This is a genomic window from Proteiniphilum sp., assembly GCF_040307845.1.
Lineage (GTDB): Bacteria > Bacteroidota > Bacteroidia > Bacteroidales > Dysgonomonadaceae > Proteiniphilum.
In genome coordinates this window covers 1-41679 of sequence record NZ_JAWRIS010000042.1, presented here as the reverse complement: position 1 = coordinate 41679, position 41679 = coordinate 1, and the positions used below count along the sequence as shown (strand labels likewise).

Sequence of the window (41679 nt, the reverse complement as noted above, 5' to 3'; positions counted from 1 at the left end):
GGCACGGATACCGCAACGGGCTATGGCGCAGCAGGAAAACTTCGCTTTTATAGCGGCAAATCCTCCGGTGGAAGGTGCGGTGCCGGTGCGCTTTATCTTCCATGATGTTCCCGACACGTTGTACGTCTCTTCATCGGGAGGCTGGTACGAAGTGGAGGTCCATCCCTTGGATAATGATGCCCGGACCATTAAAATACCGGCGCCCTTTACTTTTCCCGCGAAAATAGAACTGAAATATACCACCTTCCTGCAATGGATTGCGGGGCAAGTGGAATGAACCTATTGAAGCTTTAGGGTTATTTATCGAAAACAACAATCCCTGTTTTTTTTATTTCGTCAATCAAGGGGTCTCCTTGCTCAAAATATCTTGTAGGATAAGTTTTTGATTCTATCCGGATATATGGTTTCTTTATACCTATATAGGGAAATAAATCACAATCGTCGGGCAAACCGGTAAATTCATCGGCAACCAAAGCCACATCAATGTCCGACCATTCGTGCTGAGTACCTTTGGCAAAAGAATCGAAGAGAATTGCTTTATGCAAATTCACACCTTTTTCTTCTATTTCCCGGGCATAGTTCCTGACGGTGCTGATGGCAGCATTTCGAGCTTGTCACAGATCTTGCCATTATTTCACAGATTTCTTGTAATCTTCATAAAATGCCTGCGCCATCCAGTTGGCCAATGCCTGGCGGTTGTTACTTGAAAGGATACGGCGGCGGTCAAATTCGTTTTGGATATTTCCTGTTTCTACCAGGATGGAAGGCGGTTTCAGGTGGCGGAGCACATAGAGGTTGCGTTGCTCCACAAATCCACCGAAGCCCCGGCCGGGTTGATGTGTGTCATATTTTACCTGGAACAGGTCCCGCATGGTAGTCGCCAGCAATTTGGAATGCTTGTCACCGGAATGATAGAAAAACACATCGATGCGTTTTCCCTGGTTGCGGCTGTCCACATGGATATCGATGGCGCGGATATATTTGAATTTCTCTTTGTCACGCCGGTATAGTTCGTTTACCTTGTCCACACGCTGTTTTAGGCGGTCGAGTTGATTCCTGGGAATGGGCTCACCCATGCATGTCTCGTTTGAGCTGTTGTTCAGGTACATATCATCCCGGATGCCGTCGTTCGGATCCTGGATAATCACATATACCGTGGCGCCGTCCATCATCAGGTTGCGTGCCAGCCGCAAAGCCATGTCGTATGCATATTCGTCTTCGTGCAGTTGCCGGTTACCCACCCGGGCAACTGCTCCCGGGTCAGGCCCCCCGTGCCCGCTGATGATATAAAAACAGGCATCTTTCAGTCGGTCTGATTGGGGGGTGATCACACTTAGGCTTTTCCCGAAAATAGAGGGATCGGTTCCGCCGCTTGCCATCTCTTCGGAAGGCGGATACACATCGCCCGGATGTAATGGCGGTATCAGGTAAACCGTACCCAATTCCAGTCCGCCTTGGGCATTAAGCCGCTCGGCATTCAATTCCATAAATTCCTGTACATACGAATCGCCGATCCTGTTCCATCGGCGCAGAAAAGAGAACACGCCGTCACCCTCTATGGGATAGGCCATATCCTGGGCTGTTAACGGCAGAACTCCTGAAAGCAGTACCCATATAAAAACAGTGCGGAAAAAATGGATCTTCATACACAAAAATATTGTTTTATCCCACAATGCAAAAAAAGAATGGGAAGTGTAGTAACTTGTCCGGATCATTGCCAAAAATAGCAATTTTATTTGTGTTTCCCTTCCTGTAGAAAGAACCGATAATACATTTTAACCTTTATTCGGAACTTCCTGCCTGTTTTATTACTACCTTTGCAAACGATAAGATTGAGTGTGGACAGATTTGAACTGCTTGCAACCACAGAAAAAAATGCTAAAACGCTTTACCGCATTTTCCTTTCTCTTCATTGCTTCGGTTCTTCTAATTTTTATCAGATTAAGAATGAATTATTTTTTTACCTCCGAGTCGGTGTCGGAAGGACACCCCGATAAAGTGGCCGATCAGATATCGGATGCTTTGCTTGATGAATTTTTAGCATACGACCGTGATTCCAAAGTAGCGTGTGAAACCCTGGTAACAACCGGACAGGTTGTGCTGGCAGGCGAAGTCAAGTCGAATACCTATGTCGATGTGGCCGAAGTAGCACGTGGAGTTATTGCGGATATTGGTTATATCAAAAGTGAATATCGTTTTGAAGCGCTCTCATGCGGCGTTTTTTCCAGTATACATGAACAGTCGGATGACATCAACCGTGGTGTGGATCAAAAAGCCGATCCTATGGATCAGGGGGCGGGTGACCAGGGGATGATGTTCGGTTATGCTACCGATGAAACCGAAAACTATATGCCCCTGCCGATCGATTTGAGCCATGCGTTGTTACAGGAACTGGCTAATATCCGGAAGAATGAACCGGAACTGATGCCTTATCTTCGCCCCGACGCCAAGTCGCAGGTGACTATCGAATACAATGAAGAAGGAGTGCCCCAGCGCATCGATACCATTGTGATCTCGACACAGCATGATGAATTTGAAAAGCCGAAAGACAACACGAAAGAAGCGGTGCTCGAAGCCGATAGAAGAATGCAATCGCGTATCCGGTCGGATGTGAAAACCATCCTTATTCCACGCGTACAGGCGCAGTATAGAGGAAGAAAAGATGTGCATAAATTATTTGATGGTGACATCACTTATCATGTAAACCCGACAGGGAAGTTTGTGATTGGTGGCCCCCATGGCGATACCGGATTGACCGGCCGGAAAATTATTGTGGATACATACGGAGGAAAAGCCCCGCATGGGGGAGGCGCTTTCTCCGGAAAAGATCCTTCGAAAGTGGACCGTTCGGCAGCCTATGCAGTACGGCATATCGCCAAGAATATGGTGGCCGCAGGTGTTGCCCGGGAGATGCTGATCCAGGTGTCTTACGCAATTGGTGTGGCTGAACCGATGAATATTTATGTGAATACCTTTGGAAAGAGTAATGTAAATCTTTCTGATGCGGAGATCGCAAAAAAGATCGGGATATTGTTTGATTTACGCCCGAAAGCGATCGAACAACGGTTGAAACTGCGTAATCCCATTTACAGGGAAACTGCTTCTTATGGGCACATGGGACGTGAACCGAAAGTCGTGAAGAAAGTGTTCAATTCACGTTATATGCCGGAGCCGGTACGGGTTGAAGTGGAACTGTTTACCTGGGAAAAACTGGATTATGTGGATAGAATTAAAAGAGAGTTTGGACTGTAGGGCAAGTGCCTAAGTGGTTAAGTGCCTAAGTGGTTAGGTTCATTATCCATTTTCCTTTGTCAATTAATAAAGTCTTGATTCTTTATTCTTGATTCTAAAAGTCTTTATTCTTTACTCTTTATTCTTTATTCTAAAAGAAGATGGAAAACGGAAACAGGGAAGTAGTGGTATATTGTGCATCCAGTGCGAAGATCGACCAGCTCTATTTTGATGCAGCATCGGAGTTGGGAAAGTTACTCGCGGAGAACGGGTATACTTGTATCAACGGTGCCGGAAAAGATGGGTTGATGGGGGCACTGAATGACGCGGTACTGCAACATGGAGGCAGGGTGAAAGGAATCATCCCCCAATTCATGGTCGATGCAGGCTGGGGGCATTCGCTCCTTACTGAGACCATCATTACCGAGACTATCCATGAGCGGAAAGCCGCCATGGTGAAATCAGCCGATGCCGTAATAGCACTCCCCGGAGGAGTGGGCACGTTGGAAGAGTTAGCGGAGATTATTACCTGGAGGCAGTTGGGCTTATATTATAAACCGGTGATTATTTTAAATATAAACAATTACTACCAGCCGTTGCTCTCCTTTTTTGAAAAGATGATTAGTGAAAACTTTATGAAAGAGGCTTACCGTCAGTTATGGCAGGTTGCAGCCACCCCTGAAGAGGCGGTCGGTTTTATCTGCACTATTCCTGACTGGAATTCCGATTATACCAAATACGACTAATGGTTATGTACTGAAAAAGATGATACTGGTTTCAGATACTATTGGCAACACTCTCCCTTACTATTTAAAGGCTGAGGTGGAGCGGACCGTTCCGGAGTCATGTCAGATGAGTTTCGGGCAGTATGACCTTTTTCCCACTGACAGCACCCGGCTTTTCTTTCATTTTGATGAGGCGACAGCTTTATCCATGCAATTATTACCGGATGGAACCATTGGCGCCCCATTCCCTTTTTCTCCCTGGGTAAACTCTGTTTTCTTTCTTCTCTTCCTTTTTAGTTTTATGTTGTTTGCCTTTATCTTTCGATGGGAAGGAACAGCCCTGAAGGGTAATTTTAAGACTGTTTTTTCTTTCGGGAAACCGGTTACATCCATACATAAGAGCCAGGTGACCAAAACAGAGGCATGGGGAGAGTTTTATCTGTTGCTCCAGGCTGTGCTGATTTTCTCCATCCTGATTTTTTCGTTATTATGGGGCCAGGAATTTTCCTTGTTCTCCATGAGAATGCAGGTAGTTGGTTTTGTGGGGATTTTTGTAGGACTTGGACTGTTGGTCTACCTGAAAATTGCAGGCTACAAGTTGATCGGCACTTTCTTTTTACAGAATGAGATGAAAGGCTGGCCCACTTACTATTCCCGGATGATGGAAATTCTTGGAGTTATATCTTTCCTTCCTGTTGTTTTTTATGTTTATTTACATGAAGTTAGGATTATTATGCTCATTCTCCTTGCTATACTCTTTTTTATCAGTCGGATGGTCATTTACATTGAGTTATTAAATATTTTTGTTAAAAATAAGATACATCCTTTCTACTTTTTTGTCTATCTTTGCGGGACTGAAATTGCACCCTATTTACTACTGTATAAAGGGGCACTTTTTGCTATAACTATTGCAGGAGACAACATTATATGAATACGCGGAAAGTAAAGAAAATTCTCATATCACAACCTAAACCGAGTAGCGAAAAATCGCCCTACTACGAGATAGCGGAAAGGTTTCATCTCGACTTGCATTTCTATCCTCTGATCAAAGTAGAAAGGGTCCCCCTGAAAGAATTCCGTCAGCAACGTATTAATATACTTGATTTTACGGCGGTTATTTTCACGGCGAGGACTGCGGTTGATAAGTTTTTCTCGATCTGTGAAGAGTTGAAGATCACCATTCCCGAAACGATGAAATATTTTTGTGTTTCGGAGGCTGTGGCCCTCTATCTGCAGAAGTATATTGTCTATAGGAAGCGGAAAATATTTTTCAGCCAGACCGGTAAGATAGATGGACTGAATAATGCCTTTACCAAGCACGGGAAAGAAAAATTTCTTTTCCCCGTTCCGGAAGAACATAATGATGAAGTAACCAATTTCCTTGACCAGAAGAAGATAAACTATACCAAAAGTGTGATGTACAGGACAGTAAGTAACGACTTTGATAAAGATGAGAAGTTCGATTACGATATGATTATTTTCTTTAGTCCATTAGGAATACAATCGTTATTGAAGAATTTCCCCGATTTCAAACAAGGAGACACGGCGATTGGATGTTTCGGTAATGCAACGGCAAAGGCGGTGGTGGACGCGGGTCTGAGACTCGACTGCGAGGCCCCTCAACCCGATTACCCCTCCATGACTGCCGCATTGGAAGCTTTCCTGAAAGAAAACCACAAACATTGGGCTTGATTTTTTTTAAAATCTGCAGCGATTGATTCCAAAAACAATTATCTTTGCCAATGTAATTGCTTTCGGAGGATTGCATATATATGGAACAACGTTTCAGATTTATACGGAAAGAGCGGGTAACAGGCGAAAAAAGAATTGAGACCCTCTTTGCACAGGGGCGATCTTTTATGTCGTATCCCTTTCGGGTAGTATATCTGGAAACGACGCAAGATGGAACGGTTCCGATGTCGATACTTGTTTCCGTTCCTAAAAAGAGGATGAAATCGGCAGTCGACCGTAACCGGATGAAGCGGCTTGCGAGAGAAGCTTACCGATTGAATAAACACCAGTTTATTTTCTGGAAGTCGGGAGAAGAAAGGCATCTGGACGTGGCATTTATCAGTGTGGTGGATGAACCTTGTGATTATGCCACCGCGGAAAAGGGAATGCAGAAAGCTATAAGGGAATTGAATCACCGTGTTGAAGAGAAAAAAGAGTGCTGAAAATAATCAAAAACGTACTGGTGTGGATCCTGCTTCTACCGGTTTATTTCTATCGGGCTGTTATTTCTCCGCTTACCCCGCCCAGTTGTCGTTATACGCCTACCTGTTCCCAGTATACGATAGAAGCGCTTAAAAAACATGGACCTTTCAAAGGCTTGTATTTATCCGTCAAACGTATCATCAGTTGTAATCCCTGGGGAGGTTCGGGATATGATCCCGTACCTGATCCTAAGCCTAAAAAGCGAAGTCCGAAAGCAGAGGTCAATTAAAATATGGAATTTTACGACGTACACACCCATCAGATTTTTACTGAAGATAGCGATGATCCTTATCATTCGTGTATCTTTGACGTTTATCCCCTTGAGTTTGAAGTAGCCAAAGAATCTTATTCGCGCCATGCTTTTTCGTGTGGAATCCATCCATGGTATACAGAAGAGAGTGACAACCAGATGGACTATCTGTTCGAAATCGCATCTAATCCCCGCATTATCGCCATAGGCGAGACAGGCCTCGATAGATTAAAAGGACCTTCATTCGACCTACAGATCCCCGTTTTCAAGAAGCATATCCAACTCTCCGAAAAATTGTCAAAGCCCGTAATCATCCATTGCGTAAAAGCGTGGGAGGAGTTGATACAGGTTCGAAGAGAGGTGAAGCCTTCCCAACCCTGGGTCATTCATGGTTACCGGAGTAAACCGGAACTTACGGCACGACTGGTCAAAGAGGGTTTTCTCTTCTCTATTGGGGACAATATCAATGTGGACTCCATGCAACTGATACCCCTCGACTCCTTATTCTGTGAAACCGATGAAGGAGAAATGCCTATCCGTCAGGTCTATCTGCAAACTTCGCAGGCATTGAATATGGATGTAGAGGATTTTGCCGACAGGGTTGCCGCGAATGTACGCCGGATATTCCCCACAATTCAACCTCCCAAGCCTTATTATCCCGACGAGGAAGAGGAGGAGGATTAATTTCTTTTGTTTTGTTTCTAAAATGCATTATATTCGCAGCGTAATAGAAATAAAATATGGAAATTCTGATTGACTCCTACCCATGGAGGAGATACATAATACATGGATGTGACACCCGAAAAGATAGCACATAATTTTATAAAGTTTAGAGAGGGAGATGAAGCGGCATTCTCTTTCTTCTACAAATATTTTATCAATGACCTGTATGCTTATGGCAGAAGCTTGGGTGCGGAGGAGAAATATGTGATGGATGCCGTGCAAGATGTTTTCCTGAAGGTCTTTTTTGATAAACCACATCTTACCTCCGTAGAACATTTTAAATATTTTCTGTTTAAATCATTGAAAAACCGGTTGTATGATCTTTTTAAATCGAAATCATTTGCGAAGGTCGGTGATATTGATGGCGAAGTATTGAATTTTTCGATCAAAACTACCGTGTTGGATGAAATTATCGAAGAAGAAGACCGCATGATCATACAGCAAAAGATAGAAAAATTATTATCCGTACTCTCATCATCACAAAAAGAGGCCCTTTATCTACGTTATATACAAGAGCTTGCATATAGCGAAATTTCAGAAATGATGGATAAATCAGAAATGGCTATCCGTAAGTTGGTTTCACAAGCCATCCATACCATCAGGAAAGAAAATAAAATATTGCCCATGCTTGTCTTTATCGGGCTTTTATACGGTAAATTTTAATCCATAACTTTTATTAACTAAATTGATCCGATAAAACACTCACAAAAAAGCAACTTATTCGTATCTATCAAAACAATCGACAGCATACATCATAGATGGAGATAAGTAAATATCAGGGATACAAGGCTATTGACTTTCTCAAGGAGGATGATTTTTTGAGATGGAATCTTTTTCAATTAGAAGAAGACAATGCATACTGGACAAAAGTTATGGCAGAATGTCCCGAATTAAAACCTTTGATAGAGGATGCTGTAGAGTTGTATAAGACCCAGGTCCGATTAAATGATTATCCCCTTACATCAGCACAAGTAGAAGTATATCATGATACTTTTCAGCACCGTGTAACGCAACGCAGAAAACGGAGAACCCTAACTTACTGGCTTTCCGGTGCAGCCTCTGTTTTGCTTTTATTGGGTATCCATCAGATTTATAAACCTAATGCTAATCAGGAGCCGGGGTTGTTGGATTTTGTACATGCCAATTCGTTATCCATAGATTCTGATTCTAAAGATATTCAATTGTATGTCGCATCCGATCAACTGATCACTATTGAAGAGAAAGAGGCGGACATCGCCTATAATACCGATAGTATCCAGGTGACAGGAAAATCGCTGGCTGAAGTGAATACCACAGAATACAGTCAACTTGTCGTCCCGAAAGGAAAAAGGTCAAGGCTTACTTTATCCGACGGCACAACTTTGCATGTAAATTCCGGTACCAAGGTGGTTTATCCCAACCGTTTCACGGGCGATACACGGGAAATTTATGTGAATGGTGAAGTGTTTTTGGATGTTACTCATAATGAAAAACAACCTTTCATCGTCAGGACAAGTGAAATCGCGGTGCGTGTGTTGGGCACAAAATTCAATGTGCAGGCCTATGAAGAAGATGCCGGCACACAAGTTGTGCTCGCTTCGGGGGCGGTACAAATAACCTCCAATGAAAATGCTAAGAAAATCGATTTGACACCCTCACAAATATACGATTACAAAGCGGGACAGGTATCCGTAACGCGAGTGGATGTGGAGAGATATATTTCGTGGGTACAAGGTATTCTGTATGCAGAAGATGAACGGCTGGATGTCTTGATGACCAAACTTTCGCGCTATTATGGCGAAGAAATCCTGTTCGATGAAGGACTTGTAAACCAGAAATGTACAGGAAAAGTTGACTTGAAAAACGACCTTGGAGAAGTCCTTAACGGGCTTACTTTTTCCTTTCCCATTAGTGTAAAGCAGGAAAACGGAGGGTATAGAGTGAGTACAAAGTAAAAATATTGACAGGGTTAATATGAATAAGTAACTATTGTATTTATAAACATGAAAAAATAAAAAAGTATGGAAGATACAGGATAAAACGAAACTAAAAAAGATCGGACAACGTCGCCAAACACCATCCGATCCCGTGATTAAAAAGCAAACTATAGTGTATCACCTTTAAATCAAGACAAATATATGACAAAAAAAATTAGCATTCTCCTAAAAATCGCTAATACTCAAAAAACTTTTAGAATCATGAAGCTCGTCGCACTGTTCCTTACCATAGGAATAAGCATCAGTTATGCCGGCAACAGTTATTCTCAAGCAACTACTTTAAACCTAAATTTGAAGAATAAAACTGTGCGTGAAGTTTTTAAAGAGATAGAAAAAAACAGCGAGTATATTTTCCTTTACAATCGTGAAACCTTAGATCCCGAGCGGGTAGTGTCGATTCATGTAGAAGAGGAAAGAATAAATGATGTGTTGGATAAACTGTTCGCAGGGACTGATAATACCTATAAAGTGTCAGACCGGCAGGTGTATATCTCGAAAGAGGAAAGGCAAAAACAGGCAGTTGCTACTCAAATTGAACAACAACAAAAGAGAGCCGTTCACGGTACTATTATTGATCAAGACGGAGAGCCGATAATCGGTGCAAATGTGATTGAGAAAGGAACAACGAATGGTACGGTTACGGATATAGACGGTAATTTTTCACTGCAGGTTGAAGAAAATGCAGTGCTTCAGATTTCGTATATCGGCTATTTGACAATTGAAGAAACTATTGGATACCGCCAAGAAATCAATATCCAGATGAACGAAGATGTGCATGTGATGGATGAAGTGGTAGTGACCGGTTTTGGTTTATCTCAGAAAAAAGCAACTCTCACCGGTGCGATTTCATCTATAGCTTCTGAGGATATTGAACGATCTAATGCTTCTACAACTTCCGGCGCTTTAATTGGTAAAATACCGGGTTTAAATACCCGTCAATATAATGGAGAACCCGGACAAAGTGTGGCAATGAATATCCGTAATATGGGAACGCCTTTGTTTGTCATTGATGGGATGCAATCCGACGAGGGACAATTTAATAATATAGACTTTAACGATATTGAGTCCATTGCGGTATTAAAAGATGCTTCTGCTGCCATTTATGGAATGCGTGCGGCTAATGGTGTTATTGTGGTGACAACCAAACGTGGCAAAAAGGGGGACAAAAACACCGTTACTCTTAACAGTTACTATGGCTGGCAGTCGCTGTCTCGATTTGCCGAACCTGCTAATGCTAAGACGTATATTCATAATTATGTTCAGTCTGAGACAATAAGTGGAGCAACTCGTACAATTAGTACTGAAGATTATGCCAAATGGCAGGCCGGTACAGAAAAAGGATACCGGGGATTTGACTGGGCCGATTTTATTTGGCGTACCGCACCGCAATATTATCTCAATTTAAATGTTTCGGGAGGAACGGAGAAATCCAACTATTATGTTTCTATCGGCCGTCTGGATCAAGATGCCATAATAAGGAATTTCGATGGTTTCAACAGGACAAATATTCAAATGAATATAGATACACGGATAAGTGATCGCCTAAAAATAGGTGTTTCGATGAATGGTCGTTTGGAACAACGTAAAAATCCGGCATCTCCAGAAAGTAATATCTATTGGATACCCCGATGGTCTATGTATAGAAATTTGCCAACCAAAGGACCGTATGCGAATGATAACCCATTATATCCTCAATTCGTTTCTTCATACGGTATGACTAATTTTGCTATTTATAATTATGACCAGTTAGGGTATAGTGATGACACTTGGCGTGTACTTCAACTGAATGGTGATATTGAATACGGCATAATGGATGGGCTTAAGTTAAAAGGTTTATTCGGTTATTATTTTACTTATAACCGGAATGATAAACATGAATATTCTTATAGCCTATATTCGTATGATGAGAACTCTGACGTTTATGATGAAATTAAAGTAAGACCGGAAGGAAGCCACTTCAGAGGTACTTCACATGGTGAAACCCTCACTTCTAATATTCAATTGGCTTACAATAAGGAATTGGGTATTCATAAATTAGATGCAATTGTTGGATTTGAGGCTATAAAAGTGAAAAACCCCGGATTCAATCTAAATTCCATTCCCATTTCAAACGTTATTGACTTGATTGATTTTAAATCGATTAATAGCTTTAGTGATTGGAACAAAAATAATGCCTCTGCAAGATTGGGTTGGTTATTCCGGGCTAATTATGATTATGCCAATAAATACTTATTGGATTTTTCAGCGCGTTATGACGGGTCTTGGAAATTTCCTCCTAACCATCGCTGGGGATTCTTCCCATCGGCTTCAGTCGGATGGAGAATTTCCGAAGAAAATATCTGGAGAAATAGCAGATTATCAAAGACTTTTGACGATTTCAAAATCCGGGGTTCTTATGGAGTTGTGGGCGACGACAATGTCTGGAATTATGGTAATTTTGATTACCTCTCCGGATATGTTTATGGAGGGACAAGTGGTGTAATTAATGGACAGTACGTTGTTGGTTCTCAGTCGAAAGGATTGCCTGTTACGACCCTTTCCTGGATGAAAGCTAAAATTTTGGATGTGGGTTTTGATGCTGTTTTTTTGCAGCAACGATTGATAACGCAATTTGATTATTTTAGACGTATGCGTACTGGTTTGCCGGCAAGCAGGTATGATGTTTCCCTGCCAGTTGAAGTCGGTTTTTCTTTGCCGCAAGAAAATTTGAATTCCGATATGCTCAAAGGTTTTGATATGTCGGTGAAATGGAGTGACAAAGTCGGTGATTTTAGTTATGCGGTAGGAGGAAATTTCACCTATTCTCGTTTTTATGACTGGGAACAATATAAGCCCCGTTTTGGTAATTCTTGGGAATACTATCGGAATTCAAAGCATCATCGCATCGGTAATATCAATTGGGGATATGAAGCTATTGGGCAGTTCCGAAATTGGGAAGACATTACAGTCTATCCCGTTGATTTGGACGGACAGGGCAACAAGACGATACGTCCCGGAGATATTATTTACAAAGATGTGAATAAAGATGGTATAATCAATTGGATGGACGAGCGCCCTATAGGGTATGCGGAAGGAGGATTGCCTATTTTAAATTGGGGACTTAATTTTTCTTTCGGATGGAAAGGTTTTGATTTGGCTTTCGACTTGACGGGCGGAGCGTTGAGTTCCTGGAGCCGGAATTGGGAAGGCATGCGTCCATTTCACGATGGGGGAAACAATCCACAATATTATATGAAAGATACTTGGCATTTGGCAGATATATGGGATGCCAATAGCGAATACTTGCCGGGAAAATACCCGGTATTAATAGCAGGAAACAACAACCATTCAAACTATTCAAGACATAGTACATTCTGGACGGTTAATACCAATTATATGAAATTGAGGAATCTAGAATTTGGATATACTTTTCCTAAATCTTGGTTGGCTAAAATTCAACTGTCAGATCTTCGGATGTATGTGTCTGGAACCAATTTGTTTACATGGACAAATACGTTCTATACGGATCCTGAAACCTCGAATGATGCCGGATTAGATTATCCTGCTCCTAAGATAGTGAATGTTGGATTGAATATTAAATTTTAATATGTTATGAGTATGAAAAAATATATGTGGATAGGATTCATAGCACTAATGCTATCTATAATCTCGTGTAATGATTTTTTGGATATAGAACCGGATAGGGTTCTTACCAATGAACAGATATTTAAAGATGAGAAAATGATTCAATCTGTACTCTCCAATTTATATGGACGAGTCAGATGGTGGGGACAGCACTTGGATGACCCTTGGGCTTACAGTCAACTAGATGAAGCTTTGATTTCTGATAGCGGGCCAAGTTATGAATCTACTTTCCATGAAAGTTATTGGCGGGTTTATAACTATGGATATATTCGTGACGTTAATCAGTTTTTGCAGGGAGTACGTGAAACTGAGAATTTGTCGCAAGAAGAGAAAAATAGGCTGGAAGGTGAGGTGCGCTTTCTGCGCGCGTGGTATTATTTCGTCAGTTGTAGAGGTCTTGGAGGGGTGCCTATTGTGGGAGATGATGTGTTTACTTATGAAGCAGGAATGGATGTCAACGAATTGCTAATGGCACGTTCTACAGAATTAGATACATACGATTATATCATCAATGAATGTAAGGCGATTGCCGAAATTCTTCCGGCCGAGAAGCAAACAAATGGTGCACGGGCGAATAAATGGGTCGCTAAACTATTGGAAGCACGTACAGCTCTCACGGTAGCCTCAATTGCTAAATATAACAATCGAATGACAGTACCTATCCGGACTGAAAACGGAGAGGTAGGAATTCCGTCGGAAAAAGCAGAGAGTTATTACAAAATTGCACAGGCAGCGGCAGAAGAGGTGATCCAAAGCAACGTTTACGAATTGCAGGATAAATATCCGGATGATAAAGGACGCAATTTTTATGAGGCGGTATGTGTAAAAGACGGGAATACGGAAATTATATGGGCAATTGATGCATATTATCCGGGATTGACTGTTTCCTTTTCTACTGCAAATATGCCGATGACGCATTTCGAAGGTGGAGGAGCATCATCTTACCTTACTCCTGTTTTGAATTTAGTGGAGGATTATGAACCCATCCAAACAACAACTCCAGGTCAACGGCACAAAATTGCAACCACGGAGAATGGGACATATAAATTTTATGATTCTGCAGATGGCCCATTCAAAGACCGGGATCCTCGTCTCTGGGGAACCGTTATCTATCCGAGTGCACAGTTTCGGGGTATGGAAGTTCCTTTGCAATCAGGTCAGTTGATTAAGAGAGATGGAAATTGGGAAATACGTACCGGTGAGTTGGGCTCTACTGATACAGACGGACGGACTATTACATCTAAAAACGGACCATTGGAGGTTCCCAGTCAGAATGTGAATAAAACAGGTTTCTATTGTCGTAAATTTTTGGATGAAACGCCGATGGCATCACAGGTTGGCTCAGACATGTGGAATCCCCGTTTTCGCATATCGGAGGCTTATATGATTGCATGTGAAGCTGCTTTTGAATTAGGAAATATTCCTGTAGCTTTGGAAAATATCAATGCAGTCCGTCATAGGGCAGGAGTGCAACCTTTACTCACTTTGAATTTTGATCAGATTGTGCATGAGCGTCGTGTGGAATTTGCCTTTGAAGATCATCGATATTGGGATTTGATACGTTGGCGTTTGGCGGATAAGATTTGGAATGGAGACAATAATGATGAATTAGCACGTCACCGCCAATTGTTCCCCTATTTGGTGGTCGCTCCCGGTGACCCGAATGACGGTAAATGGGTATTCATAGAGAAATTTGCTTACAAGTCGGTAAATGCACGTTATTTCCGCGCTCGAAACTATTATTATCCCTTTGATAATGATTGGTTAGGAAAAAATCCTCTATTAGTAAAAAATCCATATCAATAATGTTTTAAATCAGTTACATAATGAAAAATATAGAAAAATTGCTTATTTTGCTGTGTCTTGGCTGCATTATAGCAAGCTGTGCGAAAGATAATTATGACGCACCCAACTCTTTTCTATCGGGAAAGATTGTTTTTGAAGGAACGCCTTTGAATTTACGTGGAACAGGTGGAGCTGTTGGTTTGCAGTTGTATCAACATGGATATGATTACTTTAATCCGATCAATGTTTTTGTTGGGCAGGATGGTTCTTTCTCTGCCACCTTGTTTGATGGAGATTATCTCTTGGTAAAAAGAGATGGCAACGGTCCATGGGTCAATAGCCGTGATTCTTTGAAAATATCCGTTAAAGGGAATACAGCTGTTGATTTGGATGTGACTCCCTTCTTCATGATTTCTGATGATAACATATCCATGAATGGTTCTAAAATAAATGCTTCATTTACAATTAATCAAATTGTTAATACTGCAAAAATATCGAATGTTTTATTACTGTTGAACAATACTCAATTCGTTGATGATATCAACAATATATTCCGTAAGGAGTATAGTGACTTAAGTGTAGGTCCTGTGGATATTGAAGCTGATATTTCGAACAATACAGGTGTCACAAACGCAAAAGCGCTCTTTGGACGTGTGTGCGTGTGGACCGAAGGTGCGGATCAGGGAATATACTCGGAAATTGTACATTTAAAATAGGAGATTTTATGAAAAGGATAATCATACCGGTATTGATTTGCCTACTAATTACTCCTGTTTATGTATTTGCTCAAAAAGGCAGAGCGCAATGGACGGAAAAGGAGGCATGGGCATGGCATAAAAAAGTGGGGATAATCAAGGGCTTTAATGAGCCTGTAGGTGCGTATCCTGGCATGTCGCGTAAGCAAGTTCTGGAAAAGGCGGTAGAACAGGGTTTTAATAGTGTCCGTTTTTGGATTCAGACTTATCCGGATAACATTGCTCTTGAGAATCCGGGAAGAGATGTGAAACAACATATAGCGCTAATTGAAGAACTAGCAACAGAAGCTGATGCTCTAGGGCTTACTATTTCACCGGTTTTGCCTATCTCTTATATGTATTTCGAACAACCGGATAAAGAAAAAGCAATGGGAGAAGCAAAAGCATTCACCCAAGAGCTTATTGCTGCCTTTGCAAATGACGAACGCATAATTCTTTGGGATATTTGGAACGAACCTAGAATGGATGATGTTCCGGAAATGTACGAGCAGATGGATTGGATAGAAGCAATGGTAGGATGGTGCCGAGAAAAGAACCCTGTCCAGCCGATTACCGCCTCTATTTTCTATGATTCAGGAGTAAGACCTGACTCCGTTAGCCGGGCAATCTCCCGACGTAGTGAAGTGGAAGCCATCATGGACGTACATAATTTTCATCACTATGAATCTGGCAGCGACCACATGGAGCGGATAGAATGGATGGTGGAACGGTTACAGAAAATAAGCAATAGACCACTTATTTGTACTGAAGCAATTGCCAGGACAACAGGGTCTACTTTCCCCCGTACATTCATACCCTTTGCGAAACATCAAATCCATTTCTATACCTGGGGATTGTATATGTGCGATATGAACTGGACTGTTACTTGGGGAAGGAATACATACGAACCATTTGATCCTGTATTTCATGAACTGCTTCACCCCGATGGAGAGCCTATTGACCGAAGAGAGTTGGATTGGTTGCGTAATTTCCGCTTTACAGAAAGCAATGAAAATACAGATCCGGGTGCGGAATGGACGGAACGGTGGACGAAAGACCGCGCATGGAAATGGATGGTTGCCGGTCCGATTAAAGGTGTGGCTTACAAAGAGGGTGAATCTTCTTACGCCACTGAATACAATAGTGAAAGGGTAAAGTGTAGTTATCAGGAATGGAAGAAGGATGAAAATTTATTTTATCAAAATATGGATAAATTGCTTGATCGCGCGGAAGGAGCCGGAAGAAGGATCCTGCCCGCCTTGTTGTCCGATAAAGATGTGAATGAGAAAGATTCCGTACTAGCTACTTATGTGGCTAAGGTTGTCAGACGATATGCTACCGATCCACGTATTCAGGCATGGGAAATTTATACGTATCCCGGAGCAATGGAAATAAATACGGCTAAACTGACTGATTTGTTACAATTACTTTTTCGTTTCGCACGATTTGAATATCCGAATCAACCGCTGCTGGCTACACCGCATATTCGTGTGAAAGACTTCCCTTCCGATTTCCGGTATAAGGAAGCACTTATTCATGGTAGATTAAAAGGTTGGGATATGTTGATATCCGAAGGTGGCAGTACGCCTGAACTCTGTAATTTGATATGGTCGTTGTCAGACGTCATCGCCTTCTCTTCCAATCAAAAAGCATCTGAAACAGGGTGGTTAACAAGTATCGCATACAGGTACGGAAGACCTTTGGTTTGTACGGAATGGACACCCCCGTCAGAATCCGAAGCCGAGAAAACACTTGATGTTTTTTCCAAAAGCCATGTTTTCTGGTATAATACCGGTGATTGGTATGATAAAGAGATGATTGATTCATTCGGGTTCAAGCCGATAACTACTCCTATTCTGTAAAAGATATATGCTATTTATAAATCAATTTTATTTTTTGAATAATGAAACTCAGAACTATTATACTATTTTTATTTTTTTACGGATGGCTTTGTGGATGTAGTGCTGATGATGTTTCTAATAATGGAAATGAACCGATCAATGAGGATATTGTATCTGTCATACGTCATGGGATAAAAAATGATGGGACTAGTATCGGGCCTGAATTAAATGATTTGGTGCGTAGTTCGTACAAAAAAACACTTTATTTTCCTGCGGGAGTATATAACTTGACAGAACCTATTGTTTTGCCGTTGGATTATAGCAAAAATGTCAATATAGTCTTCGATAAAAATGCATTGATAAAATGCGACAGCCACCTAGAGGCATTATTGAAAATCGGATATTCAGAAAAATATATTGTAGACCCTTCATTGAGACAATTTTCTTATATCGAAGGTGGTATTTTTGATTGTTACAATGCTGACAATGGAATTATGGTGAATGGTTTGAAGCAATTGGTACAATTGCGTTCAATATCCCTGATCAAGGGTCGGAAAACACATATCAGAATTAGTGTGACTGATGACTTTTATGGTACTGGTAGCTCGGATACCAAAATTGATAATGTCACCATCCATGGAATGTCTTCCAATGATGATGTAATTGGTATTTATATAGACCATTCGTGCCATGATGAAAAAATTTCCGATACTTTTATTTACGGAACAAAACAGGCGATTGTAACAAAATCAGCGGGGCATATTTTAAATAATGTACATATATTGTCCTACGGAATAACTGGAGGCTCTGATTTGGGTGCAGCAGATAATTATCGGAATACTGAAGGCATCCGGATTGAATGTGGAGGTTTTTTTGTATTTAACCAGATTTATTATGACACCGTCGATAAAGGTATTGTCATTACCGAAAACAATGCACCAACTCTGATGCTTGACCAGAACATATCATTTTCGTATTTGGATAATTTTGGAACATCTTTTATATATAGGGATAAAAAAATAACCTCAACATATCCCAGGGTAAAGCTTTCAAACTCTATATTTACGCTCCGAAATAAAAACTATACAATTTTTGATTTCAATGTCCCAATAATTGGTTGGGACGTGGATGAAAAATACACATTTGTCAATTGTGAAATAGAGAATCCTCATCTCTTGAATCCCTATGATCCGTCGTTATTGCAGAGAGTGAGAAAGACAACTTCAGATGCAATTATATATACGGATCTGTCCGGCTTTGATTCAGAATGGCATGTTTTAGGAGCAATCATAACATCTCCTTATCGTTCGTTGTTAAAAATAGATTTAAGAGATGACTTTACTGTTGATCTTGATCTGAGATTTTCTGGTGATCATTTAAAAATGAATGATCATACAATAGTCAATCCTCAAAATGAGGAATTTGAAATCGGATATGTTGTAATGGATGATTATTGTGTATTGCTTTTCAAGCCAAAAAATGAACTTGACCTTTATCCGATTATTAGTGATAAGTTAGGGAGCGGATCCTATATGCCGACTCCTTCCAAAGGTCAACATTACCGACTAAAAGATTATAATATATCCGAGGAACCTATTGTTGTCATCAAAGTAGATTAAAAAATAGAAAAAGAGTCCACTCCGAAAACCCTATTTTGCCAATTTTACCCACCTTACAGGGTATTGTGGAGGGATTGTTTTTAAAGAAAACGACTTATCGGAGTGGACTCAAAAATAAATAAGAACTGTAGCTGGAGTGAATCTACAACGAGAGATTACTTTTGCTACAGTTTTTACAACTACAATTAACGCATGAAACCAATCAAATCACTTCTCTACACCCTGCTATTACTTAGCTATAGCACCTTATCAGCCCAAGACATAATCCCTTTACCGGAACATCCGCGTCCCGATTTTGAACGGGCGGAATGGATCAACTTGAACGGATCGTGGAAATTCACTTTCAGTCAGGAGCTGGCAAACAGTGCTATCGAAAATAACGAGGTAGCTCCGTTAGACATGGATATCCAAGTGCCTTTCGGATGGGGTTCCAAACTTTCAGGAGTTCCCGATGGTGGCGATATCGGCTGGTACGGGCGGGAAGTGCAAATCCCCGAAGAATGGAAGGGCAAGCGTATCTATCTGGTTGTCGGTGCCAGCGAGTGGGACACCCAAGTCTGGTTTGACGGACAGGAGCTGGGCTCACACCAGGGCGGTTATACGCCTTTCGAGTTTGAACTGACCGACCGGGTACAATCCGGCAAAAAGCAAAACCTGATTGTCCGCGCAGATGATACGGCAAGCGACCAGCGTCTGGACGGCAAGCAGGGATACGGGAACGTGCGGGGCATCTGGCAAACAGTCTACCTCGAAGCCCGGGGAAACAATTTTGTGGAGTACATCCATTATTCGCCCGACATCGACCGTTCCACCGTAAAAGTATCGGTCAGGTTGAAAGAAGCGCCGGCGAAAGAGACGCGCATACGCCTGCATTTCAAAAACGGGGAACAGGCCGATTATATCCATACCCCCAAGGGGAAGACAAAAAACGACTTGGTACAGGAGTTTGAGGTCAAGCTCGAAAACCAAAGGCTATGGGATTTGGACAATCCCTATCTCTACGAGATGGAAGCCGCCCTGGTCGAAAACAACCAGGCGGTCGACGTGGTACACACCTATTTCGGACAACGGAAAATAGGAGTGGAGAAAATGCCCGGCACCGATTATCCATACGTGGCCTTGAACAACAAGCCGGTTTACCTGCAGATTGCCCTGGACCAAAGTTATCACCCCGAGGGGTTTTACACTTTCCCCTCCGATACATTCATGCGCGACGAAATTCTTCTTTCCAAAAGTCTGGGGTTGAACGGCAACCGGATCCATATCAAGGTGGAAGTGCCCCGCAAACTCTATTGGGCCGATAAGCTCGGACTGCTTATCATGGCCGATGTGCCCAACTGGTGGGGTGAGCCTACCGATATGAGCAAGGTGGACTGGGAGCATTGCATGCGCAACCAGATCAGACGAGATTATAACCACCCCTCCATCTTTTCGTGGGTGAATTTCAACGAGACGTGGGGACTTGCCTCCACCCAGAACGGCGAACATGCCTACCACACCGACACACAGGAATGGGTGCGTGAAATGTACCACCTCTCCAAAAAACTCGACCCCACCCGGTTGGTGGAAGACCACTCCCCTGATAAATACGATCATGTAGAGAGCGACCTGAACACTTGGCACCGCTACCTTCCGGGGTATCGCTGGAAAGCGTATCTCGACGATGTCGTCAAAAACACCTACCCGGGATCAACGTATAATTATATCAACGGCAATAAACAAGGCGACAACGTGCCGATGTTCAACAGCGAGTGCGGTAACGTGTGGGGATATGATGGCAGCGCGGGCGACTCGGATTATACCTGGGATTACCACATCATGATCAACGAGTTCCGATCTCATCCGAAAGTGGCCGGATGGCTCTATACAGAACATCATGACGTGATCAACGAATGGAACGGGTATGTGCGTTACGACCGTTCACCCAAATACGACGGCCTCTCGGCATTTGTTCCCGGAATGAGCATTGCCGATTTTCATACCCTCTATTATATAGCGCCACAGGGCGAACTCTTCCGCGAGGTGAAAGCGGGCGAAAAGGTGGAAACGCCGCTCTTCGTCTCCTTCATGACGGACAAGAATCCGGGCAGGCTTACCCTCGAAACCAACCTGATTGGGTGGGACGCATTAGGACATGAAATCCCCCGCAAGACGATTGGGCGATATCCGGTCGAGTTCAAGGCTTTCCGTAACGAGTTGATTGCACCGGCAACAGTAACGATGCCGCAAGAAACGGGAGTATACGCCCTGCAGATGGAACTCAAAAACGAGACAGGCAAAGTGATGGGACGCAATTTCGTGCTGTTGCGGGTGAAAGAGGGCAAACTCCCTCAAGCCCACAATGAACTGATCGTTTCTTCCACCCCTGCCGACGCGTTCACCCGTGCCTCCTGGTCGTTGAAACAATGGAATGTGCTGGATGGCAGGAAAGTAAACGGTGCCGGATACGGTTATTTCGAATATGAGATACCGTGGCCTTCCGGGCTCAGTTTGGACGACATCGAAATCGCCTCTTTCAATATTGAGATCTCGGCGAAAGAGTTGTTCGGCAAAGATATGGAAGATTCAAATCTGACGAATATAGACCTCGACTACATGCGTGGGGCGCTTGTCGATATGCGTAAAAGCAAGAACGCCTATGCGATGTCCGATCAGGAGATGTTTCCCTCGTTTGTAAGCATCAGCGTGAACGGGACAACCTGCGATGAAGCGTATCTTCCAGACGATCCGGCCGACCACCGGGGCGTGCTTTCCTGGGCGGCACAACCGCGAGACAACACGATGCATGAAGCCGGCTCATACGGATACCTGATTGAAACGGTTATTCCCCGTGAACAGTTGGTCGAAGGGCAACCCCTCAAGATTCGTCTTGAAGTTTTGGAAGGAATGAACGGTGGTATTGCCGTGTATGGCAAAGACTTCGGGCGTTTCCCGTTAGACCCGACGGTGGTGTTTGTGAAAGCTCAAGAATAACAGGATATGATATTACAAAATGGATTATGCATGAAAAGAATTGCATTATTGGTTGTTTTATTTTGGAGTAGCTTATTGGACAAGAAACGGGAAAACTGCGCAGGACATTTGAACAGTTACAATTGCCGGGAGCAACAATAACCGGGCTGGAAATTATTTCCAATGGCACATTCGTACCACCCGGTTGGGATACCGGTTATTCGGGTCTCCCGTCGTTTGTACGGGTAGCCGTTACAGCCCGGCCATCCGACGATTCGAATATCCGGATGGAAGTGTGGTTGCCTGTGGACAATTGGAACGGCCGCTTTCTGGGAACAGGAAGCGGAGGTGGTGCCGGGGCAATTAATTATTGGTCGCTACTTACGGGACTTCAACGGGGCTTTGCCGTAGCGCATACCGATATGGGCACTTCTGCGGGAGTGGATGCCCTCGTTGATCATCCGGAGAGGTGGGACGATTTTGGATACCGGGCCACCCACGAAATGACTGTGATCGGCAAGGCTTTGACCGAAGCATATTACAAACAAGCTCCCCGGTATTCTTATTTTATGGGATGCTCCACCGGCGGAGAACAGGGATTGATGGAAGCACAACGTTTTCCTGAAGATTATGACGGGATTATTGCGGGCGCTCCGGCAAACAACCGGACACACCTCCATGCGGGTTTTCTTTGGGTGTACAAGGTAACGAACGAAGAACCCGGTTGCACGTTCTCCGACGAGGAATTGCGCACGATAACGAACGCCATTCTGGAAAAAAATACGGGTAAGGATGGGGGATCTCCGCAAGATAATTTTTTGACAGACCCACGGATGGCCTCCTTCGACTTCGATCGTTTGGCAGGAACATTGACAAGCAAACAGATTGAGGTCTTGAAAAAAATTTATACCGGCCCGATCAATCCGGTTACGGGAGAAAGGATATATACTCCGTACCCTTTGGGCAGCGAGATAGGGGGAGGGGGCATCGATTACCAGCAAACAGGAAACGGCGCACATGATTTGTTTTATCAATTCCATTGGATATGGGGAAATAATTTCGATTTCCGGCAATTTGATTTTGATAAAGATATGGACAAGATGGACAGGATACTGGCGCCTCGCCTGAATGCCAACGATCCGGACTTGACACCTTTTCAAAGAAGGGGCGGAAAATTATTGATGTACACCGGAACAAACGATGCGCTTGTTCCTTATCAAGATGCCTTACACTATTATGAAAGGGTAACGGAGAAAACAGGAGGACTGGAAACAACACAAGGTTTTTTCCGCTACTTCATTATCCCCGGGATGGCGCATTGTGGCGGAGGTCCCGGGCTGAATGAATGTGGGCAAACAGGGGGAATGGACACTTTGCAGGATGATGAACACGATATGTTGACCGCTTTGATTTCCTGGGTAGAGAAAGACAAGGCGCCCGAAAAGTTTATCTTTACCAGCTTTCACGAAGGGAATCCGGAAAAAGGTATCCGCATGCAACGTCCCGTATTCCCCTATCCTGCCTTTCCTAAATACAAGGGCGGCGACCCGAATCTTTCATTTAGTTATGAAAGGGATATTCATGAAAGGGGAAATGTCTTGTTTCCTGCTGAAAGGTATTTGACAAAATAAACCTATTCAATCTCTTTTAAATAATTATGCGCATGCGAAAAATTGTTGCTGCTTTATTGTTTTTAGAAGCGTCTTTATTCGCTTTAGCCCAAGAATTTCATTTGCCGGATACGGAACCGGCTTATGTCGATTCCGTATGGTACGGCAGCGCCGATCCGTCCATGCTTTGGAATCCTGTAAAAAAAGAGTTTTATATGTATTACACGCAGCGGAGAGCCGAATTAGAAAGTGAAGGGGTGATCTGGGCGGAAGGAACCAAAATTGGCATTGCCGCTTCGAAAGATGGTCGTCAATGGCGTTATGTCGGAACCTGCAAAGGTGAGCGTTTAGAGAATCCTGTCGAAGATGATTATTCGCTTTGGGCACCATCGGTTATCTATCACAAGAAAAAATTCCACATGTATGTGAGTTATGTGCCGAGTATCACTGGACACTATGGCAAGGGTATACGCTACATCAAACATTATACAAGTAAGGATTGAGAGAATTGGATTTTCGAATCGTTTATTCCCTTGTCGTCTGATACCGGTATGGATCCGTGTGTGTATAAGGTGGGTGGTAAGTGGCAGATGGCTTACAAGGACGAATACCACGGTGGCCATACATGGGTGGCCGAAAGCGACGACTTGTACAAATGGACAGTGCGAGGTCCTATTATCGAAGATGTGGAACATGAAGCTCCTTTCTATTGGATGCAAGAGGGAAGGCATTTTATGATTGTGGATGATTATTCGGAAGCAAGAGTGTACGAATCACCCGATGGATTAGATAACTGGAAATTCCTAACCCGTTTTAACGCGGGGCATCCATGTATTTATCAAAACAACAATAAAACATTTTTGATTCATCATACGCACGATCAAATTCATCCCAGACGTAGTGCCATATTTGTGAGGGAATTGATTATCGATGAGGAGGGAAAGCCTACGCCTGTATATGAGTGACAATTAAATATTGGGAGAAATAAGATGGATGATATACATTATAATAAAATCAGAACCTTTATGAGGAGATATAACCTCAAGGTGAAAAAAGATGTTATTTATTTGTTTGCGACAGTTTGTCTGTTGTTGTGTGATACCATGCTATATGGACAATTGGCAGAGCGCTTCTTCAAATCGGAAGATATCATGCTTTTCGGGACATACTATTATCCCGAGCAATGGCCTCGGGAACAATGGGAGCGTGATATAGAAAAGATGGCGGAGATGGGATTCGATTTTACCCATTATGGCGAGTTCGCATGGGGAGCCATGGAACCTCAGGAGGGACAATATGACTTCTCTTGGTTGGACACGGCGGTGGGGCTTGCCGAAAAGCATGGCTTGAAGGTCGTGATGTGCACGCCAACCCCCACACCCCCCGTATGGCTTACTGAAAAACATCCCGACGTGCTGACTAAAAACGAAATGGGAATCGTCATACAGCATGGCAGGCGCCAGCATGCTTCGTGGTCGAGCGACACCTACAGGGAGTATGTGGAAAAAATTGTGACCGAACTGGCCAAACGCTATGGGAACAGTGACGTGATTGTGGGGTGGCAGATAGACAACGAACCGTCGCATTACGGCGTGGTGGACTACAGCGACAATGCCCAACGTAAATTCAAGGTATGGCTGGAAAACAAATATGAGACAATCGATCATTTGAATGCTACGTGGGGCAATGCTTTTTGGAGCCAGACTTACGAGAACTTCGAACAGGTGCGCATCCCTAACGCCAGAGAATTGCCGGAAAAAGCCAACCCACATGCCATGCTCGATTTCCAGCGTTTCTGTTCCGATGAAGTAGCCTCCTTTGTAAACGACCAGGCCGATGTGCTGCGCCAATACATATCGCCCGACCAGTGGATTACCACCAACACCATGCCCAACCATCATCCTGTGGATCCCAACAGGATGGACAGGTTGGATTTCCATACTTATACGCGCTACCTGGTGAATGGTGGCGATAACGGGCATGGCGATCAGGGTTTTAGAATGGGCTCGAGCAACGCTCTGGCATTCCATAACGACACTTATCGCAACTATCCGGGCAAGGTGTATGGCGTGATGGAATTACAACCCGGGCAGGTCAACTGGGGTGGCTATAACCCGCAGCCGTACCCGGGGGCGATCCGTTTGTGGCTGTACCACGTGATGGCCGGAGGCGGCAAGTTCGTATGCAACTACCGTTTTCGCCAGCCGCTGAAAGGTAGCGAGCAATACCATTACGGGATGATCCTGACTGACGGCGTCACACCTTCTCCCGGTGGGGAGGAGTATATGCAGACCATCAAGGAGATGGCGGCGTTGAAAGAAAATTTCGACCGCAACGCCCGGATGCCGGAAGATGTGGCGCGACGGAAAACCGCTATCCTGTACGACATCGACAGTGAATGGGAAATGAACTTCCAGCCGCAGACATGGCAGTGGAGCTCGAGAGGGCACCTCATGAAGTATTACAACACGTTCAAATCGTTTGGGGCATCGGTGGATATCATCTCTGACAATGATGATTTTGAAGCCTATCCCGTACTTGTCGTTCCGGCTTATGAGTTGTTGGACAATGATCTGGTTGACCGGTGGAGGCAATATGCCGAAAACGGCGGGCAGCTGGTGATTACTTGCCGGACAGGACAGAAGAACCGAGAAGCCCAATTATGGGAAATGAAATTGAGCGAGCCGATTTATGAATTGATCGGTGCAGAAAATCTTTTTTACGACCATCTCCCGCCGGACAAATGGTCGGTCGTCAAAATGGACGGGAACGATTACGCGTGGAACAACTGGGGCGATGTGGTTACACCCAAATCCGGCACTGACGTGTGGGGCGCATATGATGACCAGTTCTACGAAGGCAAGGCCGCCGTCACCCACCGGAAAGTAGGCAAGGGAAGTGTCACCTTTATCGGTGCGGACACCGATGACGGCAAACTGGAAAAAGAGGTATTGAAAAAACTGTATGCCGGTGCCAATATAAAAACGTTGGATTTGCCGGAAGGTGTTATAGTGGAGTGGCGCGATGGTTTTTATATCGCGTTGAATTACTCTTCGGAAAAACAAACGATACATATTCCCGATAAGGCAACGATTCTCATCGGAAGCAAAGAACTGGAGCCCGCAGGAGTTACCGTATGGAAAGAATGAATTTGCGACGTACTTTTCGCGTCCGGTACAGTCCACTTTTCGCGTCCGGTACACAGGTCAAAAAGGGGAGGATGTTTTCTTTTAAAAAAGTAACTTTTAGCCAAGGGGAATGGCAGGTGGCTTCGGAAATTATTTCCTCCCGAAATCGGCAGGGTTCTCACCCCAGAGTTTTGTTTCCCATTTGAGGATCGGATTGGAATAGCTGTTGGACTGGAGCCAGTTCTCCGCACGTTCAATTAATTCGAAGATCGGTTTGTTACCGGGCGTCTGCGCCAGTTTGGTTTTACATTTCTTGTTGACTACCCATTTCATGGCGTTCACGCTGTCGGAATAGATGGGGATGGTGCTGTTTCTCTTTTTGAGCAGCGCCAGCGCATGCACAATGGCGAGGAACTCGCCAATATTGTTTGTCCCTTCTTCCATGGGGCCTATATGGAAAATCTCTTTGCCGTCCGCCACCAACACGCCCCGGTATTCCATCAAACCGGGATTCCCGGCACAGGCGGCATCTACCGCAATACTGTCGGGTAGGATTTTTGCCGAGGGTTTAGCGGTTGCTGTAGGTTTGGTTGATGATGCGAATTTGGTGGATGCTGCGGATTTTCCTTTTTTTCCTTGCTGGCTGTTCAGCGATTTCCACGGATTTTCTGAGAATGCCTTTTCAGCTTCTTCCTGGGTAGGAAACGATTTGTAGAGAGCATCCTCAAAACCGTAAACCTGCGCCTTGCAATCATCCCAGGAACTATAAATCCCCGGCTTTACTCCTTTCCAAACAACATAAAACTTCTTTTTTGCCATTCATCCTCCCTTACATCGATTCCAGGATATAGGGAGTCAACTCCTCTTCCAGATCCCTATTTGGCTTCTCCTCTATCATGATGATGCTGTCCACGATAAATTTGGTATATCCGCGCCAAGGCAGTTTGCCGAAATATTCCTTGTAATGTAACTGCACATTCTTGCCGCTGGATATCATCAGTTGCTCTGCAATTTCCTTGTCTACTACTGAAAATTCAAACTGATTCGACTGTAGTCCTCCGGGCCTGTCGGCACGGAAACCCGATTGGATCAGTTTACCCTCGTAGGTCTTGAAAACAACGCCTTTATAGACCAGATAATTTAACTCTCCGGCTTTTACGCCGGTACCGAATACATAATAAAAACGAACATACATAAAAATCCCGAGGGCAAGTATCACTATTCCGAGGAACCACAGTAGTCCCTTGCGCATTCTTTTCTTTGTGGGTCTTACATCATCCATATAAAACGAATTTAAAGATTTCGTCTGCAAAAGTACATGATTTTCTCGAGTTCTATACGATTGAAAATAATTTATTTGAGATAGTGGAAATTCTCCTTTTCGAATATTTTATGGAAAATCGTCACCTAAAATCGCCGGTAATTCCCCAAATTATGGTATATTTGTAGAATATAGGATGCGGTTCAGCAATCTTTGTGTGCAAGCACCCACGATTGCATTCACCTTTCGCTATATTTGTACTCATGCTTTGCGTTATTCAATAGTTATTGGGCTTCGCCAATTCAATAGTAATTCGGCTTCGCCGATTCAATAGTAATTCGGCTTCGCCGTTATTCGCACTTCGTGCGTTATTCACTTCGTGTTATTCGCGCTTCGCACGTAAATGCAACCGAATAACAATTGAACAACAATTGAATAACAATTGAATAACAATTGAATAACAACCGAATAACAACTGAATAACAATTGAATAACAACTGAACAAACAACTATTATGATGAACAGATTGATTGCGGTCTTTATTTTCTTTCTGGCCGCAGTAGCCGTTTCGGCACAGGGAGCGTATAACTTCTCGGTAATAAAGCAAAATCCCATTACCCCGGTAAAGAACCAGGCCAGTTCGGGAACCTGCTGGAGTTTTTCGGGGGTCGGAATGTTGGAGTCAGAACTGATCCGTATGGGAAAAGGGGAGTTTGATCTCTCTGAAATGTATATCGTACGTAGAAATTATGAAGATAAGGCGCAGAAATATGCCCGTTTGCATGGGAACCTGAATTTCTCGGCGGGAGGCTCTTTTGCCGATGTGGTGGAGACTATCAATGAATATGGAATAATGCCTGAGGATGCTTACCGGGGACTCAACTACGGTTCCGAAACGCATAATCACGGCGAACTGGATAAAGTCCTGAAAGGATATATGGACGGAATTATCGGTGCACGGAACCTTTCTCCCGTGTGGTCCGATGCATTCTCGTCTATACTGGATACTTATCTCGGCCCTTTACCGCAAACGTTTACCTACCAAGGCAAACAGTATAGTCCACATACCTTCAAGGAGTTTCTTGGTCTCAAACAGGAAGATTATATTTCGCTGACTTCCTTTACGCACCACCCTTTCTACCAGTCTTTTGCAATTGAAGTACCCGATAACTGGCGCTGGGCTAATTCTTATAACCTGCCTGTTGACGAACTGATGGAGGTAATGGAGAGCGCTATCATGAACGGATATACCATTGCCTGGGCTTCCGATGTAAGCGAGGCCGGTTTCTCCCGTGAGGGGATTGCCATCATTCCCGACGAGAATGCCGCTGAGAATGCGGGTTCCGATCAAGCCAAATGGCTTGGGCTTTCTACCCGGGAGCGGGATGCTGACCTGAAGACACGCGTAGGAACGCAAGTGCTTGCGGAAAAAATGATCACACAGGAAATGAGGCAAGAATCATTCAATAATTATCAGACTACGGACGATCATGGTATGCAAATCTACGGCATTGCTACGGATAAAGATGGAAATAAGTTTTACATGGTGAAGAATTCGTGGGGTGAAACCGGTCCTTACAAAGGTTTGTGGTATGCTTCTGACCCTTTCGTACGTTATAAAACTCTGAGTATTGTCTTACATCGGGATGCTATTCCCGCACAGATTGCAGCGAAATTGGGTTTGTAATCATTTAGCTTAAGCTATATGGAAACCGTGGAACTATATAATCTTTTCCTTCAATATCCTTCCGTCACCACCGATTCACGGATGTGTTCCAAAGACTCCATCTTCTTTGCCCTGAAAGGAGAGAGATTTAATGGCAATCTGTATGCGGAAAAAGCGATCGAAGCAGGATGCGCCTATGCGGTGGTGGACGAAGAGCCGGAGAGGGAGAACGACAGGATCATTCTGGTGAAAGATGTGCTGGAGGCTCTTCAGAAATTAGCCAATTGGCACCGGAAGAAATTGAAAATACCTATTGTCGGCATCACAGGAACAAATGGAAAAACTACAACAAAGGAGTTGATCGCCGTAGCTTTGTCGAAAGAATTTAAGGTTGCCTATACCCAGGGGAATTTTAACAATCATATTGGAGTCCCGCTTACCTTGTTGTCGATGAATAGATCCCATGAAATAGGTGTGGTGGAAATGGGAGCCAGTCGCCCGGGAGATATCAGGGAACTGTGTGAGATAGCAGAACCCAATTACGGCATTATTACCAATGTGGGTAAGGCGCACATGGAAGGGTTCGGCAGTTTCGAGAACTTGGTTGACACCAAATGCGAATTATATGATTTTATCCGTGAGCGCAGCGGAAAAGTGTTTGTAAACAAAGATAACCAGATCCTTTATGACCGGTCGGAGGGGATGGACCGGATCCTTTATGGCAAGAATGACCCGTCGCTTTTTGCTTCGGGTACGATTGCCCATGCGAATCCTTTTCTTGAATTCGACTGGAGTTTCTTCGATAGTTCCTATCGTGTTAAAACGCGGCTGGTGGGTGAATTCAATTTTGATAATGCGATTGCTGCAGTGGCGGTCTCAAAATTTTTCGGGATTAATGCTGAACGGATCAGTGCGGCGTTGGAAGAGTATGAACCTACAAACCATCGGTCCCAGTTTAAACGCACCGAAAGAAATGACCTGATCATCGATGCCTACAATGCAAATCCTACCAGCATGAAAGCTGCCTTGGAGTTCTTTTCTTCCATACCTTCATCGTTACCCAAAACAGTGATTCTGGGAGAGATGAAAGAATTGGGGGAAAGCAGTGAGGATGAGCATGAGAAGATGGTGGAGTTTTTGAAGAAGCAACCTTACGATAAGATCTATCTGGTAGGTCCTTTCTTCAGCAAGTGGATCGTGGAAAATGATACTTTCCGGTTGTTTGATAATGTGGAGGTGTTAATAGAGACGCTGAAAAAGGAGCCTGTCTCCAATCGATATATCCTGTTGAAAGGCTCCCATTCGGTCCATCTGGAAAAGGTAGTCGATAGCCTGTAGGTTATTCGTTGAATCTTACAGTCAGCATCACCATTTCCGAGACTGTACCGATGCGGTATTGCGGTCCGACAAGTCCAATGCCGGAGGTTACATAGATATGCGTGTTTCCTTTTTTCTTATATCCATGGGCAACCTCAAACGTCAACTCAGTAGCGATGTTTCCGGGAAAGGCTTGTCCATGGTGCGTATGGCCGTAAAGGGCGATATCCGCTCCGGCATCTGCCTCTTCTGCCAGATTGTCGGGTGTGTGATTCAATACGATCACCGGTCTTGACATCTCAACCGACTGATCGGAAAGTATTTTTCGTAGCGGTTTTCGGGTAGGCACAACCTTGTCCTCACGCCCCACAACATAGAAACTACTGTCAATCAATACTGCAGAGTCACGTAATATCGTGATTCCTGAGTTGTTCAATAATTTGATCTTTTCCTCCACATCATAACGATATTCATGATTTCCGGTGCAGGAGAATACTCCCAGCGGAGCATCTAAACGCAGGAATTCTTCATACATCCGTTGTTGGAGTATAGGTTCAATGTATCCATCAATAATATCTCCCACAAAAAGGATCAGGTCGGGTTGTTGTGCCATAATTAAATCTACAAATCGTTTTGTATGCTTCCTGTTGATCATATAGCCCAGATGCAGGTCTCCGATCATCGCAATGCGGACTGAATCCATTTCTCCGGCCGATTTATGGACTGTTACCGGCACCTGTTGTACTACCGGATGCATGAATCGATATCTGCCATGGGCCATAATGCCGGCAACTATCAGTATGGTAACAAGATAGGTTGTGATTTTGAACCGGGCAGATTGGTCCCTTATACGCCATGGCTTGTGTGATATTTTTAGTCGTATTCCATTGACCAGATCAATTGCCAACCATATACCGCTACAATATAAAAGGAATAACATCCAACTGGTGCCCATCACCCTGATAAATTGAGTGACTGCATCCGGGAGATGGCGGTAGAAAATAAAACCGGTCGAATAGATGAGTAGTTCGGCCCCGAAAACGATGATCATTATGATACGCATGGCTTTTTTCCCTTCAAAGGCATTCCAACCCTTTAGGAAAACCAAAATATTCACTGTAAGGTGTATGATAAATGCATTGACCAGTGCGCGCATGTCATGAAAATTTTAGGATGATATTAAAAACGCTTAGTTTGACGAAAACGTTCACTAAAGTTAGTCATTTTCTCGCAACGGCAGAAAGCAAACCTGTTTGCTTTCTGCCCGTATTGCTTAACGAAAATGTTCCTTTTCTTTCTTGCTGTCTTTTGTACGGTTCTCTTGTGCCGGAATGCCGGTAGTTCGTGGGATACTCCCAAATAACCTTTGCAGTGGCACATTTGCAATATGGGTACACTGTCTGCATAATCCGTATTGCGGAGGATGGTATAAAGGATATTGCTTTCCTTAATATAATCTTCTGTTTGAAAATGGGCTTCCAACTATGCTATTTGGTATTCTTCTATTTTTCGATATAGGGTGGCTATCCCTATTTTAAGAATTCGGGCAGCTTCAGTTTTATTTCCTTTCGTATAGTCTAAAACTTTTTTTATATACATCTTTTCAACCTCAGCCAATGCCATATTTGTTTCCAAAAATTCAACGTCTGGATATTGTATTTCAGTCGGCAATGTTTCAATATTAATTATATCTCCATCAGATAGTATTACACTACGCTCTATCACATTTCTCAGTTCCCTTATATTTCCTTTCCAGATATTATGCTCTAATTTTTCCATGTATTCGGAAGATACCGCGGTAATTTTCTTATTGAATTTAGTCGAAAAGAAATTCACAAAATCATTTACGAAAAGTTTAATATCAGACTTTCTTTCTCTTAAAGGAGGTAGATGTATTTTAAATATAGATAAACGGTAAAACAAATCCTGTCTGAAGTTTCCTGTATTAATCTCTTTCTCCAATGTCCGGTTGGTCGCAGCGATAATTCGAACATCCACCTTTTGGGACTTTGTATCCCCAATTTTCATGTACTCTTTAGTTTCGATAACTCTTAATATTTTAGCTTGAAGCTCAGTAGGCATTTCTCCTATTTCGTCAAGGAACAAAGTGCCCTCATGCGCCTCTTCCAATAATCCCCTTTTATCTTTCAAGGCTCCCGTAAATGCACCTGCTTTATATCCAAATAGTTCACTTTCCAATAAATCTTTACTAAAGGCAGAGCAATTAATTGCTACTAAAGATTTATTTTTTCTATTACTCTCATAATGAATAGATTGTGCAAAGACTTCTTTTCCTGTACCAGTCTCTCCCGTCAGTAATACTGTAGCATCGGTTTGGGCAACTTTTTTCCCTAATTCTATTGCGGCTAATATCCCGGGTGATTTTCCTATAATATGATTAAAAGAGTATTTTTGTTCAATTTTTTGTTCAAGCGAACTGATTTTTCTTGACAGTTCCACCTTTTCTAATGCCCTATAAACCAATGGTATTATTCGATTATTATCATCCCCTTTTGTTATATAATCAAAGGCTCCATTCTTTATTGCTTGAACGCTATCCGGAATGTTCCCATATGCCGTTAAAAGGATAATTTCCGCAAAAGGCTGCATTTTCTTTATTCTCGGAATCAATTCTACTCCATTTGCGTCTGGCAATCTGACATCACAGATAATTACATCAAATTCTTGTTTTTCCATCCATTTTAAACCATTCATTGCATTTTCCGCTTGAATAACATCTATCTTTTCCAATTCTATGATTCGGGCCATTAATTTGCGAAGCTTTTCCTCATCATCAATTAATAATACACTTTTCATAATTATGTTGTAATAAATATTTAAAATATTGAAAGAAACTAAGGGTCAATCTTATTCTATAAAAACTTATTATAGGGTAGGATAAAAAAGAAAGTACTGCCCAATCCAGGTGAACTATCCACTCCGATTGTTCCCCCTTGTGTTTCAATGAACTCTTTGCTTATAGCCAAGCCTAATCCCGATCCGGATTTCAAGCTTCCCGGAATCTGGAAATAGCGTTCAAATATTTTCCGTTTATACCTGGATTCAATTCCTTTACCGAAATCTCTTACAGAAAAGAGGACACCTTGCGGTTCTCTTTCTAAGGAGATAATAACTTCACTTTCCTCAATCGAATAACGAATAGCATTAGTTAAAAAATTGATTAATACCCATGCCGTTTTTTCAGCGTCCGCAAGAATTTGTGGAATATCAGCCTCAACATTTACTTTGAGCGAGAGTTTCTTTTGTTCTGCTTGTATTTTAGTTGTTTCTACAGCATAATTGACAATAAGCCTTGGATCTGTGGCATGAATATTCAACTGGATATTTCCAGTTTCAACCTGAGACATCTTTAGAAGTTCCCCCGTTATTTCTAAAAGTCGCGTACTGTCATCCTTGATCCCTTCAATCAGTTGCTTTTGCTCTTCGTTTAAAATCCCTGTTTGGTTATTTTCAAGTAATTGGGTGCTCATCTTTATTGAAGATATAGGTGTTTTTAGTTCATGTGATATGGTAGCAATAAAGTTAGTTTTGGCAGAATCTAATTCTTTGAAAACCGTTATGTTTTTCAATAAGATAACGTAACCGGCTAACTCTGTTGTATTTTCTCCTGTTTTATTGATTTCAATATTAATAATTTCCTTCTCAAAAAAACATTCCTTATCATCAGAAAAAATCTTCAATGGAGTATTATCCTTTTTGGCTGAAGGATTAATGAGGTCAACAATAAGGGTACGTATCAAGTCATTCGTTACAGCAATATCTTGAATTGGCTTATTGAGAATTTCATTTCGTGTTAGTCCTGTTATTTTTAAGGCTTCATTGTTGACAAATATAATTATCTTATTCTCATCCAATCCTATAACAGGATCACGCATATTATCAATAAGCGTTTCAACTCGTTTCTTTTCTTTGAGTATTTTTTCCAGTTTGCTATTTGAATATTCATCTAATTTTTCAGCCATCATATTAAATGATTTCGCCAGGTCTCCGTATTCATTATGTTTTTCAAGGTCAATTCTCTGATTATAATTATGATTAGCGATTTGCTGGATGCTTTCAGTGAGTTGCAATATTGGATTGGCTATATCCCCCGGTAGTTTAATAAGCAAAGCAAAAGCAATAATGAAGCACAGGACGCCTGTTATTATAATCCAACCAATCGCATTTTCCGCAGTATTATTCGCAATCTGACTTTTTAGCGCGATTGCATCCATATTTAACTTCATTAATGTGGTAATATTTTTTCGGATCACCACTTGGAGGCTATCATTCTTTATATCCTGTTTTAAATCCGAAAAGATATTGGAAATCTTCAACGTTATATCAGATTCTCCGATTTCTGTCAGGTTTTCTTTCTGTTTTGTGAGATTCAATTCAAAAGTGGAGATGGCACTTGGATCTATATGAAATTCATCTAAGGCAAGTAACATATTCCTCGAATATTCCAAGGTATTATAATTAGCTGTCAATATGTTGTTCGTATCTTTCTTTAAATTATTTATGTACCAGATACTTACGCCTGCTAATAGGATGATCAACCCCAAAAGCAATCCTACTCCGGATGTTAATTTAGTCTTTATTTTCATACGTAAATCGTTTTCGCCATGTTATAGTATATGGACAATTATCATGCTCGTTTTATGACAAAATAATTAAGTCTATACTCTGTTTTTTTAATTCTTCCAATATTTTTTTATATAGCCCAACATATATTATCATACGCCATCTGCTAATATAAGGTATTCCAATACATACCGTTGATATATTTTTTTTGATAGCTTGCTCCAAAATAGCCATCGGTATATTTCTATGCTTTAACTGTATCACCTGCCCTCCCAACTCAACAGCCATTTTAAAACTATTAATTAGTTTTCTCTGGTTGTCCAAAGCTATTTTCTCCGCTCTTTCCCGTGGGGTTTGCACATACAATACATACCATTCACCACTATAATAATTGGCCAAACGAGCTGTCTTTCTAATTATATTATTCGCTTTTTTCCCATTACTCCCGATACATGCCATGAAATTTTTATGCAACCACGGTTTAGAAGATGGCACTTCATCATCTACTTTTTTCAGAACATGACCTACGACCTCTTTCAATGCCAGTTCTCTTAATTGAAGGATATGTTCTGTTTTAAAAAAGTTGGATAAGGCTGCCTGTATTTTATCCTCCGGATATATTTTCCCGTCTTTAAGCCTTGTTATCAAATCATCCGCAGATAGATCGATATTGACTACTTCATCCGCCATTGTCACAATTCTATCTGGAATCCGCTCTCTTATATTTATGTTTGTTATCCTTTTGACATCCTCATTCAGGCTTTCAATGTGCTGGACATTTACCGCACTTATCACGTTAATACCCGCTTCTAATATTTCCAGCACATCTTGCCAACGTTTTTCATTTTTACTTCCTTCAACATTGGTATGGGCTAATTCATCTATAATAACAATTTCCGGATGCAAATTTATTATTGTCTGCACATCCAATTCTTCCAGTTCTTTACCTTTATAAAAGATCCTTCTTCTGGGAATCAATGGTATCCCTTCTAATAAAGCTATAGTTTCCCTTCTGTTGTGCGTCTCAATATAGCCAATTTTGACATCGACACCTCCTTCCAAAAGAATATGCGCTTCTTGCAACATCCTATAGGTTTTACCGACTCCGGCAATCATACCAATATAAAGTTTAAATTTCCCTTTTCGGGATTTTTGGATCAAATCCAAAAAATGTTTGGCACTTTTCCTCTCGTCCATTGTTTTTGTATTATAAGCGTTCAACAGTAACGTGGCTGTTTACCCACGGTAGTCACTCATATCGGTTTCTTTGCCAACGCTCCCTACAAAGATAAAATAATAAAATTACTACAATACTCGCCATTATTATTAACAACAAACCGTCAGCGAAGTTATTGTCATTGCATTTCATTTTTTAATTATTTCAGCTCGTCCAATGCTATATTTAATTTCAACACATTTATCTTTTCGGGGCCGAACAATCCCCAAAGTGGTTTTTCTGTATGCTCTTCGATGAGTTGGTTCAGCTTTGCTTCGTCGATATTCCTGATTTTGGCAATGCGTTTTATCTGGACTTTTGCTGCCTGTACCGAAAAATCCGGGTCAAGCCCGCTACCGCTTGCTGTTACTAAATCGACAGGGATTTGGTTTTTTTTTACTTCAGGATTATGTAGCAGAAAAGTATCTATCCGGACCTGTACTTCTGCAAGATATTCTTCGTTGGAAGCACCTTTGTTGCTTCCGCCCGAGCCCCCTGCATTGTAATCTACCGCTGATGGGCGTGACCAGAAATATCTATCTTCGGAAAAGGACTGCCCGATGTTGGCATAATGCTTTTTACCATTGTGTTCAATAATTTCTCCCTTGCCCGAATTGGGAGCGGACTGTGCAATACCCCAGACTACCAAAGGATACAATACTGCAAAAAAAAGTATCATAACAACGGTAAGTTTGATTGCGGGTAAAATATGTTTTTTCATTTTTATATTGTTTTTGGTGAATTAAAAGAAAACCGACACTACCATATCAATCAGCTTTATCCCCACAAAGGGAATAAGCACACCGCCCAAACCATATATAAACAGGTTTCTGCGTAACAGGGCACTTGCCCCGATGGGTTTGTAAGCAACGCCTTTGAGTGCCAACGGAATTAACAATGGAATAATAACCGCATTGAAAATAACAGCCGATAGAATGGCACTTTCGGGCGAATGCAAACGCATAATGTCAAGCCCCTGCAATGCCGGAACTGCCGTGATAAACAATGCCGGAATAATGGCAAAATATTTTGCTACGTCATTGGCAATACTGAACGTGGTTAGTGTTCCTCTTGTCATCAGTAACTGTTTACCTATTTCCACAACCTCTATTAGTTTGGTCGGGTCATTATCCAGATCCACCATATTCCCGGCTTCCTTTGCCGCCTGTGTTCCGCTGTTCATTGCTACGCCAACGTCTGCCTGGGCCAACGCAGGTGCATCGTTCGTACCGTCACCCATCATCGCCACCAAACGCCCTTCAGTTTGTTCTTTTTTGATGTAGTCCATCTTGTCCTCGGGCTTGGCTTCAGCGATGAAATCATCAACTCCCGCTTTTTCAGCAATGAATTTTGCGGTCAAAGGGTTATCACCCGTTACCATAACAGTTTTGATACCCATTTTACGCAGACGCTCGAAACGTTCCTGAATACCTGGTTTGATGATATCCTGTAATTCAATCACGCCCAAAGCCTCTTCATTTTCTGACACCACCAAAGGTGTACCCCCGTTTTGGGAAATAGCTTTAACGGTTTCTTCCACTTCCCTTGGGAAAGGATTTCCCGCTGCTATAACAAGATTCTTAATGGCATCGGTTGCGCCCTTTCTGATACGTGTATTCTCATAATCAATACCCGAATTACGGGTTTCGGCTGTAAATCTGATGAACTTGGGATTATTTATCTCATAGCTCAACGGGTTGATGCCTGCAAGTTCGATTATGGATTTCCCCTCGGGCGTTTCGTCTGCCATTGAGCTTAATACAACCGCTCTGATCAAACTTTTCTCATCTATACCGTTGGCAGGGTGAAAATGCGTTGCTTTACGGTTTCCGATAGTAATAGTCCCTGTTTTATCCAACAGAAGAACATCAATATCCCCTGCTGTTTCCACGGCTTTACCGCTTTTGGTAATTACATTGGCTCTCAATGCCCTGTCCATTCCCGCAATACCGATAGCGGACAACAGACCGCCAATCGTGGTCGGGATTAAACAGACAAACAAAGAGATAAATGATGCTATGGTAATACTAACATTCGTATAGTCCGCAAACGGTTTCAAGGTTACACATACGATGATGAATACCAGTGTAAAACCTGCCAATAATATGGTCAGTGCGATTTCATTTGGTGTTTTCTGACGGCTTGCACCCTCTACCAAAGCAATCATTTTATCAAGGAAACTTTCTCCCGGCTGTGTCGTAACTTGTACCACTATCCTGTCCGATAGAACTTTTGTACCGCCTGTAACCGAACTTTTATCTCCCCCTGCTTCCCGGATGACGGGGGCGCTTTCCCCGGTAATGGCACTTTCGTCTATGGTTGCCAATCCCTCAATGATTTCTCCATCTGACGGGATAACATCGCCCGCCTCACAAATGAAAACATCGCCTTTCTGTAAGTGGGCAGAAGAAATGGTCTTCCCATTTTGTAACCTTGCGGGAGTTTCTTCCCGTGTTTTACGGAGGCTGTTGGCCTGTGCCTTTCCCCTTGCTTCTGCAATGGCCTCGGCGAAGTTCGCGAACAACAATGTGAGCATTAAAACAATGAAGACTAAAAAGTTGTATTCGAAGCTTCCCTGACCTTGCGCTCCTGCCAAAGTCCACAAACTGACGATGAGCATAACCAATGTTCCAATCAACACGGTAAACATGACCGGATTTCGAAACATCGTTTTCGGATTGAGCTTCACGAAAGACTGCTTCAAGGCTTCCTGAACCAATTCTTTCTGAAACAATGAATTATTATTTTTACTCATTTCTAAATTTCTTTAATCAATTAATACAATGAAAAATACTCCGCAATGGGACCGAGGGTCAATACAGGGAAAAATGCCAAAGCTGCCACAATGGCGATTACCGCAAATACCATCAGCCCGAATGTTACTGTGTCGGTTTTTAAGGTTCCGTCACTCTCGGGAATGTATCTCTTTCGGGCTAACAGTCCGGCAATTGCTACCGGGCCTATAATGGGCAGGAAACGTCCAAGTATCAGGACAAACCCGGTGCTGATGTTCCACCAAAGCGTATTATCTCCCAGTCCTTCAAAGCCACTGCCATTGTTTGCAGATGCCGAGGTATATTCATACAGCATCTCGCTAAGCCCGTGAAATCCCGGATTGTTTAATGTTTCGGTAGTGTATTGCGGTAATGCGGCGGCCAAAGCTGTTCCCGCCAAAATAAGGAACGGGTGTAACAGGGCTATGATCATGGCTATCTTTATTTCTCTTGCTTCCACTTTTTTACCTAAGAATTCCGGTGTTCTTCCAACCATCAATCCGCTGATAAATACAGCAATGATAATAAAGACAAAAAAGTTAAGGATTCCCACGCCAACACCGCCATAGAAACTGTTGATCATCATGGCCAGCATCTCATTCATACCCGATAAAGGCATGGAGCTGTCGTGCATGGAATTGACTGAACCGGTAGATATGACTGTGGTAACAATACTCCAAAATCCGGATGCAGGAGCGCCTAAACGGATTTCCTTGCCTTCCATTGCACCCGGCGAGTTGTCAATTCCCATTTCTGCGATTGCCGGATTGCCGTTCATCTCCATATTGATATTCGGGATAGCGAGTATCAAAAAGCCGGCTGTCATCACGCCAAATATCATCAAGGAAAGTTTTCTTCTTCCGATAAAATAGCCAAGGGCGAAAACCATCGCCATAGGGATGATAAGTTGACCGATCATTTCAGCCATATTGGTCAAGTAGGAAGGGTTTTCAAACGGATGGGAAGAATTTGCCCCGAAGAAACCTCCTCCATTGGTCCCTACGTGTTTAATTGCGACAAAAGCCGCCGCGGGGCCTCTTGACACTTCTACCGTTTCCCCTTGCAGGGTGGTGATGGTATCTTTACCTTCAAATGTCATCGGTGTACCTTCGAAAACTAATATGATAGCAATAACAAAGGATACCGGCAGTAAGATTCGAGTGCAAGACTTTACAAAGAAGTTGTAAAAGTTTCCGAGTTTTGTTGTGGACTTATCCCTGAATGCCCTGAATATCACGGCAGCAGCTGCCATTCCCGTTCCGGCGCTTACAAATTGCAGGAACATCAGCCAAAATTGACCAATATAACTTAGTCCGGTTTCTCCTGAATAATGCTGTAAATTACAGTTCACTACAAATGAGATAACTGTATTGAAAGCCAGATCGGCTGACATGCTCGGGTTTTTGTCAGGGTTTAACGGAAGGCTGCCTTGTGTCATCAAAATGAGCATTCCCAATAAAAACCAGACCATATTAATGGTGAGTAATGCTACCATGTGCTGTTTCCAGTTCATTTCAGTTTGCGTATTAATACCGCTGATCTTGTAAAATATCCTTTCTATAGGACTGAAGATCGGATCAAGTAGCGTTTTCTCGCCTCCGTAAACTTTTGCAATGTATTTACCTAACGGTATTGCCAGCAATACAGATAAGGTAAACATTACGATTATTCCTAAAATTTCTGTGTTCATATTTTTCTTTTTTATTTCAGTGCTGAATGAATTTTGTAATAATTCCTACTGTTTCTATTTTCCATGTCTCATTTTTTACTCAAAATCTTTCAGGTTTTATCAGAACGTAACAGATATATCCGAACACTCCAATTGCAACAACTAATAATGCTATCATATTCCATTTTCTTTTGTTATTTCTAAAAGCACTTTTATATACCCAGTTTGTAAATTTTGTGGAATTGTCTTTATTATTTCTAATAAATTATCTATCCCAAGACTTAATACCAAAACTGCAAGAAATTCGTTTTCTATCGCATTCTGTATGAATAGGTCATTCGACCTATATAACGAATCCACCGTTTTCAGAACTTCATTGACTACTGATTCTCCAAAATGTCCTGCACAAAACAGACCCAAATGATGAAGGATTTTATAATCCTCTAATTCTTTATCTATATCTTTACTTGCTATATCGTAAGAATAGACTTCCGGGATGCACTCCTTTAAATATTGTCGTAGTTTTGGTCTCATATTTTTTCAAAAAAATCAATTGATTTATAAAATAATCCGAAACAGGCTATACCTGCCGCTACTAATATAACTGTCAACATCATATTCCTTCTTTAATTTAATATTGTTGTACTAATTTCCGCATAGCGTAAAAGCTAAAGCCCTTTATCCACCATGTGGATTATTTGTTAATCATTCGTTTTTATAATTCCTGTATTGTATTTTAGGTGGAGAACCGAGGCGGACCGGTTCTGAGGCGTCCGCCAT

35 protein-coding genes are annotated in these 41679 nt (G+C 42.5%); 22 read left to right on the top strand and 13 right to left on the bottom strand.

The window, feature by feature from the left end; translation table 11 throughout:
- Positions 1–277 (top strand): hypothetical protein (locus ABV001_RS11240; RefSeq protein WP_352422886.1); only part of this gene is annotated, 277 nt, incomplete at its 5' end.
- 19 nt (positions 278–296) lie between these two features.
- Here the strand turns inward: ABV001_RS11240 and ABV001_RS11235 are convergent.
- Together ABV001_RS11235 and ABV001_RS11230 are read right to left on the bottom strand one after the other, a co-directional pair.
- Positions 297–596 carry a nucleotidyltransferase domain-containing protein gene (locus ABV001_RS11235; protein ID WP_352422891.1) on the bottom strand — a complete coding sequence of 100 codons (300 nt, stop codon included), beginning with the start codon at positions 594–596 and terminating at the stop codon, positions 297–299.
- Between the two features lie 33 nt (positions 597–629).
- A complete protein-coding gene (locus ABV001_RS11230; RefSeq protein ID WP_352422885.1) occupies positions 630–1646 on the bottom strand; it encodes an N-acetylmuramoyl-L-alanine amidase family protein in 1017 nt (338 codons plus the stop codon).
- Between the two features lie 301 nt (positions 1647–1947).
- Between ABV001_RS11230 and metK the strand changes: the two genes are divergently transcribed.
- The 19 genes from metK to ABV001_RS11135 all read left to right on the top strand — a co-directional run bounded on the left by metK (position 1948) and on the right by ABV001_RS11135 (position 26433).
- The gene (gene metK, locus ABV001_RS11225) at positions 1948–3252 is read left to right on the top strand and encodes a methionine adenosyltransferase (protein WP_352422884.1); all 1305 of its coding nucleotides are present in this window, start codon (positions 1948–1950) and stop codon (positions 3250–3252) included.
- A 140-nt stretch (positions 3253–3392) separates the two neighbouring features.
- On the top strand, positions 3393–3977 hold the full coding sequence (locus ABV001_RS11220; protein ID WP_352422883.1) for an LOG family protein: 585 nt from the start codon (positions 3393–3395) through the stop codon (positions 3975–3977).
- Positions 3978–3996: 19 nt separating this feature from the next.
- Positions 3997–4887 (top strand): DUF4271 domain-containing protein, encoded by an 891-nt coding sequence (locus tag ABV001_RS11215; protein WP_352422882.1) that lies wholly within the window; start codon positions 3997–3999, stop codon positions 4885–4887.
- Complete coding sequence (locus ABV001_RS11210; protein WP_352422881.1) at positions 4884–5648, top strand: uroporphyrinogen-III synthase; 765 nt, start codon at positions 4884–4886, stop codon at positions 5646–5648. Before ABV001_RS11215 ends, ABV001_RS11210 begins: the two co-directional genes overlap by 4 nt.
- 80 nt (positions 5649–5728) lie before the next feature.
- Entirely contained in the window at positions 5729–6130 is a 402-nt protein-coding gene (locus ABV001_RS11205; RefSeq protein ID WP_352422880.1) for a ribonuclease P protein component, read from the top strand.
- A gap of 5 nt (positions 6131–6135) precedes the next feature.
- Entirely contained in the window at positions 6136–6399 is a 264-nt protein-coding gene (gene yidD / locus ABV001_RS11200) for a membrane protein insertion efficiency factor YidD (protein ID WP_352422890.1), read from the top strand.
- 3 nt (positions 6400–6402) lie between these two features.
- Complete coding sequence (locus ABV001_RS11195; RefSeq protein ID WP_352422879.1) at positions 6403–7104, top strand: TatD family hydrolase; 702 nt, start codon at positions 6403–6405, stop codon at positions 7102–7104.
- Positions 7105–7206: 102 nt separating this feature from the next.
- Positions 7207–7806 (top strand): RNA polymerase sigma factor, encoded by a 600-nt coding sequence (locus ABV001_RS11190; protein ID WP_352422878.1) that lies wholly within the window; start codon positions 7207–7209, stop codon positions 7804–7806.
- Positions 7807–7901: 95 nt separating this feature from the next.
- Complete coding sequence (locus ABV001_RS11185) at positions 7902–9077, top strand: FecR family protein (protein ID WP_352422877.1); 1176 nt, start codon at positions 7902–7904, stop codon at positions 9075–9077.
- 183 nt (positions 9078–9260) lie between these two features.
- The gene (locus tag ABV001_RS11180; protein ID WP_352422876.1) at positions 9261–12704 is read left to right on the top strand and encodes a TonB-dependent receptor; all 3444 of its coding nucleotides are present in this window, start codon (positions 9261–9263) and stop codon (positions 12702–12704) included.
- A gap of 12 nt (positions 12705–12716) precedes the next feature.
- Positions 12717–14549: a RagB/SusD family nutrient uptake outer membrane protein gene (locus ABV001_RS11175; protein ID WP_502929874.1), complete on the top strand. Its 1833-nt coding sequence runs from the start codon at positions 12717–12719 to the stop codon at positions 14547–14549.
- Between the two features lie 20 nt (positions 14550–14569).
- Entirely contained in the window at positions 14570–15244 is a 675-nt protein-coding gene (locus ABV001_RS11170; RefSeq protein WP_352422874.1) for a DUF3823 domain-containing protein, read from the top strand.
- Positions 15245–15252: 8 nt separating this feature from the next.
- The gene (locus tag ABV001_RS11165; RefSeq protein ID WP_352422873.1) at positions 15253–17124 is read left to right on the top strand and encodes a cellulase family glycosylhydrolase; all 1872 of its coding nucleotides are present in this window, start codon (positions 15253–15255) and stop codon (positions 17122–17124) included.
- A gap of 41 nt (positions 17125–17165) precedes the next feature.
- Entirely contained in the window at positions 17166–18722 is a 1557-nt protein-coding gene (locus tag ABV001_RS11160) for a hypothetical protein (protein ID WP_352422872.1), read from the top strand.
- A 192-nt stretch (positions 18723–18914) separates the two neighbouring features.
- Positions 18915–21695, top strand: a complete 2781-nt coding sequence (locus tag ABV001_RS11155; RefSeq protein ID WP_352422871.1) for a glycoside hydrolase family 2 protein — start codon at positions 18915–18917, stop codon at positions 21693–21695.
- Between the two features lie 122 nt (positions 21696–21817).
- On the top strand, positions 21818–23305 hold the full coding sequence (locus tag ABV001_RS11150) for a tannase/feruloyl esterase family alpha/beta hydrolase (RefSeq protein WP_352422870.1): 1488 nt from the start codon (positions 21818–21820) through the stop codon (positions 23303–23305).
- A 32-nt stretch (positions 23306–23337) separates the two neighbouring features.
- Entirely contained in the window at positions 23338–23787 is a 450-nt protein-coding gene (locus ABV001_RS11145) for a family 43 glycosylhydrolase (RefSeq protein ID WP_352422869.1), read from the top strand.
- Positions 23788–23835: 48 nt separating this feature from the next.
- The gene (locus ABV001_RS11140; RefSeq protein ID WP_352422868.1) at positions 23836–24249 is read left to right on the top strand and encodes a glycoside hydrolase family protein; all 414 of its coding nucleotides are present in this window, start codon (positions 23836–23838) and stop codon (positions 24247–24249) included.
- Positions 24250–24387: 138 nt separating this feature from the next.
- Entirely contained in the window at positions 24388–26433 is a 2046-nt protein-coding gene (locus tag ABV001_RS11135; protein ID WP_352422889.1) for a beta-galactosidase, read from the top strand.
- A 129-nt stretch (positions 26434–26562) separates the two neighbouring features.
- On the opposite strand, the gene ABV001_RS11130 is transcribed toward ABV001_RS11135, so the two are convergent.
- Together ABV001_RS11130 and ABV001_RS11125 are read right to left on the bottom strand one after the other, a co-directional pair.
- Positions 26563–27231 (bottom strand): ribonuclease H1 domain-containing protein, encoded by a 669-nt coding sequence (locus ABV001_RS11130; protein ID WP_352422867.1) that lies wholly within the window; start codon positions 27229–27231, stop codon positions 26563–26565.
- A gap of 10 nt (positions 27232–27241) precedes the next feature.
- Positions 27242–27694: a hypothetical protein gene (locus tag ABV001_RS11125; protein ID WP_502929873.1), complete on the bottom strand. Its 453-nt coding sequence runs from the start codon at positions 27692–27694 to the stop codon at positions 27242–27244.
- Positions 27695–28190: 496 nt separating this feature from the next.
- On the opposite strand from ABV001_RS11125, the gene ABV001_RS11120 reads away from it, so the two are divergent.
- Both ABV001_RS11120 and ABV001_RS11115 read left to right on the top strand, forming a co-directional pair.
- Complete coding sequence (locus ABV001_RS11120) at positions 28191–29360, top strand: C1 family peptidase (RefSeq protein ID WP_352422887.1); 1170 nt, start codon at positions 28191–28193, stop codon at positions 29358–29360.
- 18 nt (positions 29361–29378) lie between these two features.
- Positions 29379–30677, top strand: a complete 1299-nt coding sequence (locus ABV001_RS11115) for a UDP-N-acetylmuramoyl-tripeptide--D-alanyl-D-alanine ligase (RefSeq protein ID WP_352422866.1) — start codon at positions 29379–29381, stop codon at positions 30675–30677.
- Position 30678: 1 nt separating this feature from the next.
- Here ABV001_RS11115 and ABV001_RS11110 read toward each other — a convergent pair whose 3' ends face one another.
- From ABV001_RS11110 to ABV001_RS11070, 9 genes are all read right to left on the bottom strand, one after another.
- Positions 30679–31812, bottom strand: coding sequence for a metallophosphoesterase (locus ABV001_RS11110; protein ID WP_352422865.1), 1134 nt, complete (start codon positions 31810–31812; stop codon positions 30679–30681).
- Between the two features lie 326 nt (positions 31813–32138).
- Positions 32139–33473, bottom strand: a complete 1335-nt coding sequence (locus ABV001_RS11105; protein WP_352422864.1) for a sigma-54-dependent transcriptional regulator — start codon at positions 33471–33473, stop codon at positions 32139–32141.
- A gap of 56 nt (positions 33474–33529) precedes the next feature.
- On the bottom strand, positions 33530–35263 hold the full coding sequence (locus ABV001_RS11100) for an ATP-binding protein (protein ID WP_352422863.1): 1734 nt from the start codon (positions 35261–35263) through the stop codon (positions 33530–33532).
- A 52-nt stretch (positions 35264–35315) separates the two neighbouring features.
- Positions 35316–36437: a sensor protein KdpD gene (locus ABV001_RS11095; RefSeq protein WP_323424203.1), complete on the bottom strand. Its 1122-nt coding sequence runs from the start codon at positions 36435–36437 to the stop codon at positions 35316–35318.
- Positions 36438–36616: 179 nt separating this feature from the next.
- Positions 36617–37177, bottom strand: a complete 561-nt coding sequence (locus ABV001_RS11090; RefSeq protein WP_352422862.1) for a K(+)-transporting ATPase subunit C — start codon at positions 37175–37177, stop codon at positions 36617–36619.
- A gap of 21 nt (positions 37178–37198) precedes the next feature.
- Positions 37199–39211 (bottom strand): potassium-transporting ATPase subunit KdpB, encoded by a 2013-nt coding sequence (gene kdpB, locus ABV001_RS11085; protein ID WP_352422861.1) that lies wholly within the window; start codon positions 39209–39211, stop codon positions 37199–37201.
- Between the two features lie 20 nt (positions 39212–39231).
- The gene (gene kdpA / locus ABV001_RS11080; protein ID WP_352422860.1) at positions 39232–40920 is read right to left on the bottom strand and encodes a potassium-transporting ATPase subunit KdpA; all 1689 of its coding nucleotides are present in this window, start codon (positions 40918–40920) and stop codon (positions 39232–39234) included.
- A 79-nt stretch (positions 40921–40999) separates the two neighbouring features.
- Positions 41000–41077, bottom strand: coding sequence for a K(+)-transporting ATPase subunit F (kdpF, locus tag ABV001_RS11075; protein WP_323424298.1), 78 nt, complete (start codon positions 41075–41077; stop codon positions 41000–41002).
- Positions 41074–41433: a DUF7674 family protein gene (locus ABV001_RS11070; RefSeq protein WP_352422859.1), complete on the bottom strand. Its 360-nt coding sequence runs from the start codon at positions 41431–41433 to the stop codon at positions 41074–41076. The genes kdpF and ABV001_RS11070 overlap by 4 nt, the downstream gene beginning before the upstream one ends.
- Positions 41434–41679: the final 246 nt, after the last annotated feature.

Coding starts and splice junctions, on each gene's coding strand:
- ABV001_RS11210 (WP_352422881.1), top strand. CDS start 4,884: ATGAATACGCGGAAAGTAAAGAAAATTCTCATATCACAACCTAAACCG.
- ABV001_RS11185 (WP_352422877.1), top strand. CDS start 7,902: ATGGAGATAAGTAAATATCAGGGATACAAGGCTATTGACTTTCTCAAG.
- ABV001_RS11090 (WP_352422862.1), bottom strand. CDS start 37,177: ATGAAAAAACATATTTTACCCGCAATCAAACTTACCGTTGTTATGATA.
- ABV001_RS11135 (WP_352422889.1), top strand. CDS start 24,388: ATGCTATATGGACAATTGGCAGAGCGCTTCTTCAAATCGGAAGATATC.
- ABV001_RS11190 (WP_352422878.1), top strand. CDS start 7,207: ATGGATGTGACACCCGAAAAGATAGCACATAATTTTATAAAGTTTAGA.
- ABV001_RS11170 (WP_352422874.1), top strand. CDS start 14,570: ATGAAAAATATAGAAAAATTGCTTATTTTGCTGTGTCTTGGCTGCATT.
- ABV001_RS11120 (WP_352422887.1), top strand. CDS start 28,191: ATGAACAGATTGATTGCGGTCTTTATTTTCTTTCTGGCCGCAGTAGCC.
- ABV001_RS11125 (WP_502929873.1), bottom strand. CDS start 27,694: ATGGATGATGTAAGACCCACAAAGAAAAGAATGCGCAAGGGACTACTG.
- ABV001_RS11160 (WP_352422872.1), top strand. CDS start 17,166: ATGAAACTCAGAACTATTATACTATTTTTATTTTTTTACGGATGGCTT.
- ABV001_RS11195 (WP_352422879.1), top strand. CDS start 6,403: ATGGAATTTTACGACGTACACACCCATCAGATTTTTACTGAAGATAGC.
- ABV001_RS11215 (WP_352422882.1), top strand. CDS start 3,997: ATGATACTGGTTTCAGATACTATTGGCAACACTCTCCCTTACTATTTA.
- ABV001_RS11130 (WP_352422867.1), bottom strand. CDS start 27,231: ATGGCAAAAAAGAAGTTTTATGTTGTTTGGAAAGGAGTAAAGCCGGGG.
- kdpF (WP_323424298.1), bottom strand. CDS start 41,077: ATGATAGCATTATTAGTTGTTGCAATTGGAGTGTTCGGATATATCTGT.
- ABV001_RS11110 (WP_352422865.1), bottom strand. CDS start 31,812: ATGCGCGCACTGGTCAATGCATTTATCATACACCTTACAGTGAATATT.
- ABV001_RS11070 (WP_352422859.1), bottom strand. CDS start 41,433: ATGAGACCAAAACTACGACAATATTTAAAGGAGTGCATCCCGGAAGTC.
- ABV001_RS11140 (WP_352422868.1), top strand. CDS start 23,836: ATGGATCCGTGTGTGTATAAGGTGGGTGGTAAGTGGCAGATGGCTTAC.
- kdpA (WP_352422860.1), bottom strand. CDS start 40,920: ATGAACACAGAAATTTTAGGAATAATCGTAATGTTTACCTTATCTGTA.
- ABV001_RS11220 (WP_352422883.1), top strand. CDS start 3,393: ATGGAAAACGGAAACAGGGAAGTAGTGGTATATTGTGCATCCAGTGCG.
- kdpB (WP_352422861.1), bottom strand. CDS start 39,211: ATGAGTAAAAATAATAATTCATTGTTTCAGAAAGAATTGGTTCAGGAA.
- ABV001_RS11230 (WP_352422885.1), bottom strand. CDS start 1,646: ATGAAGATCCATTTTTTCCGCACTGTTTTTATATGGGTACTGCTTTCA.
- ABV001_RS11205 (WP_352422880.1), top strand. CDS start 5,729: ATGGAACAACGTTTCAGATTTATACGGAAAGAGCGGGTAACAGGCGAA.
- metK (WP_352422884.1), top strand. CDS start 1,948: ATGAATTATTTTTTTACCTCCGAGTCGGTGTCGGAAGGACACCCCGAT.
- ABV001_RS11155 (WP_352422871.1), top strand. CDS start 18,915: ATGAAACCAATCAAATCACTTCTCTACACCCTGCTATTACTTAGCTAT.
- ABV001_RS11165 (WP_352422873.1), top strand. CDS start 15,253: ATGAAAAGGATAATCATACCGGTATTGATTTGCCTACTAATTACTCCT.
- ABV001_RS11095 (WP_323424203.1), bottom strand. CDS start 36,437: ATGGACGAGAGGAAAAGTGCCAAACATTTTTTGGATTTGATCCAAAAA.
- ABV001_RS11145 (WP_352422869.1), top strand. CDS start 23,338: ATGCGAAAAATTGTTGCTGCTTTATTGTTTTTAGAAGCGTCTTTATTC.
- ABV001_RS11180 (WP_352422876.1), top strand. CDS start 9,261: ATGACAAAAAAAATTAGCATTCTCCTAAAAATCGCTAATACTCAAAAA.
- ABV001_RS11175 (WP_502929874.1), top strand. CDS start 12,717: ATGAAAAAATATATGTGGATAGGATTCATAGCACTAATGCTATCTATA.
- ABV001_RS11100 (WP_352422863.1), bottom strand. CDS start 35,263: ATGAAAATAAAGACTAAATTAACATCCGGAGTAGGATTGCTTTTGGGG.
- ABV001_RS11115 (WP_352422866.1), top strand. CDS start 29,379: ATGGAAACCGTGGAACTATATAATCTTTTCCTTCAATATCCTTCCGTC.
- ABV001_RS11105 (WP_352422864.1), bottom strand. CDS start 33,473: ATGAAAAGTGTATTATTAATTGATGATGAGGAAAAGCTTCGCAAATTA.